This is a genomic window from Aliicoccus persicus (assembly GCF_900110815.1).
Lineage (GTDB): Bacteria > Bacillota > Bacilli > Staphylococcales > Salinicoccaceae > Aliicoccus > Aliicoccus persicus.
The window spans coordinates 256,892-314,259 of sequence record NZ_FOIT01000002.1; the positions used below are offsets into that span (position 1 = coordinate 256,892).

General features: G+C 38.7%; 68 protein-coding genes and 2 pseudogenes (1 of these 70 cut by a window edge). 53 read left to right on the forward strand and 17 right to left on the reverse strand.

Annotated features, from left to right (window positions below):
• Positions 1–515: 515 nt before the first annotated feature.
• The 8 genes from BMW30_RS04875 to BMW30_RS04910 are packed head-to-tail and all read left to right on the forward strand — an operon-like array spanning position 516 to position 7,632.
• Positions 516–1,208 carry an HAD family hydrolase gene (locus BMW30_RS04875; RefSeq protein WP_245705636.1) on the forward strand — a complete coding sequence of 231 codons (693 nt, stop codon included), beginning with the start codon at positions 516–518 and terminating at the stop codon, positions 1,206–1,208.
• Positions 1,192–2,022 (forward strand): MurR/RpiR family transcriptional regulator, encoded by an 831-nt coding sequence (locus BMW30_RS04880; RefSeq protein ID WP_091474474.1) that lies wholly within the window; start codon positions 1,192–1,194, stop codon positions 2,020–2,022. The genes BMW30_RS04875 and BMW30_RS04880 overlap by 17 nt, the downstream gene beginning before the upstream one ends.
• 11 nt (positions 2,023–2,033) lie before the next feature.
• Positions 2,034–3,524 (forward strand): ABC transporter substrate-binding protein, encoded by a 1,491-nt coding sequence (locus BMW30_RS04885; RefSeq protein ID WP_219314696.1) that lies wholly within the window; start codon positions 2,034–2,036, stop codon positions 3,522–3,524.
• Positions 3,525–3,537: 13 nt separating this feature from the next.
• The gene (locus tag BMW30_RS04890) at positions 3,538–4,491 is read left to right on the forward strand and encodes an ABC transporter permease (protein ID WP_091474476.1); all 954 of its coding nucleotides are present in this window, start codon (positions 3,538–3,540) and stop codon (positions 4,489–4,491) included.
• Positions 4,484–5,299, forward strand: a complete 816-nt coding sequence (locus BMW30_RS04895; RefSeq protein WP_091474478.1) for an ABC transporter permease — start codon at positions 4,484–4,486, stop codon at positions 5,297–5,299. The genes BMW30_RS04890 and BMW30_RS04895 overlap by 8 nt, the downstream gene beginning before the upstream one ends.
• Positions 5,299–6,117: an ABC transporter ATP-binding protein gene (locus tag BMW30_RS04900; protein WP_091474480.1), complete on the forward strand. Its 819-nt coding sequence runs from the start codon at positions 5,299–5,301 to the stop codon at positions 6,115–6,117. The genes BMW30_RS04895 and BMW30_RS04900 overlap by 1 nt, the downstream gene beginning before the upstream one ends.
• Positions 6,110–6,898 (forward strand): ABC transporter ATP-binding protein, encoded by a 789-nt coding sequence (locus BMW30_RS04905; protein WP_091474482.1) that lies wholly within the window; start codon positions 6,110–6,112, stop codon positions 6,896–6,898. Before BMW30_RS04900 ends, BMW30_RS04905 begins: the two co-directional genes overlap by 8 nt.
• Positions 6,899–6,900: 2 nt before the next feature.
• Entirely contained in the window at positions 6,901–7,632 is a 732-nt protein-coding gene (locus BMW30_RS04910) for an MBL fold metallo-hydrolase (RefSeq protein ID WP_091474483.1), read from the forward strand.
• A gap of 547 nt (positions 7,633–8,179) precedes the next feature.
• Here BMW30_RS04910 and BMW30_RS04915 read toward each other — a convergent pair.
• From BMW30_RS04915 to BMW30_RS04955, 9 genes are all read right to left on the reverse strand, one after another.
• Positions 8,180–9,829: an ABC transporter substrate-binding protein gene (locus BMW30_RS04915; RefSeq protein ID WP_091474485.1), complete on the reverse strand. Its 1,650-nt coding sequence runs from the start codon at positions 9,827–9,829 to the stop codon at positions 8,180–8,182.
• 82 nt (positions 9,830–9,911) lie between these two features.
• Positions 9,912–10,691 carry an ABC transporter ATP-binding protein gene (locus BMW30_RS04920; protein ID WP_091474487.1) on the reverse strand — a complete coding sequence of 260 codons (780 nt, stop codon included), beginning with the start codon at positions 10,689–10,691 and terminating at the stop codon, positions 9,912–9,914.
• Positions 10,688–11,596, reverse strand: a complete 909-nt coding sequence (locus BMW30_RS04925; RefSeq protein ID WP_180366221.1) for an ABC transporter ATP-binding protein — start codon at positions 11,594–11,596, stop codon at positions 10,688–10,690. Before BMW30_RS04925 ends, BMW30_RS04920 begins: the two co-directional genes overlap by 4 nt.
• A gap of 4 nt (positions 11,597–11,600) precedes the next feature.
• Entirely contained in the window at positions 11,601–12,410 is an 810-nt protein-coding gene (locus BMW30_RS04930) for an ABC transporter permease (RefSeq protein ID WP_091474490.1), read from the reverse strand.
• 8 nt (positions 12,411–12,418) lie between these two features.
• The gene (locus BMW30_RS04935) at positions 12,419–13,357 is read right to left on the reverse strand and encodes an ABC transporter permease (RefSeq protein ID WP_091474492.1); all 939 of its coding nucleotides are present in this window, start codon (positions 13,355–13,357) and stop codon (positions 12,419–12,421) included.
• A 4-nt stretch (positions 13,358–13,361) separates the two neighbouring features.
• Positions 13,362–14,867 carry an ABC transporter substrate-binding protein gene (locus BMW30_RS04940; RefSeq protein WP_091474494.1) on the reverse strand — a complete coding sequence of 502 codons (1,506 nt, stop codon included), beginning with the start codon at positions 14,865–14,867 and terminating at the stop codon, positions 13,362–13,364.
• 48 nt (positions 14,868–14,915) lie between these two features.
• Positions 14,916–16,121, reverse strand: a complete 1,206-nt coding sequence (locus BMW30_RS04945; RefSeq protein ID WP_091474496.1) for a DUF4129 domain-containing protein — start codon at positions 16,119–16,121, stop codon at positions 14,916–14,918.
• A complete protein-coding gene (locus tag BMW30_RS04950) occupies positions 16,111–17,316 on the reverse strand; it encodes a DUF58 domain-containing protein (protein WP_091474497.1) in 1,206 nt (401 codons plus the stop codon). The genes BMW30_RS04945 and BMW30_RS04950 overlap by 11 nt, the downstream gene beginning before the upstream one ends.
• Positions 17,306–18,268 carry an AAA family ATPase gene (locus tag BMW30_RS04955; protein ID WP_091474499.1) on the reverse strand — a complete coding sequence of 321 codons (963 nt, stop codon included), beginning with the start codon at positions 18,266–18,268 and terminating at the stop codon, positions 17,306–17,308. The genes BMW30_RS04950 and BMW30_RS04955 overlap by 11 nt, the downstream gene beginning before the upstream one ends.
• 150 nt (positions 18,269–18,418) lie before the next feature.
• Between BMW30_RS04955 and BMW30_RS04960 the strand changes: the two genes are divergently transcribed.
• Positions 18,419–19,264, forward strand: a complete 846-nt coding sequence (locus BMW30_RS04960; RefSeq protein ID WP_245705634.1) for a DUF368 domain-containing protein — start codon at positions 18,419–18,421, stop codon at positions 19,262–19,264.
• A gap of 56 nt (positions 19,265–19,320) precedes the next feature.
• Positions 19,321–20,577 carry a lipid II:glycine glycyltransferase FemX gene (locus BMW30_RS04965; protein ID WP_091474501.1) on the forward strand — a complete coding sequence of 419 codons (1,257 nt, stop codon included), beginning with the start codon at positions 19,321–19,323 and terminating at the stop codon, positions 20,575–20,577.
• A gap of 364 nt (positions 20,578–20,941) precedes the next feature.
• On the opposite strand, the gene BMW30_RS04970 is transcribed toward BMW30_RS04965, so the two are convergent.
• From BMW30_RS04970 to BMW30_RS10560, 5 genes are all read right to left on the reverse strand, one after another.
• Entirely contained in the window at positions 20,942–21,817 is an 876-nt protein-coding gene (locus tag BMW30_RS04970) for a nuclease-related domain-containing protein (RefSeq protein WP_091474503.1), read from the reverse strand.
• A 533-nt stretch (positions 21,818–22,350) separates the two neighbouring features.
• A complete protein-coding gene (locus tag BMW30_RS10395; protein ID WP_143248993.1) occupies positions 22,351–22,626 on the reverse strand; it encodes a hypothetical protein in 276 nt (91 codons plus the stop codon).
• A 94-nt stretch (positions 22,627–22,720) separates the two neighbouring features.
• A complete protein-coding gene (locus BMW30_RS04975) occupies positions 22,721–22,957 on the reverse strand; it encodes a hypothetical protein (RefSeq protein WP_143248994.1) in 237 nt (78 codons plus the stop codon).
• Between the two features lie 95 nt (positions 22,958–23,052).
• A complete protein-coding gene (locus tag BMW30_RS04980; protein WP_091474507.1) occupies positions 23,053–24,219 on the reverse strand; it encodes an MFS transporter in 1,167 nt (388 codons plus the stop codon).
• A gap of 10 nt (positions 24,220–24,229) precedes the next feature.
• A complete protein-coding gene (locus BMW30_RS10560) occupies positions 24,230–24,403 on the reverse strand; it encodes an SE1832 family protein (protein WP_180366222.1) in 174 nt (57 codons plus the stop codon).
• A 165-nt stretch (positions 24,404–24,568) separates the two neighbouring features.
• On the opposite strand from BMW30_RS10560, the gene BMW30_RS04985 reads away from it, so the two are divergent.
• The 35 genes and pseudogenes from BMW30_RS04985 to truA all read left to right on the forward strand — a co-directional run bounded on the left by BMW30_RS04985 (position 24,569) and on the right by truA (position 44,218).
• On the forward strand, positions 24,569–25,240 hold the full coding sequence (locus BMW30_RS04985; RefSeq protein ID WP_091474508.1) for a YczE/YyaS/YitT family protein: 672 nt from the start codon (positions 24,569–24,571) through the stop codon (positions 25,238–25,240).
• Positions 25,237–26,568: an NCS2 family permease gene (locus tag BMW30_RS04990; RefSeq protein ID WP_091474510.1), complete on the forward strand. Its 1,332-nt coding sequence runs from the start codon at positions 25,237–25,239 to the stop codon at positions 26,566–26,568. The genes BMW30_RS04985 and BMW30_RS04990 overlap by 4 nt, the downstream gene beginning before the upstream one ends.
• Before the next feature lie 303 nt (positions 26,569–26,871).
• Positions 26,872–27,180: a 30S ribosomal protein S10 gene (gene rpsJ, locus BMW30_RS04995; RefSeq protein WP_091474512.1), complete on the forward strand. Its 309-nt coding sequence runs from the start codon at positions 26,872–26,874 to the stop codon at positions 27,178–27,180.
• An 18-nt stretch (positions 27,181–27,198) separates the two neighbouring features.
• On the forward strand, positions 27,199–27,861 hold the full coding sequence (gene rplC, locus BMW30_RS05000; protein ID WP_091474514.1) for a 50S ribosomal protein L3: 663 nt from the start codon (positions 27,199–27,201) through the stop codon (positions 27,859–27,861).
• Between the two features lie 28 nt (positions 27,862–27,889).
• Positions 27,890–28,513 (forward strand): 50S ribosomal protein L4, encoded by a 624-nt coding sequence (gene rplD / locus BMW30_RS05005; protein WP_091474515.1) that lies wholly within the window; start codon positions 27,890–27,892, stop codon positions 28,511–28,513.
• Positions 28,513–28,785 carry a 50S ribosomal protein L23 gene (gene rplW / locus BMW30_RS05010; RefSeq protein WP_091474517.1) on the forward strand — a complete coding sequence of 91 codons (273 nt, stop codon included), beginning with the start codon at positions 28,513–28,515 and terminating at the stop codon, positions 28,783–28,785. Before rplD ends, rplW begins: the two co-directional genes overlap by 1 nt.
• 32 nt (positions 28,786–28,817) lie before the next feature.
• Entirely contained in the window at positions 28,818–29,648 is an 831-nt protein-coding gene (gene rplB, locus BMW30_RS05015) for a 50S ribosomal protein L2 (protein ID WP_091474519.1), read from the forward strand.
• A gap of 53 nt (positions 29,649–29,701) precedes the next feature.
• Entirely contained in the window at positions 29,702–29,980 is a 279-nt protein-coding gene (gene rpsS, locus BMW30_RS05020) for a 30S ribosomal protein S19 (RefSeq protein ID WP_091474521.1), read from the forward strand.
• Positions 29,981–30,011: 31 nt separating this feature from the next.
• Positions 30,012–30,338 (forward strand): annotated as a pseudogene (gene rplV / locus BMW30_RS05025) (50S ribosomal protein L22); the annotation flags it as partial.
• 180 nt (positions 30,339–30,518) lie between these two features.
• Positions 30,519–31,163, forward strand: a complete 645-nt coding sequence (rpsC, locus tag BMW30_RS05030; protein WP_091474525.1) for a 30S ribosomal protein S3 — start codon at positions 30,519–30,521, stop codon at positions 31,161–31,163.
• A 13-nt stretch (positions 31,164–31,176) separates the two neighbouring features.
• A complete protein-coding gene (rplP, locus tag BMW30_RS05035) occupies positions 31,177–31,611 on the forward strand; it encodes a 50S ribosomal protein L16 (RefSeq protein ID WP_091474526.1) in 435 nt (144 codons plus the stop codon).
• A complete protein-coding gene (gene rpmC / locus BMW30_RS05040; RefSeq protein ID WP_091474528.1) occupies positions 31,601–31,810 on the forward strand; it encodes a 50S ribosomal protein L29 in 210 nt (69 codons plus the stop codon). Before rplP ends, rpmC begins: the two co-directional genes overlap by 11 nt.
• A gap of 18 nt (positions 31,811–31,828) precedes the next feature.
• Complete coding sequence (rpsQ, locus tag BMW30_RS05045; RefSeq protein WP_281242140.1) at positions 31,829–32,098, forward strand: 30S ribosomal protein S17; 270 nt, start codon at positions 31,829–31,831, stop codon at positions 32,096–32,098.
• Between the two features lie 26 nt (positions 32,099–32,124).
• Positions 32,125–32,493, forward strand: coding sequence for a 50S ribosomal protein L14 (gene rplN / locus BMW30_RS05050; protein WP_091474532.1), 369 nt, complete (start codon positions 32,125–32,127; stop codon positions 32,491–32,493).
• Between the two features lie 18 nt (positions 32,494–32,511).
• Positions 32,512–32,841, forward strand: a complete 330-nt coding sequence (rplX, locus tag BMW30_RS05055; RefSeq protein WP_091474534.1) for a 50S ribosomal protein L24 — start codon at positions 32,512–32,514, stop codon at positions 32,839–32,841.
• Positions 32,842–32,865: 24 nt separating this feature from the next.
• A complete protein-coding gene (gene rplE, locus BMW30_RS05060) occupies positions 32,866–33,405 on the forward strand; it encodes a 50S ribosomal protein L5 (protein ID WP_091474535.1) in 540 nt (179 codons plus the stop codon).
• Positions 33,406–33,424: 19 nt separating this feature from the next.
• On the forward strand, positions 33,425–33,610 hold the full coding sequence (locus tag BMW30_RS05065; RefSeq protein ID WP_091474537.1) for a type Z 30S ribosomal protein S14: 186 nt from the start codon (positions 33,425–33,427) through the stop codon (positions 33,608–33,610).
• Between the two features lie 30 nt (positions 33,611–33,640).
• Positions 33,641–34,039 carry a 30S ribosomal protein S8 gene (rpsH, locus tag BMW30_RS05070; RefSeq protein ID WP_091474539.1) on the forward strand — a complete coding sequence of 133 codons (399 nt, stop codon included), beginning with the start codon at positions 33,641–33,643 and terminating at the stop codon, positions 34,037–34,039.
• A gap of 21 nt (positions 34,040–34,060) precedes the next feature.
• Complete coding sequence (gene rplF / locus BMW30_RS05075; protein ID WP_091474540.1) at positions 34,061–34,597, forward strand: 50S ribosomal protein L6; 537 nt, start codon at positions 34,061–34,063, stop codon at positions 34,595–34,597.
• 22 nt (positions 34,598–34,619) lie between these two features.
• Positions 34,620–34,982 carry a 50S ribosomal protein L18 gene (gene rplR / locus BMW30_RS05080; RefSeq protein WP_091474542.1) on the forward strand — a complete coding sequence of 121 codons (363 nt, stop codon included), beginning with the start codon at positions 34,620–34,622 and terminating at the stop codon, positions 34,980–34,982.
• Between the two features lie 17 nt (positions 34,983–34,999).
• Positions 35,000–35,500 carry a 30S ribosomal protein S5 gene (gene rpsE, locus BMW30_RS05085; RefSeq protein ID WP_091474544.1) on the forward strand — a complete coding sequence of 167 codons (501 nt, stop codon included), beginning with the start codon at positions 35,000–35,002 and terminating at the stop codon, positions 35,498–35,500.
• Between the two features lie 21 nt (positions 35,501–35,521).
• Positions 35,522–35,701 (forward strand): 50S ribosomal protein L30, encoded by a 180-nt coding sequence (rpmD, locus tag BMW30_RS05090; protein WP_091474547.1) that lies wholly within the window; start codon positions 35,522–35,524, stop codon positions 35,699–35,701.
• A gap of 28 nt (positions 35,702–35,729) precedes the next feature.
• Positions 35,730–36,170 (forward strand): 50S ribosomal protein L15, encoded by a 441-nt coding sequence (rplO, locus tag BMW30_RS05095; RefSeq protein ID WP_091474549.1) that lies wholly within the window; start codon positions 35,730–35,732, stop codon positions 36,168–36,170.
• 2 nt (positions 36,171–36,172) lie between these two features.
• Complete coding sequence (gene secY / locus BMW30_RS05100) at positions 36,173–37,471, forward strand: preprotein translocase subunit SecY (RefSeq protein WP_091474550.1); 1,299 nt, start codon at positions 36,173–36,175, stop codon at positions 37,469–37,471.
• 14 nt (positions 37,472–37,485) lie between these two features.
• The gene (locus tag BMW30_RS05105) at positions 37,486–38,133 is read left to right on the forward strand and encodes an adenylate kinase (RefSeq protein ID WP_091474552.1); all 648 of its coding nucleotides are present in this window, start codon (positions 37,486–37,488) and stop codon (positions 38,131–38,133) included.
• Between the two features lie 119 nt (positions 38,134–38,252).
• Entirely contained in the window at positions 38,253–38,471 is a 219-nt protein-coding gene (gene infA / locus BMW30_RS05110) for a translation initiation factor IF-1 (protein ID WP_017547668.1), read from the forward strand.
• Positions 38,472–38,502: 31 nt separating this feature from the next.
• The gene (gene rpmJ, locus BMW30_RS05115) at positions 38,503–38,616 is read left to right on the forward strand and encodes a 50S ribosomal protein L36 (RefSeq protein WP_003156543.1); all 114 of its coding nucleotides are present in this window, start codon (positions 38,503–38,505) and stop codon (positions 38,614–38,616) included.
• Positions 38,617–38,639: 23 nt separating this feature from the next.
• On the forward strand, positions 38,640–39,005 hold the full coding sequence (rpsM, locus tag BMW30_RS05120; protein ID WP_091474554.1) for a 30S ribosomal protein S13: 366 nt from the start codon (positions 38,640–38,642) through the stop codon (positions 39,003–39,005).
• Positions 39,006–39,024: 19 nt separating this feature from the next.
• Complete coding sequence (rpsK, locus tag BMW30_RS05125) at positions 39,025–39,417, forward strand: 30S ribosomal protein S11 (protein WP_091474556.1); 393 nt, start codon at positions 39,025–39,027, stop codon at positions 39,415–39,417.
• A gap of 50 nt (positions 39,418–39,467) precedes the next feature.
• The gene (locus BMW30_RS05130) at positions 39,468–40,412 is read left to right on the forward strand and encodes a DNA-directed RNA polymerase subunit alpha (protein WP_091474558.1); all 945 of its coding nucleotides are present in this window, start codon (positions 39,468–39,470) and stop codon (positions 40,410–40,412) included.
• A 20-nt stretch (positions 40,413–40,432) separates the two neighbouring features.
• Positions 40,433–40,828 carry a 50S ribosomal protein L17 gene (gene rplQ, locus BMW30_RS05135; protein ID WP_091474560.1) on the forward strand — a complete coding sequence of 132 codons (396 nt, stop codon included), beginning with the start codon at positions 40,433–40,435 and terminating at the stop codon, positions 40,826–40,828.
• Between the two features lie 220 nt (positions 40,829–41,048).
• The gene (locus BMW30_RS05140) at positions 41,049–41,837 is read left to right on the forward strand and encodes an energy-coupling factor transporter ATPase (protein ID WP_091474562.1); all 789 of its coding nucleotides are present in this window, start codon (positions 41,049–41,051) and stop codon (positions 41,835–41,837) included.
• Positions 41,834–42,694, forward strand: a complete 861-nt coding sequence (locus tag BMW30_RS05145; protein ID WP_091474563.1) for an energy-coupling factor transporter ATPase — start codon at positions 41,834–41,836, stop codon at positions 42,692–42,694. The genes BMW30_RS05140 and BMW30_RS05145 overlap by 4 nt, the downstream gene beginning before the upstream one ends.
• Positions 42,684–43,490, forward strand: a complete 807-nt coding sequence (locus BMW30_RS05150) for an energy-coupling factor transporter transmembrane component T family protein (RefSeq protein ID WP_091474565.1) — start codon at positions 42,684–42,686, stop codon at positions 43,488–43,490. Before BMW30_RS05145 ends, BMW30_RS05150 begins: the two co-directional genes overlap by 11 nt.
• Complete coding sequence (gene truA / locus BMW30_RS05155; protein ID WP_281242141.1) at positions 43,487–44,218, forward strand: tRNA pseudouridine(38-40) synthase TruA; 732 nt, start codon at positions 43,487–43,489, stop codon at positions 44,216–44,218. Before BMW30_RS05150 ends, truA begins: the two co-directional genes overlap by 4 nt.
• Before the next feature lie 32 nt (positions 44,219–44,250).
• Here truA and BMW30_RS05160 read toward each other — a convergent pair whose 3' ends face one another.
• Entirely contained in the window at positions 44,251–45,480 is a 1,230-nt protein-coding gene (locus BMW30_RS05160) for an MFS transporter (RefSeq protein WP_091474569.1), read from the reverse strand.
• A gap of 391 nt (positions 45,481–45,871) precedes the next feature.
• On the opposite strand from BMW30_RS05160, the gene BMW30_RS05165 reads away from it, so the two are divergent.
• From BMW30_RS05165 to rpsI (BMW30_RS10855), 8 genes and pseudogenes are all read left to right on the forward strand, one after another.
• Positions 45,872–46,729, forward strand: a complete 858-nt coding sequence (locus tag BMW30_RS05165; protein WP_091474571.1) for a hypothetical protein — start codon at positions 45,872–45,874, stop codon at positions 46,727–46,729.
• Between the two features lie 63 nt (positions 46,730–46,792).
• On the forward strand, positions 46,793–47,464 hold the full coding sequence (locus BMW30_RS05170; RefSeq protein WP_091474573.1) for a YIP1 family protein: 672 nt from the start codon (positions 46,793–46,795) through the stop codon (positions 47,462–47,464).
• Between the two features lie 207 nt (positions 47,465–47,671).
• Positions 47,672–48,109: a 50S ribosomal protein L13 gene (gene rplM, locus BMW30_RS05175; RefSeq protein WP_091474575.1), complete on the forward strand. Its 438-nt coding sequence runs from the start codon at positions 47,672–47,674 to the stop codon at positions 48,107–48,109.
• A gap of 17 nt (positions 48,110–48,126) precedes the next feature.
• Positions 48,127–48,519: a 30S ribosomal protein S9 gene (gene rpsI / locus BMW30_RS05180; RefSeq protein ID WP_091474577.1), complete on the forward strand. Its 393-nt coding sequence runs from the start codon at positions 48,127–48,129 to the stop codon at positions 48,517–48,519.
• Between the two features lie 199 nt (positions 48,520–48,718).
• Positions 48,719–49,267: pseudogene (locus BMW30_RS05185) on the forward strand (AlbA family DNA-binding domain-containing protein); the annotation flags it as partial.
• A 201-nt stretch (positions 49,268–49,468) separates the two neighbouring features.
• On the forward strand, positions 49,469–52,303 hold the full coding sequence (locus tag BMW30_RS05190; protein WP_091474581.1) for a TOTE conflict system archaeo-eukaryotic primase domain-containing protein: 2,835 nt from the start codon (positions 49,469–49,471) through the stop codon (positions 52,301–52,303).
• A gap of 744 nt (positions 52,304–53,047) precedes the next feature.
• Positions 53,048–54,724 (forward strand): RNA-binding domain-containing protein, encoded by a 1,677-nt coding sequence (locus tag BMW30_RS05195; RefSeq protein ID WP_091474583.1) that lies wholly within the window; start codon positions 53,048–53,050, stop codon positions 54,722–54,724.
• A gap of 255 nt (positions 54,725–54,979) precedes the next feature.
• Positions 54,980–55,063, forward strand: coding sequence for a 30S ribosomal protein S9 (gene rpsI, locus BMW30_RS10855; protein ID WP_377910603.1), 84 nt, complete (start codon positions 54,980–54,982; stop codon positions 55,061–55,063).
• Between the two features lie 1,288 nt (positions 55,064–56,351).
• Here the strand turns inward: rpsI (BMW30_RS10855) and BMW30_RS05200 are convergent.
• Positions 56,352–56,852: a phosphoribosylanthranilate isomerase gene (locus BMW30_RS05200; RefSeq protein ID WP_091474585.1), complete on the reverse strand. Its 501-nt coding sequence runs from the start codon at positions 56,850–56,852 to the stop codon at positions 56,352–56,354.
• A gap of 12 nt (positions 56,853–56,864) precedes the next feature.
• Positions 56,865–57,368, reverse strand: partial view of a MerR family transcriptional regulator gene (locus BMW30_RS05205; RefSeq protein WP_091474587.1) — the 3' portion only. It continues 186 nt past the right edge of the window; the window shows 504 of its 690 coding nt (coding positions 187–690); its start codon lies off the right edge, out of view; the stop codon is at positions 56,865–56,867.

Below are 57,368 nucleotides of genomic sequence, written 5' to 3' on the forward strand. Positions count from 1 at the left end.
GATTTGCATGCCAATGAAAGTAGCTCATAGTCCGTTAAACGGATTTGCGCGCCAATGAGAGTAGCTCATAGTCCGTCAAATGGATTTACGCGCCAATGAAAGTAGCTCATAGTCCGTCAAATGGATTTACGCGCCAATGAAAGTAGCTCATAGTCCGTCAAACGGATTTGCGCGCCAATGAAAGTAGCTCATAGTCCGTCAAACGGATTTTGCGCGCCAATGAAAGTAGCTCATTGTCCGTCAAACCAATCTATGTGCCAATGAAAGTAGCTCATAGTCCCCCAGAAAATTGTGTGACACACAATTTTCTGGGGATTTTTTGTGAACAAAAAATCAGTCTCAAAATCAACTATATCAAGGTGTTTAATCAATTTTTTTCAAAATCAAATGTGACAAAACTCTGAAATGAGTCATACGTTTACAAACTTTTTACGATTAATTCACTTGGAAAAAATAATGGTTGTTTAAGATTCAGATAGACGGGAGTTAAGAGGAGTGATTGTATATATAAATGTATATTTTTTGATTTAGGATACACGCTCGTTTTCACAGAAAGAGAAGAAGGGTTTCTAAATCATTTAAAAGCGCACAATATCACTAAAGAGAAAGAAGAAGTTGTCCATGCGTTTCATCTTGCGGACAAATACTTCATGAGAGAGTTTCCAGGTTTACTTGGTAAAAGTCGTGACAACTACATGACTCAGTACCGCGCGTACTTACTAGAAAGATTACAACTTTCAGATGTTCCAGCGTTTAGTCCGAGTAAAAATCCTAAGCAAAAACGTGGTTGGAAATGTTTCCCGTTCACGCATCACACGTTACAAGCACTTAGAGACATGGGTTATACACTTGGTTTAATCTCAAACTGGAATGACACAGCACATGCAGTGTTGGAAGAAAATAATCTAACGCAATATTTCCAAAGCATCACCATTTCATCCGAACTTGGCATTGAAAAGCCAGATTCTAGAATATTTGAAGCAGCATTAAACAACACCGGTTTTAAAGGTGATGAATGTCTATATGTTGGTGACAACTACTATGATGATGTTGTCGGTGCCAGAACGGTAAGCATGGATAGTGTACTCATTAATCCATATGGAAAGTTAGGCATTGAAGAACTTGATTCGTCTGTTAGAGTCATCAACTCAATTGAGGTATTACCATCATTGTTAAAAAGAGTTGAGAATAATGAGTCACGGAATTAGTCAGCGCATTAAGGAGCGTTTTCACACATTAACACTGACGATGCAACAGGTTGCGAAATACATTATTTATAACACTGAAAATCTGAATAATAATTCCGCGCGTGAAATTGCAGAACAGACGAAAGTGAGTACAGCAACGGTGATTCGAACAGTTAAAGCACTCGGTTATGATGACTACCATGGTTTTAAAGTCGATATTTCAAATTTACTGAGTGACGATAAAAGAGCACTCAGGAACTTTATCAATACAACAACGCTCATAGAAGATGATTGGTTGAACAAGCATTTTGAGCAAGAGTCAGAGAACATCCTCAGATCAAGTGACAACATTTCACAGACAGAAATTGATCTTGCAGCAGAGTTACTGTTAAATGCAAATCACATTTACACTGCAGGTTGGCGTCTTGGCACAAGTGTCTCGAATCATTTGCAGTTCACATTGAAATACATGTTAGGCAATGCGACGAATATACCCCAAGGGCTCGCACCCGATTATACAACGTATTTCAAAAAGGGTGATGTGCTCGTTGTGACATCATTCCCGAGATATGACTCGATACTGCTAAAACTTTGCAAAGCAGCTCGAGAAAAAGGTGTCTATGTTATCTCTATCACTGATAAAGAAAATGCGAGCATTCGTACGTTGTCAAACATAAACTTTGAAGTCAGCACGACAAGCTATGGATTTTTAGATTCTTACACAGCTGCAGTATCAGTCAGTAATGCAATGATTAAGTCGCTGACAATGCTCGGCGATGCACGTATAAAAGAAAATATCGAATCAATTGAAGCGCACTATAAATTATTTAATTAATGGAGGAAATCATGAAACATTTAACTAAAATAGGTACTTCACTTTTAATCGCAGGAATTTTCCTTGGTACTCAAACGGCATCTGCTCAAGATGATGACACATTGAACATGGCACTTTCTGTAGACCCTGACGGACTTGATCCACACCGTACGACAGCTGCTTCTACTTTCCAAATTACGAATAATATCTTTGATACATTAGTTAAAGTGACGCCAGAAGGTGAGTTAACAGAAGGATTAGCAACAGATTGGGAAATTTCAGAAGATGGTTTAACAATCACGTTCAACTTACGTGACGATGTTGAATTCCATAATGGTGAAGCATTCAGTGCGGACGATGTTTTATATTCATTCGAGCGTTTAAAAGCAGATGAGAGTCCACGTGCAAATGATTTTGCTAACATTACAGAAATCAACGTGATCGATGATTATACGATTGAGTTTGTAACGGAGAACCTTAACGCATCACTTGCATCAGACTTCGCATACCCATGGACTGCGATCGTCTTAGAAGAAAATGAAGAAGAATTGCGTAACAGTCCAATCGGTACAGGTGCATATGCACTTGAAGCATGGGTGCCACAACAAAATCTAACACTGACGAAAAACGAAAATTACTTTGATGAAGTACATATCGACACAGTGGAATTTACGATGATGCCAGATGCGACAGCAAGAACGACAGCTATGTTAAGTGGTGACTTAGACATCGTAGGTGTATCAGGTGACTTGGTTTCACAATTCGAAGGCAATGATTCATTCCAAATTATTGAGAATCAATCAAACGCGGTTCAGTTGATGGCAATGAACTTAGGGAACGAATTTTTATCGGTACCGGAAGTACGAGAAGCGATTAACTTAGCAGTCGATAAAGACCTTCTCATTGAAAGTGTGTTCTGGGGTTACGGTGAGAAAATTGGTTCACACTATCCACCAGTATTGCTAGGATATGAGGATCACTCTGAAGCATATGCATTCAATCAAGAAGAAGCAGTAGCAGTGCTTGAAGAAGCAGGTTTTGAAGCGGCAGATATCACACTTGATATGTACTTGCCTTCTGATTACCAAAGCTATGTAGATGCGGGTCAAATTATCGCGGATAGTTTAGAAAATATCGGCATCAATGTAAATATCGAAGTTGTCGAATGGTCAGTTTGGTTAAGTGATATTTACACAGGTCGTGATTATGATTTAACAGTTGTCGGTCATACGGGTCGTTTAGATCCATATGTACTTCTTGCACGTTATCATTCTGAAAGCAGTGAGAACTACTTCAACTATAACAACGAACGAATCGATGAGTTATTGACAGATGTTCAAACAGAACTTGACGAAGATGTACGTTATGAAATGTTCTCAGAAATTCAAGATACGCTAGCAGAAGAAGTACCAGCGCTTTATATTCAATCACCAATCGGATTGTCGGTAACACAAGCAAATGTCAGAGGATATGAATCGTATCCAATCGATATTATTGAACTTAAAAATATATACTTCGAATAATTAAGGTGATTAAATGCGCTTTATCTTATCGCGCTTACTAAGCGGTGTAGCAGTTATTTTTGTCGTATCTTTTATAACTTTTATAATCCTAATGATGATACCAGGTGACCCGGCTTTGCTCAGTCTCGGTACTGAAGCGACGCCAGAAAACGTTGAAGCTCTGCGTGATGCAATGGGCTTCAACGAACCTTGGTATGTGCAGTTTCTAGAATGGTTCACGTCATTTATTTCTGGTGATTTAGGACGTTCATATTTATATGGTGAAGAGATCAGTACATTGATTTTACAACGGGTACCTGTCACGGTGTCAGTTGCACTCTTGTCACTACTTATTGCGACACCGATTGCACTTTTCATCGGTGTGATCGCAGCATTATATCAAAATAAATTACCAGATGTTTTAGCACGAACTTTAATGCAAATTGGAGATGCGATGCCATCATTTTGGCTCGCATTACTCCTACTTGTATACGTCGCAGCAGGTTCGAGTCTCTTTCCAATTTCAGGATTTACACCGATAAGTGAAGGTTTCATTGACAGTATACTGAGTATATTATTACCTTCGTTTGTCCTGTCTCTCGGACTGATGGGAACGATGATTCGTATCGTGAGAAGCTCGATGCTGATTGCATTAAAAGAAGATTATATGTTACTAGCGAAAATGAATGGTATTAGTAAATTCAAGACCATTGTTAAGTACCCACTAAGAAGCGCGATTATCGCACCGCTTACGATTATTGGTATGCAAATGGCTGGATTACTTAGTGGTGTCATTCTTGTGGAGAATATATTCTCTCTACCAGGATTAGGCAGACTATTGTTAGTGGCAGTGCAACAAAGAGATTTATTTTTATTACAAGGCATCGTTGTCGTTATTGTCAGTACAGTCGTCATCATTAATATGATCACAGATATATTGTACCGACTTGCTAATCCTACGATGAGGATTGGAGGCCGCGATGAATAAGAAAAATGTATTATTTATTATTGGTATTATATTGCTGTTAATCCCAGTCGTACTTGGTTTGACATCATTTTTCTATACACCACATCCACCAAACACGATGAATGTGGCAAACCGTATGCAATATCCAAGTATGGAGCATTTGCTTGGAACAGACCAGTTTGGTCGCGATATATTAAGTCGGATTATGGTGTCATCACGCTATGCGCTCTTTATCGGTATTACATCAGTTTTCTTTGGATCAATTATGGGCGTTATGCTCGGTGCACTCGGCGCGATTTCTAAGGGGATATTACGTGGACTCATCATGCGCATGATCGATGGTTTGATGGCATTCCCGGGCGTCTTGCTCGCGATGATGTTTGTTGCAGCACTTGGTGAGGGTATCTGGAACACAATACTCGCCATTTCAATATTTATGGTACCTGTGTTTGCACGGCTGTCATACTCACTCGTGCTCGAGCAGCAAGATAAGTTATATATTAAAGCTGCTAAAACATATGGTGTCAAGCCACTGCGCATGATATACAAGCATTACTTACCTGCGATCACACCTAGGATTGTGACACAGTTTAGTGCGAGCATCGGTGGCGCAATTTTAACAGAGTCATCATTATCCTTCTTAGGATTAGGTGTTCAACCACCGAACGCAAGCTGGGGACTGATGTTAAATGAAGCGCAACAATACATGCTGACATTTCCATATTTGACAGTGCCGTCCGGTGTTATTTTGATGATGACAGTGCTCGGATTTAATTTAGTCGGTGACCAGTTAAATGACTTATTAGTGCGCAGGAAGGGGAGAAACTAATGAAACAATTAATTGAAGTAAAAAACCTTTCCATAAGTACAGAAAACAACAATAAATTAGTCGAGTCCGTAGATTTTGAACTGAATCATAATGAGATTGTCGGTGTGTTTGGTGAGTCCGGTTCAGGTAAGACAATTACGGTCAAGTCACTCATTGGTGTGCTTGATGATGATTTGAATATCCAAACTGATGCACATAAAATACTTGGAACGGACATTAAAGAATATAGCGGACGAGCATATCGGGAGTTACTCGGGAAACGCATCGGCTATATTCCACAAAATACGACGGCTTACTTGCATCCACTCATACGGATAAAACACCAAATTACTGAAGCATACGTGACGCACCGTTACGGCAATAAAGCTACAGCAATTGAGCGTGCAATTTCACTTATGACAGAAGTCGGATTAAAAGATCCGGGGCGTGTGTTAGAGTCGTATCCATATGAAATTAGCGGTGGTATGCGCCAGCGCGTGAACATTGCAATGAGCTTGATGACGAAGCCGGATATCATCATTGCAGATGAACCGACGACTGCGCTCGATAGTATTACAGAGCAAAGCGTTATGAAGTTACTTCAAAAAATAAAAAATGAACATAATGTATCGATGATTTTTATCACGCATAACTTAAAGCTCATTCATTATTTCACAGATCGCTGCTACGTGCTCTACAAGGGTGAAGTTGTAGAAAGTGGAGAGACGAAAGCTATTTTTAAAAATCCACAACATCCGCAAACGAAGCTTCTTGTCGATTTGATTCCGAAATATGGCGAGTCTTCGACGTATGAAAAGCAGGTGAAAAATCGTGGTTAACATCATAGAAGCAAATAATATTTCTAAAAATTTCTCAGTACGCCAAGGTATGAATGGTAAAAAGTCGACGATTACAGCGGTGGATAATGTCTCATTCTCATTAAGAGAAGGACAATCTGTCGGCATCGTCGGTGAATCAGGTTCAGGCAAGTCAACGCTCGTTGATATCGTTGGAGATATCAAGTCACCATCGTCCGGTGAAGTGTTGTATTATGGGAAAAATATTAGAACGTTGAAAAAACAAGAATATAGAGATTACAGAAGAAACATTCAATTTGTTTTCCAAAGCCCAAAAGATTCACTTCATCCGTACTATACGGTGAAAGATAATCTGTTGGAACCATTAAAGGTTTTTGAGGGCAATATGAGTCGTCGTGATATGATGATGCGTGTTCGCAGCTTACTTGACGATGTGCAACTTGATGAATCGTACTTGCATCAGTATCCGCGTGAGCTAAGCGGTGGTCAAGCACAACGCGTATGTATCGCACGTGCACTCAGCTTACGTCCAAAAGTAATCATCTGTGATGAAGCGGTATCTGCACTCGACCTATCTGTGCAGGCGCAGATTATTGATCTGTTGAAGACGATAAAGGGCGAGACGAACTTTATCTTCATCTCTCATGATATTGCTGCGGTGAATGAAATCGCAGATTATGGTTTTGTATTAAAAGATGGACAAATGGTCGAGGAAAGCGATATGAAAGAATTAGTACAATATCCACAAGATGAATACACGAAAGCACTGATTAAGAGTGCATTTTACTTTGAAGAGGTATAAATATGAAGGTTACAGTAATTGGCATGTGGGGCGGTTTTCCGAAAGTGGATGAGCCGTGCTCAGGTTATTTAATAGAACATAATGAAGAAAAAGTTTTGCTCGATTGTGGGAGTGGTGTCGCAGTCAAAATTGGTAAGTATATGGATGTGAATACACTGCGTCACATCGTCGTTTCACACAGTCACTACGATCATGCAAGTGACATCGGTGTGATGATGTTTTCGCGATTGGTGAACACAATTACGGAAAAGACGGATGTCGTTTTAACGATTTATGAGCCGTATAACGAGATTTCATCACAACATCCAGAATCAGTTAAATTCAGTGAATTTAAAAGTTACGAAGAAGATTCTGTCTTGAAAATTGGGGATATGTCTATTCGTTTTCTTGAGATGAATCATCCAGTAAAGACCTTTGCGATGAAAATTTCAACTGACGATAAAACAGTCGTCTATACAGCAGATGGTACAATTTCTGAGGAATTAAAAGAATTTTCTCAAGGTGCAGACTTGTTGATTACAGAATGTAGTTTATATGAGTGGGCAGATGGAGAAAACACAGGTCACATGAACATTACAGATTGTATTGAACTCGTAAAAGATGCTGGTGTAAAAGAGACAATTCTTACACACTTGCCACATTACGGAGAAATTAACGATCTGCTTGAGACTGCAAAACAAAGCGGAATTGAAAATGTTCAACTTGCTCAACCAGGATTGACAATTGAAGTATAAACATTCAGGTTCGGGCTAGCGAACCTTTGATGGAAGATAATTAATGACAGATTGTATTACTGGAACGAGATACTTAATTGAGGATCTCGTTCCAGTTTTCTTTTTGCTGGATTTTCACGCCAATGAGAGATGCTCATAGGCGCGAAAAAAGGATTTGACGGACTATGAGATGAGCTCACGGACTCGCAAATGGATTTAACGGACTATGAGACACGCTCATGGTCTCGCAAATGGATTTAACGGATTGTGAGACGCTCTCACGGTCTCGCAAACGGATTTGACGGACTATGAGACGCGCTCACGGTCTCGCAAACGGATTTGACGGACTATGATACACGCTCACGGTCTCGCAAACGGATTTGACGGACTATGAGACGCGCTCACGGTCTCGCAAAAGGATTTAACGGACTATGAGACGCGCTCACGGTCTCGCAAAAGGATTAACGGATTATGAGACACGCTCACGGTCTCGCAAACGGATTTGACGGACTATGAGAAGAGCTCATAGACACGCAAACATCAATCCGAACGATCTTTATTTATTAGTTTACTCTTTCACCGCATCAAACAAATCTGGAATACCCATCGCAATGAGCTTGATTCCTGTCACTTCATCACGCACACCGTTGATGTATTCTGGGTGTCTGATGAAGACTGCTGGTGAATCTTCTAGTAATAAATTTTGCGCTTCCTGATAAATCTCCGCGCGTGCTTCTGAATCTGTTTCTGCGCGACCTGCTTCAATTAATTCATCCATATCAGGATTGTTGTAGCGGAATCTGTTTGCTGCTGAGCCAATTGATTCGGAATGGAACATTGCAGTGAATGCATTATCTGATTCTTCTGCTGAGTTCGTCCAAGTCATGATGAACATTTCTTGGTTCCCTTGAGCTGTTGTTTCTAGGAACGTCGCCCACTCTACTTGATTCACAGTTAGATTGATACCTAACTCTGCCAATGCCTCTTGAACATAAAGCACCGTGTTAATATTTTCATTATCTGCTGCGTTTACGATAACTTCAATATCAAATCCATCTGGATATTCGGACTCAGCAAGTAATTCTTGTGCTAATGCTAAATCATATATGTTACCTGCATTCGCATCGCTGTAGCCTGACATCGTTTCTGATATCGGTGTTGCAGCGACATGTCCAACACCATTGAATACGCCTTCGATAATTTCTTCACGGTTGATCGCATGTGAAATCGCACGTCGCACGAGTGGATCACTTAACTCTTCTACTTCTGTGTTAAATCCAAGATAAAGTACACCCGGCGATACGCTTGTTAGTAGTGATAAGCCATCCGTTTCTTCAACACGTGTCATATTTGTTGTGTCAATATCTGTCGCAATGTCAGTGCTACCTGTTTCTAGCTCTGCAATTCGAGCACCTTGTTCTGGTACGACTTTAAATACGGCACTACCAAATGACACTGGGCCATCCCAATGATCATCAAAACGTGTCAATACAGTTTCGCTACCTGTTGTACGGCTTTCAAATTGTAATTTCCCTGTACCGATAGGATTGCGTTCAGAATATTGACCGATGAATGCAGAGAATTCATCGACTGCACTTTCATATTCATCTCCGCCTGCTTCACGTAATTCATAGTATTCTTCAATGGTTAAATCGAGTCCCGCTTCTTCAAATGCATTCTCATAATCGGCACGGATGACATCTTGACTCATCATCATCGTCACCCCTTGTGCTAAGTTTGAGAGCATCGGTGCATAGACTTCTGTCGTTACAATCTCCAATGTATATTCATCTACAACATTAACGGAGTCTACATTCTCTAGGAGGTATGCTTTTCCTGATGCAACAGCAGGGTCCATCGCACGGTCTAAGTTTTCCTTTGCGACTTCGGCATTAAATGGTGTGCCATCATGGAATTCGACACCTTCGCGTAGGTTGAATTGGTACGTAACATCATCCACTTGTTCCCAGTCCTCTGCAAGGACACCTGTGATTTCATTATTATCATCTCTAATAAGTAAACGTTCGAATATGTGGTGACGAATAATTTCGGAAGGTTGGTCGTTGGAACCGTGTGGATCGAGGGTAGCGGCATCACTTCTTAGTGACACAGTGATTGTTTCGTCTGAATCGGATTGTGCATAAACTTCACTCGTGGTTGTTTGGGATAGAATTAGTAAAAGCCCTCCCAAAATTAGTGTTAAAAATCTAAATTTCATATAACAGCCCCCTATGAATAGTTATGTATAAATTTTCATATACGTGAAAAAATTTTAATATAAAAATAATAAAAAATCAATCCTAATCTTCTAGGATTGATTGGAACAAATGGGTTGTATATGAATCGTGTGGATCGGTATGGAATGTATCCACGTTGAATATTTCTTTTAATTGACCATCTTTAATGACAGCCACGCGATCACAAAAGTATTGAACGACATTTAAGTCGTGTGTAATAAATACGAGCGTTAAATTCATCGACTTTTTCAGCTCATTTAACAAGTTGAGTATCGACGCTTGAATCGACACGTCCAGTGCAGATACACCTTCATCAATAACGAGTATCTCTGGATTCATAATGAGTGCACTTGCGATTGCTACACGCTGTCTTTGTCCACCGCTTAGTTGGTGTGGATATCGGTCATAGTAACTTTCTGATAAACTCACACGATCCATCAGCGCAAGCGTTGCCTCTTTTCGTTTGGCAGAGTCTCCAACATTATGGATATGCAACGCTTCTTCGATTGACCACCCAACTGTTTTTTTCGGGTTTAATGACCCATGTGGGTCTTGGAAGACGAATTGAATCTTATTCGACATATCGCTTAAATTTACTTTTGAATCAGTGAGTTCGTGTTCAAGGACCTTTATCCGACCGTTATCAGGCCTTAAAATACCGAGTATCATGTGTGCGAGCGTTGTCTTACCAGATCCACTTTCACCGACTATCCCAAACGTTTCACCGCGATTAACAGCTAAGGTCACACCATCAACTGCATATTCCGGTTTATTTCTCGAAAACCAACTGTTTTGTCCATATGATTTAGAAACATTTTCAACTTCGATTATCGGCTGCCTCATGACTCATCACCTGCTTCTGGGAAGTATTCATTCAAGTATTCTTCATTTGATAAGTATGGCCAACTGAGTCCACTGCGTTCTGTTAAGGATGGGACTGAAAATGGTATGATGTCGAGCGCACTCCCACGTTTTTGGAAACGTGGCACTGCATCGATTAAAGCTTTGGTGTATGGATGTTTCGGTGTGCTGAGCACAATATCTGTTTTGCCGGACTCAACGATGCGGCCTGCATACATGACTAACACGTCATCACACATATGTTTAATGACTGTGAGATCATGTGATATTAACAGCAGTGCACCGTCGCGTTTTTCCATGACACTTTTTAGTAGATCTAATATCTGTGACTGAATGGACGCATCGAGTGCAGTGGTTGGTTCATCGGCGATGATGACTGACGGATTGCAGATCAGTGCAATCGCAATGATGACCCGCTGCTTCATCCCACCTGATAATTCGTGTGGATATTTTTTATAGACATCTTTTTTTAAACCGACTTCTTCAAGCATTTTGATGACTTCAGATTCTCTTTTATTTGCTGGAATCGATTGATCCAGTCGTGCAGCCTCCAATACTTGTTGGCCAACGCGCATTAAAGGATTGAGTGTGAGACCGGGTTCTTGGAATATCATCGAGATCTCTTTTGTTCTAATTTGACGCATTTGACGTTCTGAAAATCCGAGTAAATTTTCTCCATTAAACTCAACCGTTCCATTAACAATTGCATCATCTGGTAACATACGTAAAATGGTTTGAGCTGTAATACTCTTACCACTCCCGGATTCACCGACGATACCGAGTGTCTTGTTACGATTTAAGCTAAAGTTTATATTTTCTAGGACGGGATACGCTTCTTTTTTTATGATTAGCTCAACATTTAAATCTTTGACACGAAGTAAAGTCATCGTATCACCTCTTACTTTCGTTGTGATGACGCAGTCCATCACCAATCAAGTTAAACCCGAGTACGAGCATGATAATAAAACCACCGCTGATTAGAATATACCAAGGTGCAGTTGCTAAGTAAGGTCTAGCCTCATTAATCATACGTCCCCAACTCGCGTCGGGTTCTTGCACACCGAGTCCTAAAAAGCTCAGTGCAGATTCAGCGAGTATCGCGCTAGAGAAATATAGCGTGGATACAACGATAATCGGTGTCATCACATTCGGTAATATATGCTGGCGAATCAACCATAAATGTGAAGCGCCTTTAAGCCGACTCGCTGTGACATAATCATTGTTTTTTATCTGTAGGAAGCCACTCCTTATGACGCGTGCAAACGTTGGAATTCCCATCACACCGATTGCGAGAACTGTGTTCCATAACCCTGTATGGAAAATTGTAATTAACATAATCGCTAAAAGTAACCCGGGAATTGCAAGCAATGCATCGATGATACGCATGAGTATTTCATCGACAACACCACCGAAATAACCGGATGTGCCACCGATGATTAATCCACCAGTGAACGCGATTGCGAGCGTACTAATACCGATTAAAAATGCTGTTTGCGACGCTTCCATTATGCGAGATAAAATATCCCGTCCGAAGTTGTCTGTGCCAAACCAATACTGTCCGTTCGGTGAGACAAGTCGGTCGCTCGTATGCAATTCGTTCGGCGGATACGGTGTCCAAAACAGCGAAACAATCATCATGAAAAACAAGATGCTGACGAGTGTGACGCCGATATTTAATGTTATATTTTTATTTGTATACATAGTAGCACCTACAACTTTACACGCGGATCGACGACGCGATACAAGACGTCAACAAGCAAATTGACGACGATGATAATGATCGCGACGATCATAACGAGTGTTTGGATAAGTGGAAAATCACGGTATTCAATCGATGATACGAGCAGCGTGCCGAGACCAGGCAATGCAAACACATTCTCTATAATAATCGTGCCAACCATCGTATCTGCAGTAATGAGTCCAATAATCGTTAAAACAGGCATGATGCTGTTGCGGAGCACGTGTCTGTATGTAATTTCTCGAACAGTGAGCCCCTTCATGCGTGCGAGTTTTATATATTCTTTTTTATACTCATCTAGGATGGAGTTCCTCAAATAACGTATGACGACAGCAATGTTCGTTATTGCGATTGCAAATGATGGTAAGAACAACGACCTGAGTGCACCAAGAATACTTTCAGTCCAATGCGTGAAACCATATGTTGGGAACCATCCAAGCATCACTGCAAAGATAAAAATAAGTAGGAATCCAATCCAAAATGATGGTGTTGAAATTCCGAGCTGCGTTAAAATATTCATCACTAATGAATACCATTTACCATCCGTACGTGCAATGATAATACCGAGTGGTATGCCGATAATGAGTGTCAGTACGAGCGAATATATACCAATGAACATCGACAGCGGTATACGTTCAAGGATAATGTCTAAAACGGGTGCACGATAGCGATAACTTTCACCAAAATCTCCAGTAAAAATGCCAGTTACCCAATCGACATAACGATTGGGTAACGGTTGGTCTAAGCCAAGGCTTGCTTCGAGTCGCGCAACTTCACTCGGGTCTGCATCCAGTCCTAAAATAGAAAGTGCAGGATTTCCCGGTAAAATGTTGAAGATAAAAAATATCAACATTGAAATGATGATTAAAGTTGCGATAAAAGAAAGCAATTTTCTAGTTATAAATTTCATATAATTACTCGACTACTAAGTCTTTAACGACATAGCGTTCATAAGGATACATTTCGAATCCACTGATTCCTGAACGCATGACACTGTTTCTCGCCGGGTCCATTAAGAACACAGCTGCTGCATTCTCTGTCAGTAATTCTTGTGCTTCTTTGTAAAGTGTCGCTGATTCTTCTGGAGATGGTGCTGAAATTGCCGCTTCAAGTGCTTCATTATAACCTTCGATATCTACATTCATGAAATTATATGCATAACCTGTTTCCATACGAATCATTACATCATATGGATCAAGTTTCCCAGTGAATCCTATGATTGTCGATTCAAATTCTCTCTCATTATAAACATCTTCTAACCATGTACTGAACTCAATAACGTCCAAAGTTAAGTCGATATTAATTAGTGCAAGCTGTGCTTGTAACACTTGTGCGGCATCGATATACAGCTGTGCGTTATTAGGTACTTTCATTTCAATAGAGAAACCATCTTCATAACCTGCTTCTGCCATTAGACTTTGAGCAGTTTCAACATCAACTGTGTAGTAGTCAACAAGTTCTTCGTTGAAATAGAAATCCATAGCGGGACTCATAAATGTATGAAGCGCATCACCATTACCATCGATTGCAACATCGATGACTTCTTGTTTATCGACAACCATGTTCATTGCTTGTCGAACTTCTACAGAATCTAAAGGCTCAACCTCGTGATTCATTGCAAGCATCATCACCATGTTAAGTGGACCACTCACTACGTTCGCATCTTCAGGCACACGTGATAAGTTTTGGTCTGAAACCGCAGTGATGAAATCAACTTCACCCGCTTGGAATGCAAGGAGTGCAGTTTCTTCATCCGGCATTACATCGAAGTTGACGACATCAACATCAAAGTCATTCCCTTGGAAGTAATCATCAAACTTTTCTAACGTCACACGCTGATCAATTGAATGCTCTACAAACGTATATGGACCTGTTCCAACTGGATTTGTTGCATGGTCGTCATAATCGGCTGGTACGATTGCACGAATTGTACGCGCTAAAAATCCAGAGTCAGGGTTCGATAACGTTACTTCTACTGTATAATCATCCGTTGCTTCAACAGATTCTACAACTTCCCATTTATCAGATAACGCGTCTTCACCATCTAAACCAGCGAGTTTGCTGTAAGTGTACACAACATCTTCAGCAGTGAAATCACTACCATCATGGAATGTCACACCTTCTTCTAAGAAAAATGTGTAAGTAAGTGCATCGTCACTAATTTCATAATCATGTGCTAAGTGAGGAACGAGAGAACCATCCGTTTCAGCGTCAAGTAATCCTTCAAAAATATTGTAAATGACCGAATCTGTTAACGTTGCTTGCGCTAGGAAAGGGTCTAAGCTATCGATGTCGTTACCAATTGTCATGCTAATCTCTACTGTATCCGCCTCATCTTGTGCATGCGTTGTTGTACCGAAATACGCAACGGTTGTACCGATTAACATAGATACTGTGAACAGCTTAATCATTTTTTTCATGAGAAGTCTCCTCTAGAATTTAATTTTGAGTGAAGTCTATCGTGCGCGCTAATCTGTAGATTTCAAGTGTGTCTCTGTAATGGCCGTTTTGATCTCGTCGATACACTTTACAAATTGTTTGAATTCCGCCTCATCAACCCGCTCCCCATAATACCTAACTTTACGATAGGTATCGAAGTCTTCACTTTGAATTATAGACACAAAGTCATGGCGCTTCAACCAATCTGAAATGGTTTCGTTATGATATCTACCGATGTCATTTTTCGCCAACCATTTCTCGAATTCAAAATAGACTTTTCGCACTTTATCGTCTGGTGTTTCGTAGTCTTTAAAACTATATTTAGTTTCGCGTGGTTCGACATGTTTGACTGTATTTTTCGTGTCTTTTTCTCCACTTTCTTTACGCGACAAATCCCCACGTCGCTTAAAGTAGATAACTAACGCGATGATAGCGATGATAATGAGCGCAACGACTGTAATGAGTTCCATCGGTAGATCAATTGGCAACTCACCGGTTGCTTGCGTGACTTCCTCTTCCTGTTGGTCTTCACCGAGTTCTTCTGGTTCATCCTCACTTTGTGGATAGTCGAGTTCAACATTTTCTAATCCAGCGAAAATAGGGCGGAGTAACACGATAAAGCCATTTAGTAAAAATAGAATGACATACGTACCATACTGAATCACATATCTAAATGAGAATCCTAGCAGTAATCCAAGTGATACAAATGAAAGTATTCCAACGATAAAAATCTTCAAGTTGTCGCGGAATTCACGGCCGTTTTTGTACATCAATACTAGAAATCTTCCAATGAAGTAGAAGACTACTTGTGCGATGACGATCGCGTAGAGCCACATCATATAGTCTTCAATCACACTGAACGAAATAAAGTTCAATGTCATGACGATGATGAACGAAATCATCATTGAGATCTCAAGTCGTGATGTCTGTTCATCGTGATGTAAGTATTCAAGTTTTACGATTGGTAAAAATGCACCGATTAACACCGCAGTCCAGTGATAATCGAGTAGCCACATCGCAATTGCTGCGATTGGGAACATGATGTAGATGAGACGGCGTCCTTTATCTTTAAAGAACAAATAGTAGGCGGCGAGCATTAACAGGACGATGATCCCATAACTGAGTGCATTATCTGGTTTCTGGTTCAACATGTTCAGTGTCACGACGATGAGCAACCACATAAACGCAGTCGTTGTGTACTGTAATATGAAATTTAAACTGATTTTAGGCTTCATTCGGCACACCTCCATTGCTTGATGATAGGCGGTGTATGCCTTCTGTATCTAAGTGGTATACATAAGAACCTTTTCTAGACACTTGATTCAAGACGATAAGCGATTCATGGTTCACTTGACCACATGCAATGACGTGCGTCGGTAACTGTTCGTGTTGCATGACATCTTTTAAAAATACTGGATACGGAATTGTGTAGGTTAGGCTATTGATTCGTGCCAATGCTTCGAGTGTATTTTTATAGTGTTTCGGACCGCTCGCTTCATGCAGTTTAAAGTAATTTGACTTATCGAATGTTGTCATGTTTGTCATTATGCTATAAGAAATACCGAGTTTCGTTGCTTCTTCAGTTAAATACGCAAGTTTTTCAAAAATATCTTCGATATATTCAGGTGGAGAATAGTGATCTTGAGAGCGCAAGTTGACGAGTATCATCCAACTCATCTGCGTGACGTTTTCATATAGTTTCGACTTTAATCCATCACCTTTGGCACTCGCTTTCCAGTGAATGCGTTTCATATTGTCATCCGGGAAATAATCTCTTACACCGACCATTTGCATCGGATCATCAAATAGTGACTGGTTCACTTGGATGAATCCTTGCATCATCTTCGCGCGCATATCATCTCTCTTAGCCTTCATCTTATCCGGGTACACCATGACTTCAACATTCGGTCGATTCAAACGAACGAGCTTCACTGTATCAAAGCCGAATGGCTGAGGCACGTGAATTTCAATATCGACAACTTTACCCACACCACGTTTGTTTGCAGTGTATGGCAGGGTAATCAACGTATCTTTATTGCCTGATGTTGAAAATTTAACACGCGTTTCCGTCTGGAATGTTTTGTTCGTTTTATATTCATTATGAAATAACAGGTGATCGCTCGCGATAACCCGCATTTCAGCATTAAGTAGTGGCATTCTGCCAGGTTGGCGAACAGTAATGTGCAGCGCGCCGTCTTGACCTTTATAATGTCGGATGGATTGTGATGCAAAATCTACAACGAGCTGTTTTGCGACACGTGTTGAATAGAAATGATTCAGCAAGAAAAAAGATAAAGCGAGACCTAAAAGTAATGACAACCATAAATTGATAGTGAACGGATACAAAATATTTAATAGGATAATAATGAAAACTATCGCTATAAATATTGACATCACAGTATTGTCTTTTATCTCCGCCTTAAACCTCATTGCCAGAAACTCCAAATTCGACAGGCACAGTGGCAGAATCCATAATTTCTTGAATCAGCTCACCAGGCGTCGTGAGTGTCATACCTTCAATGCTGAGCACAACGCGGTGCGTCAAAATGTACGGTGCGATTTCTTTTACGTCTTCTGGTGTAACGTATTCACGGCCTTGGATCATTGCATAACCTTGTGCACCACGTACGAGTGCCAAGCTACCACGTGGCGATACACCAAGTTCAAGGTGTGGATGTGTACGTGTCTTATCAACGATTTCCACGATATATTTTTGAATGGCAGGATCTACATTAATTGTATTTACACGCGATTGGATCTCAAGAATATCTTCAAGCGTCAGAACAGCTTCAACATTGTTTAGCGCATCGTCATTTAAGTGTGTATCGATCATGCGCAACTCTTCTTCTAAAGATGGATAGCCAAGGTCGATTTTCATAAAGAAGCGGTCGAGCTGTGCTTCTGGTAAATCAAACGTCCCTTGCTTTGATTCAATCGGGTTTTGCGTTGCCAACACGATAAAAGGCGCACGCATCGGAATGCGTGTCCCATCGATTGTCATCTGACGTTCTTCCATCACTTCAAGCAGTGAAGACTGCGTACGTGGCGTTGCACGGTTAATCTCATCGACGAGTAAAATGTTTGTATCAACAGGTCCTTTTTTCAGTTCGAACTCTCGAGTTTTTGGGTTGAAAATATTTAATCCCGTTACATCACTTGGCAGGATGTCCGGTGTGAATTGAATACGTTTAAAATCTCCGTTCAGTGCTTGAGCAACTGATTTTGATAACATTGTTTTACCAGTTCCAGGTACACTTTCGAAAAGTATATGTCCTTTTTGAATTAAGCTGACAAAAATTAAGTCGAGTACTTTATCTTGTCCGATAATCACTTTACCTATTTCATCTTTAAATCGAGTGAGTTGTTCGTTAACATTAACCATAATAATAAGTCTCCTTCGCAACATTTGTTGGTATTAATTATACTGGAATATGTATTTAATTAATAGTTGTAATTACTTAGAGTGAACTATCGGCTGTGTTATAATCAATAATGGTATTAAACTAAACTAATGTAATGAGGACACATTGAAATGAGATGGACCAATATATTTCGCGGCTTTGCGATGGGGATTACCGAGTTAATCCCAGGTGTATCGAGCGGCACGATCGCTCTATTACTCGGTGTATATGAACAATTATTATCGTCGATAAAAGGACTGCTCGGCAAGTCATTTCGTGAATCGTTGCGGTTTTTATTCCCGCTCGTCATCGGTATGGGGATTGCAATATTAACATTATCGAGTGTTATGACATACTTGTTAGAAACACATCCGATTCCAACACAGATGGCATTCGTCGGATTGGTTATCGGAGTCTTACCAATGCTGTGGCGGTTGTCTCGAGTGAGAGAAACATTTAAGGCACCACAAATTATTATGTTTATAATTGGACTTGGATTGCTAATTGGCATGAGTTTTATCACGCCAGAAGAAGTTGCACACAGTCCAGAAATCACAACAATGTTGCTTGTTAAATTATTCTTTGCCGGCGTACTTGCTGCAATGACATTGTTGTTACCTGGTATTTCAGGGTCGTTAGTTCTTTTAATTTTTGGCTACTACTATATAGTCGTGTCATCAATCAATGAACTAACATCGTTAAATTTTACGGTGTTACCGGTATTGATTGCGGTCGGCCTAGGAATTTTAGTTGGATTGTACGTAGGCAGTGTCGTCATCACTTTCTTATTTACACACTTTAAATATATGACCTATGCCGGTGTGATGGGGCTTGTGCTCGGCAGTGTACTGTCAATATATCCAGGATTGCCGACATCTCCAACGATGTGGATCTTGACTATTATTACATTTATAATCGGGTTTTCAATCAGCTTCTTACTTGGATTGGTTGGAGAGAAAGAGGCAACTTCAGAATAAGCGAAGTAATGAGGAAAGAGGCAACTTCAGAAGAACCGAAGTAATGAGGTGAAATCATGTATAAAACAGTAGAATTATCAGCAGCCGAACATGATAAATTTGTCATGTCGCATCCTGTTGGGGACTTGCTCCAACTCAGTGGCTGGGCAAAATCTAAAGAACTGACAGACTGGTACAGCCGTCGCATTGCTGTCGCGCGCGATGGTGAAGTCGTCGGTGTCGCAAGTCTGCTCTTTAAAAAACTGCCGAAGGTGAGCCTGACGATGTGCTACGTATCGCGCGGCTTCGTGTGCGACTTTTCGAACGACGCATTGGTGAGCGCGATGCTCGATGCAGCGATTGAGGTGGCTAGGGACGAAAAGAGTTACGTGATTAAAATTGATCCCGATATCGAAGTCGAAGGCAATGAAATGTTGATCGATCGACTGAAAGCATATGGCTTCAAGCATAGCGGGCTTGTCGACGGCATGAGTAAAGACAACATTCAGCCGAGACAGACGATGGTCACAGACATTACAAAGCCAGATAAAGAGCTGATCCAGAGTTTTGAAAGCCAGAACCGCACGCTTGTACGCAGCTCATTTAAGCGCGGAACGAAAGTGGAGCGCGCTGGGCGAGAAGACATGGGGATTTTTAAGGCGTTGATGGATGAGACAGGTAAACGCAACGGCTTCTTAACACGAGACACGACGTACTTTTTATCGATGTATGATGCTTTGAATCCGACAGGAAACATGGAATTGTTCCTGGTGAAGTTAGAGCCAGGTGAGTTGATGGAGACTTTGACAGAGGATAAGGCGAAGCTCGACAAGCAAAAGGCAAAACTTGTGAAGCGCAGTGAGAAAAAAGATGTCACTGGTGCGATGCGCGATGTGGATGATCAGTTGACTGCAATGGAGAAGCGGATTGAAGAGTTGGGTGAGATTTTAGAGACACATCCTGAGGGGATCTACTTGTCAGGTGCGTTGCTCGCGCTGAGTGGCGAGAAAGCATACTACTTATATGGCGCGTCTTCAGATCACTACCGCTCGTTTTTGCCAAACCACAACATGCAGTTTACGATGATGCAATATGCTCGGGCGCACGGCGCGAAAAGCTACGATTTCGGTGGTGTCAGCGTTGATCCCGGCGAGGATAGTCCGTATTTCGGCTTGTGGCGATTTAAAAAAGCATGGGGCACCGAGGTCAGCGATAAGATTGGCGAATTCGACTACGTGTTGAACAAGCCGGTTTACACTTTGCTCGAGAAAGGCGTGCCTCTGGCCCAGAAGGCAAAGGTTAACTTGAACAAGATTTTGAATCGGAAGAAATAGTTTGATTTGTTTTGTTGATGCTCGTACTGGAGTTGGCACCCCCGAGAATCACGTAAGAGCACCCTTGAGGTTGGACTTTTCAGTCCGATTTCCGGGGTGCTTTTTGTTTTGAGGCGATTTTCGGTGTACCATTACACTTTTAGTGATGGGTGAAGAAGATCATCCTGTTAGGCAGGTTAACTCGCAATTCTTATTGCGTGCCGTGCTCACTCGGGTTAGATAAAGTAGTAGAGTAAGCACGGATTAGACTTTCGTGCTTACTCGGGCTGAAAAACTGAGTTGAGTAAGCACGGTTTAGACATTCGTGCTTACTCGAGCCAAAAAACTGAGTTGAGTGAGCACGCGAATGCTGAAGCAGAAATAATTAGAAACGAATTTTATCCTCTTTACGATATTTTCGTATAGTAGCACTGGATATTTCATTTTCGCTTAACTGACTCAATATAATGGAGTCCAACTTAAAATGAGGGTTTAGAAACTTCAAGTCTTGAATAAGTTGTCTAACAGCTTCTAATGTTCCAATCGATATTCTACATTTTTCACAATGATAAGTTCTTTGTGTAACACGCTGCATCCGGCCATTACACGTTTCGCAGTAAATACCTTTTGCTAAATCCTTGAGTTTAATGTCATAAAATTGATCATACTTTGAAAAAGGTAAACGACGACTATCGATGAGTGGTATAAAATATGAGTAATCTTCTCGATTCTTCCTCATATGAATATCTAAAAAGTAATGTAAAGTATTGTGGATCAGGACTGAATGCTCTCGCTGTAATCCAAACACAGTTCGGTCAGGATTGATAAACACCAAGTAATGTTTAATTGTCATCGGATATCCAATATCTTTAAGTAACTCGTGAATTGCGCCCTTCTGTCTTTCAATTTGCACATTTAAAGATGTAAACTCTTTCCCTTCTTCATAGAAAAAAAGTCCTCGTTCATCAATCTTAATGTTGAAATTATACTTTTTAACTTCAAATATATAGCAAGTGTCGTTTGAAATCACAATGTTGTCGATCTGAATTTCCTTTTCTCCATTATCATATTTGAATAGCAGGTCTTTCACGTGAATCAAGTTGAACGTTTGAACATAGGTTTGGATAATTTGGTCAAATGATTGTTCTCCAGACAATCCGAAAGAAAGTTTTTCGAGTTTAATGCGGTTTTCATCATCGAGGTGACTGCGACGAAAGAGGACTTGTAACTGTGAGTGAAGAAATGATTTTTTTCGAGTCATACTACATATATACCACAAATAAAAAAATCCTGTTTTTTACAGTTGATAAACATACATACAATAATGTGAAAATTGTGAGCAAAACATGCAATAATGAGCAAAAAACACTACAAAAATTTAAAAATTGTATGTGAAAAATTTTTTCTTAAACAGTGTAAAATACATTCAAAACCCCCAAAATCAGAATGTGGTTTCGGCATCAACTTTTATTTTAGGTAAGATAATTTCTTAAGTGAACTTATCCTCTCACCTAGCCTGCTACTCCAAGCCTAAAAAAGAGGTGAATTAGCGAAGTTGATGATTCCGTGCTTACTGAAGCCAAAAAAGAGCGGTGAGTAAGCACGGATTGAGGTTTCGTGCTTACTGAAGCCAAAAAAGAGCGGTGAGTAAGCACAGATTGAGGTTTCATGCTTACTGAAGCCAAAAAAGAGCGGTGAGTAAGCACGATTAAAGTTTTCCAGCTGTTCGACCAAAAAAATAAGGTGAAGCAGCACATCAGCCACCTCACCCCTTCAAAAACCCTATAAACCCGATCAAATAATATAACTCTTAAACAAAAAGATATAGATGACACAACCGATTGAGATCAGGCTTAGCAACATCAGTGTGTAGGAGATGATCTTGTGCGTGAGCATGCTCTCGTCTAGGTTGGGTTCGCTATGTGCAGAGCGATAGCCGACAAATGATGTGATCATACTGATGCCAAGCCACATGTATACGTTAATGAAGATGACTTCTCTGTTCAGTATAAAATCTAAGAAAAAAATGAGTTGTAAGAGAATTAGTAGAACTAATATTACACGCCTCATTCACATCACCTCGCTCGAACCTCTCTGTATAAGTCACTCAAATGAATTTCAACCTGATAAAAACCAGTCATGTTTAAGCGTCCACACCATCAAACTACACCACAAAAATCAACACGACAAATCCAACCATCAACATTGCAGTAAACGCATGAACTAGGAACACGCGGTCCCTATCACCAGCCGCGATCTTAAATTTGCCGATTTCGCCTGAACCAACGACAGTCACTGCCATCAACACGAGAAGGAACTGATTCACTGACTCAAGTGGCATCGCCACGACAACTGAAAAAACGATAAACAACAACCCGACAGCCAGGCGCACGAACCGCACAACCCGCTCAACTCCACCAACCTGCCCCGAAACAACCCCAATATTAAATATAGCGAGTGCGCCATATACAATCATGAACAACAGCGTGAGATATATCATGCAGTAGCTCCTCGTTTTCTAAAGTATTGATAGATAAAGAACGTCGATAATATTGTGATCAACGCACCTAACCAGAATGGCAGACCTAAATACACGACGAACAACAGGTTAAACGTCAGTGGCCCAAGTATACGTCCAAGACTGTCCAAAGCATATGTTGTCGATGTCATGCGGCCCATCTCATGATCCTCTGCTTCACGTGTGATCAGCGACGTTAATAGTGTACGCGCGAGTGCATTACCTAGCATGAGTAAAATCAAAGCGATGCCGGCAAACCACAAGTTTGGCACAAATGGCAACATAATAAACGCAATAATCGTCATCATCTGTCCGGCAATCATGACCGGGTATTCCTGATGCGGCTTCAGCGTTCGAATGTATCCGCCTTGAACGGCCGCATTTAACAGACCACCGATAAGGAACAAGACGCCCATTTGAGTTGGTGTGATTGAAATTAATTCAATCGTTAACAATTGGAATGTGCTTTCCATACCGCTCATCGTAAACATGATTACGAAAGTCGTAATCAACAAAATTCCGACGGGCTTTAAAAAGTATTCACTCGGAACGATACGCAACTGAGAAACAGGATTTTCTGTCGACGGCTTATATGTCTCTTCGATTTTTATCAGTGCAAAGACGAATGCTCCAGCCAGTACTGCCGCAGTCATGTAAAATGCGAAACTTAAGTTGATATCACCGAGGATACCTCCGACACCTGGACCGAAGATAAAGCCAAGTCCGATTGACATGCCGATTAATCCCATATATCTTGTGCGTTCTTCACGACTTGAAATATCTGCAACCATGCTTGTTGTTGCCGTGTATAGCGCACCACTGGCGATACCGCCGAATACTCTTGCGATATACATGATGACTAAGTTATCGATGTACAGACCGAAGAATAGGAAGCTCAAAGAAAATACAATAAGACCGCCGAGCAAAACAGGGCGGCGCCCATACTTATCGCTCAGACGACCAAACAATGGCGCGACGATAAAGCCCGCGATTGAATACGTTGCGAGCAACCAGCCGACGTGGACTGTTGAGACACCTAATTCTGTAACTAGTTCCGGTACGACTGGGATAACCATACTGAACCCGAAATAGATGAGGAATTGAATGATCATTATAAGTAGTAGTTTTTGATTCAATTGTTTCATAACGTATCTCCTATTTATCGGCCGCACGCATAGCTTTGCGCGTTTCTTTAATTTCGTTTTCTATTGACTCTAATTGTTTTTCAAGGTGTGAAACATCGTTACCCGTACTGCCGAGTTTTTCAATATCACCTTGTAATCGGATATATGTAGATTTCAGTTCAAGTAATTGATCGTTCAAATTCATTGAGAACACCTCTTTCATACATGTATCATATCATAATAGGGATTGGTAAATTAATTCATTTGTTAGTGAATTTTGAACGAATGGATAGCAAACCAAAATAACACTTGAAAACACGAACTTTAATGTATATTATTGAAACATAGTTCGGGTGTGAGGAGAATCGTTGTGCAGGTTAAGTTATTGAAGAAGTGGTTGTATTTCTTTTATGGTTTAGTCGTTTTGGCACTCGGTGTCGGATTAACGATAAAAGGACAGATGTGGGGGCTTGGCTCGTGGGATGTCCTGCATTACGGACTGTATACAACGTTTGGTCTAACCGTTGGATCCTGGGCAATTATCGTCGGAATTATCATCGTAGTCGCGACTGCGATCGGTACGAGAAAGTGGCCGCAACTCGGCGTGTACGTCAACTTATTTACAGTCGGGGTATTCATTGATGTTTTCTTATTTATTCTACCCGACGTCGAAGGTTGGTTATTACACAGTATATTTTACATGCTTGGTGTGATCATTTTATCTTACGGTATCGCAACGTATATCTCACCGAATCTCGGTGCAGGTCCGCGCGATAGTTTGATGTTGTTAATTGCAGACAAGTTTAATTTGAAGATTTCAACTTCACGAAACCTCATGGAGTTGTTCGCTGCAACATCAGGTTTCTTGCTTGGTGGTCCGGTGTTTATCGGTACGTTGTTCATCATTTTATTTTTAGGTAAGTGCATAGAGTTGTGGTTGCCAGTAACTCGCAGCCTACTCGTTAAGTTTCTCGGCAGTGACGATCCGTCAATCATTCGGATAAAAAATCAAACAAGCTATAAGAAAAGAGGCGTACAATGAAGAAGTACTTTAATTTTGAAGAGTTAGGAACGAATTATCGCCGTGAGATTATCGGTGGGATCACGACATTTCTCTCTATGGCATACATACTCGCGGTCAACCCATCGATCTTATCGTTGCAAGGTGTCGATGGTATACCGGATTCAATGCGCATGGATATGGGTGCGGTATTCGTAGCGACAGCTATTGCCGCATTTGTCGGATGTTTAATTATGGGGCTTTATGCCAAGTTCCCGATAGCAGTCGCTCCCGGTATGGGTCTCAACGCATTCTTCGCATTCACAGTTGTATTAGCGATGGGTATTCCGTGGCAAACAGCTTTAACCGGCGTTATGTTCTCGGGTATCATCTTCATGTTACTCACAGTTGCCGGGCTTAGAGAATACATAATCAATGCGATACCGATGGAGTTAAAGATGGCCGTCAGTGCCGGTATCGGATTTTTCATTACATTTGTTGGTCTGCAAGGTGCGGGACTTATCGTTGCGGATGATGCGACGCTCGTCGCACTGGGTGACATTAAAAGTTCAACAGTCTTACTCTCTGTTGCAGGTCTCGTCATCACAGTGATCTTAATGTCTCGTAAAGTGAAAGGTGCCGTATTTTTCGGTATGATTACGACGGCGATCATCGGTTTAATCTTCGGATTAGTACCGACGCCAACAGCGATCTTTAGTGCAGCACCAAGCATAGCACCTACTTTCGGTGCAGCGTTTGAAGCATTTGCTGACCCAGCACAACTCTTTACGATCCAGTTCTTAATCGTCATGTTAACATTCTTATTCGTTGACTTCTTCGATACGGCAGGTACGTTAGTAGGGGTTGCTTCACAGGCGGGATTAATCAAAGACAATAAATTGCCAGGTGCTCAAAAAGCATTGTTAGCAGATGCGACAGCAACGGTAACGGGTTCTATCTTCGGTACGTCGACAGTAACGAGTTATGTTGAGTCAACAGCGGGTGTTGCAGCAGGCGCAAGAACAGGTTTTGCTGCAGTCGTAACCGGTGTGTTATTCTTACTCGCGATATTTATCTCACCGCTGATCGTTATGTTTACACCAGAAGTTACTGCGCCAGCACTGATCATTGTCGGTGCACTGATGGCATCGAACTTGGCGAAGATCAGGTGGACTGAATTTGAAATTGCATTGCCTGCATTCATTACGATATTTGTTATGCCGCTTTCATATAGTATCGCAACAGGTATCGCAACAGGATTTATTTTCTATCCAATCGCGATGATTATGGCGGGTCGTAGAAAGGAAATACATCCTGTTATGTATGGACTTTTCGTCATATTCGTATTATACTTTATCTTCCTAGAATGATAGTTTCTACTATATAATATGCAAAACAAAAATTTCATATAAAAATATATTTTTAAAAAGGTGAAAAAATCTTCTATAAACAGTTGATTTCTTCACCTTTTTCGTGTAATATATTTAACGTTGGACTTTAAGTAGGGACCAATGTGTCCTTTTTACCCAAAACCTTATGAATATAAGGTTACTAATCGATGAAGCGAGAGGTTACTGATACACACGGCCGAGTTGCCATGGCGAAGTGGTAGCAGAAAATTTTCGTGGAGAAGTCTATCAACAAATGATGACGACTATAAAGGAGGTTAAATAATGGCAAAGCAAAAAATTCGTATTCGTTTAAAAGCGTATGATCACAGAGTGTTGGATCAATCAGCAGAGAAGATTGTAGAGACTGCGAAACGTTCAGGTGCAGAAGTAAGCGGACCAATTCCATTACCAACTGAAAAAACAATCTACACAATCTTACGTTCGTACCACATCTACAAGTATTCTCGTGAGCAATTCGAACAACGTACGCACAAACGTCTAATCGACATTTTAAACCCTACACCGAAAACAGTGGATGCTCTAATGGGCTTAAATTTACCATCAGGTGTAGACATCGAAATTAAATTATAATCAGGAGGTGGACTTTCGATGACCAAAGGAATCTTAGGTAAAAAAATCGGTATGACTCAAGTGTTCGGTGAGAACGGTGAGTTAATACCAGTAACAGTAGTAGAAGTTAGCGGTAACGTAGTAATGCAAAAGAAAACTGAAGAAACAGACGGTTACAACGCATTGCAAATCGGTTACGGAGACAAAAGAGACTATTTAGCAAGCGCGAGAAGTAACAAGTATGCAAACAGAGCAGAACAGGGGCACGCGAAAAAATCGGGTGCAACGCCTAAGCGCTTCGTACGTGAATTCACAGACATCGACTTAGATGGTCTTGAATTAGGTCAAGAAGTCCCTGTAGATACATTTGCTGCAGGCGACGTCGTTGATGTTACGGGTGTTTCTAAAGGTAAAGGTTTCCAAGGTAACATTAAGCGTCACAACCATGCACGTGGACCAATGAGTCACGGTTCTCGCTTCCACAGAAGTACAGGATCAATCGGTATGGCTGCAGACCCAGCTAAAATTCAAAAAGGTAAAGCAATGCCAGGCCGCATGGGCGGAGAGCAAGTAACTTTACAGAATTTAGAAGTTGTTAAAGTAGACGTAGAAAACGGCGTTGTCCTTATTAAAGGTAACGTTCCAGGACCTAGAAAAGGTTTTGTGAAAATTCAATCAGCAACGAAAAGGAAAGAACAATAATTGAGTCTTTGAGGAAGGGAGGATAATTATGTCAAACATTGATGTTTTATCTAGAGAAGGTAAAAAAGTAAATACAATTGAATTGAATGAAGAAATTTTTGGAATTGAACCAAATCAACATGTATTGTTTGAAGCGGTAAACCTACAGCGTGCATCATTACGCAGTGGTACACACAAAGTGAAAAACCGTGGTGAAGTACGTGGCGGTGGTAGAAAGCCATTCAGACAAAAAGGTACTGGTAGAGCACGTCAAGGTACATTAACTGCACCGAATATGCGCAGCGGTGGTGTTGTGTTCGGTCCAACGCCAAGAAAGTACGGATATAAAATGCCGAAGAAGATGCGCCGTTTAGCACTTCGTTCAGCAATCTCAGCGAAAGTACAAGAAGATGCATTCGTAGCACTTGAAAACTTTACGCTTGATGCACCAAAAACAAAAGATATGATCAGCGTGTTTAACAACCTTGATGCAAACAAGAAAGTCTTACTTGTTTTAGAAAATGAGGATGTAAACATTGAATTATCTTCAAGAAATATTACAGGTGTTACTGTGTTAACACCGGAACAGTTAAATGTTCTAGATATTCTTTCTGCTAATCGTGTCATCTTTACTGAAGGTGCAATTTCTAAAGCAGAGGAGGTACTTCTCTAATGGAAGCACGCGATATTATTAAACGCCCGGTGATTACTGAATCATCAGCAGCGGCAATGGAATTAGACAAGTATACATTTGATGTTGATGTTCGTGCGAACAAAACTCAAGTGAAACACGCAATCGAAGAGATCTTCGATGTAACAGTTGAAAAAGTAAACATTATGAACGTTAAGCCGAAGAAAAAACGCATGGGTCGTTATGTCGGTTATACAAACAGAAGAAGAAAAGCGATTGTGACACTATCAGAAGGTACAATCGACTTACTATAAACAATTGATACCATTAAGGAGGTAATGAGCAGATGGCATTGAAAAAATATAAGCCAACCACGAATGCTCGTCGTAATATGACAAGCTTGGACTTTGCCGAAATCACTTCGACAACGCCTGAAAAGTCATTATTACAACCGCTACCGAAAAGAGCGGGGAGAAACAATCAAGGTAAAATCACAGTGCGTCATCACGGCGGAGGACACAAACGTCAATACCGCGTGATCGACTTCAAGAGAAATAAAGATAACGTACCAGCGACAGTTGCAACAATCGAGTACGATCCAAACCGTTCAGCAAACATTGCATTGTTACATTATGCGGATGGAGAAAAAAGATACATCATCGCACCTAAAGGAATTACTGTAGGAACTGAAGTGATGAGTGGAACGGATGCAGACATTAAATTAGGTAACGCGTTACCTTTATCTGATATCCCAGTTGGTACAGTCGTACACAACATCGAATTAAAACCTGGTCGTGGTGGACAGTTAGTCCGTTCGGCAGGAGCGAGTGCACAGGTACTTGGTAAAGAAGGTAAATACGTACTTGTCAGATTAGGTTCTGGTGAAGTTCGTATGATTCTTGCAACTTGCCGTGCAACAATCGGTGCAGTTGGTAACGAGCAGCATGAACTTGTTAACATCGGTAAAGCCGGTCGTTCAAGATGGATGCGCAAGCGTCCGACAGTTCGTGGTTCTGTAATGAACCCTAACGATCACCCACACGGTGGTGGTGAAGGTCGTGCGCCAATCGGTCGTCCGTCTCCAATGTCACCATGGGGTAAACCTACTCTTGGTAAGAAGACAAGAAAAGGTAAAAACCGTTCAAACAAATTAATCGTAAGAAAACGTAAGAAATAATAAGTTGCGCAAGCGCTAAGCTTGCGTGAACTACTTAAGAAGGAGGCCACATAATGGCACGTAGTCTTAAAAAAGGACCTTTCGTCGATGATCATCTTATGAAAAAAGTTGAGAACATGAACGAAGGCAACAAAAAAAGCGTAATTAAAACTTGGTCACGTCGCTCAACAATCTTCCCTAACTTCATCGGTCATACAATCGCTGTATACGATGGACGTAAACACGTACCGGTGTTTATCACAGAAGACATGGTGGGTCACAAACTTGGAGAGTTCGCACCAACAAGAACTTTCAAAGGCCACGGCGACGACGATAAAAAGACGAAGAGATAAGATAATTTTTTATTGAGGAGGAACGAGACATATGCAAGCGAAAGCGAAAGTGAGAACAGTTCGAATCGCACCGCGTAAAGTAAGAATGGTTTTAGACCTAGTTCGCGGTAAAGAAGTACAAGAAGCATTAGCGATTTTGCAACTGACAAATAAAAGAACGTCTCCAGTTGTTGAGAAGTTAATCAAATCAGCTGTAGCAAATGCTGAGCACAACTATGACATGGACATTGACAGCCTGTTTGTATCTGAAATATATGCAGATGAAGGACCGACGTTGAAACGTTTCCGTCCACGTGCAAAAGGTAGTGCATCTAGAATCAACAAGAGAACATCACATATCACTGTTGTATTAGAAGAGTTTGATTATGTTGAAGAAGATGAAGTAGAGGCACCTGTTGAAACGACTGAAGAAGATGCAGTAGAAGAAACAGAAGAAGCTAATAACCAACCTGCAGATGCAGCGGTTGAAGAAGAAACAGCAACTGAAGCAGACACTGAAGAAAAAACAAGCAAAGCATAATTTAAGGAGGGAATTAGTTTGGGTCAAAAGATTAATCCTATTGGTTTCCGTACAGGCGTCATTCGTGATTGGGAAGCAAATTGGTATGCAGACAAAGAATTTGCAACGCTTTTACATGAAGACTTAAAAGTACGTGAATATATTGAGAAAAATTTAGTAGATGCTGCAGTTTCTAAAGTTGAGATCGAACGTGCAGCAAACCGTGTGAACATTACGCTTCATACTGGTAAACCGGGCATGGTAATTGGTAAAGGTGGTAGCGAAATCGATAAACTTCGCAACGCTTTAACTCAATTAACAAACAAAAAAGTACATATCAATGTGATCGAAGTGAAGAAAATTGATATGGATGCAAAATTAGTAGCAGAAAACATCGCGCGTCAATTAGAAAACCGCGTGTCGTTCAGAAGAGCGCAAAAACAAGCATTACAACGTGCTATGAAAGCTGGCGCTAAAGGTATTAAAACACAAGTTTCAGGTCGTCTTGGCGGTGCGGATATCGCACGTGCAGAAGGTTACAGTGAAGGTACAGTACCACTCCATACACTTCGTGCTGACATCGATTATGCTCACGAAGAAGCAGACACTACTTATGGTAAGTTAGGCGTTAAAGTATGGATCTACCGTGGAGAAGTTCTTCCTGTTAAGAAAAATAGCAAGTAAGGAGGACAATTAAATGTTATTACCGAAAAGAGTAAAGTATCGTCGTCAACACCGTCCAGATACTAAAGGACGTTCAAAAGGCGGTAACCAAGTTAACTTTGGTGAATATGGATTACAAGCGACAACGACGTCAAGAATTACGTCGAGACAAATAGAGTCAGCGCGTATCGCGATGACACGTTTCATGAAGCGTGGCGGTAAAGTGTGGATCAACATTTTCCCACATACACCATACACGAAAAAACCTCTTGAAGTACGTATGGGTTCAGGTAAAGGTGCTGTCGAAGGATGGGTAGCGGTTGTAAAACCTGGTCGCGTTATGTTCGAGGTTGCAGGTGTAGAAGAAGAGGTAGCGAGAGAAGCACTCCGTTTAGCGAGTCACAAACTACCTGTTAAAACTAAAATTGTTAAACGTCAAGAATTAGGTGGTGATACGAATGAAAGCTAATGAAATCCGCGATTTATCAACAACGGAAATCGAAACAAATGTCAAAGAATTAAAAGAAGAATTGTTTAACTTACGCTTTCAACTAGCTACAGGTCAGCTAGAGAACACTGCTCGTATCAAAGAGGTAAGAAAAACAATTGCACGCATGAAAACGACGATTCGTGCGCGTGAACTTGACGCAGCTAAAGATAACCAATAATTAAGGGAGGTAATCATTGTGGAAGAAAACACTCAAAAAGAACAAAAAACGTACCAAGGTCGTGTTGTGTCTGACAAAATGGACAAAACAATCTCAGTATTGATCGAAACGTACAAAAAACATCCGATTATTGGTAAACGTGTTAAGTATTCTAAAAAGTACAAAGCACATGATGAAAACAACTCTGCGAAAATGGGCGACATCGTAAGAATTGAAGCTACACGTCCACTTTCTGCAACTAAGCGTTATCGTTTAGTAGAGATCGTAGAAGAATCAGTAATTATTTAATTTAATCGAACAAAGGAGGTTGCAACATGATCCAGACTGAATCACGCTTGAAAGTAGCAGACAACTCTGGTGCGCGTGAAGTGCTCGCAATTAAAGTACTTGGCGGAACTGGTCGTAAAACTGCGAACATTGGTGATGTAATCGTTGCATCTGTAAAACATGCAACACCAGGCGGCGTTGTTAAAAAAGGCGAAGTCGTTAAAGCTGTTATCGTTAGAACTAAATCTGGTGTACGCCGTGAAGATGGTTCTTATATAAAATTTGATGAAAATGCATGTGTCATTATCCGTGATGACAAAGGTCCAAGAGGTACACGTATCTTTGGTCCAGTCGCACGTGAACTACGTGAAGGTAACTTCATGAAGATCGTGTCACTTGCACCAGAAGTACTATAATAAAGGAGGTCAGACGATATGCACGTAAGAAGTGGAGATAAAGTCGTTGTAATCAGCGGTAAAGATAAAGGCAAAACTGGCGTTGTACTTACAGCTTTCCCTAAAAAGGATCGCGTGATCGTAGAAGGCGTTAACATCATGAAAAAACACCAAAAACCATCACAGATGAATCCTGAGGGCGGAATCTTAGAAACAGAAGCGCCGATCCATGTATCGAATGTTATGCACGTTGACCCTGAGAGTGGAGAACGTACACGTGTGCGTTTCGATATAAAAGATGATGGAAGCAAAGTAAGAGTTGCAGTTAAGTCAGGTAAAGAATTACCGACATCGAACGATAGAAAGTAATAGTTCAGAGAGGAGGTCCACGAGATGGCTCGTTTAAAAGAAAGATATGATGAAACAATCAAAAATTCACTAGTTGAAAAATTTAATTACTCATCAGTAATGCAAGCACCAAAAATTGAAAAAATCGTTGTGAACATGGGTGTAGGTGATGCAGTTCAAAACGCAAAGGTATTAGATACTGCTGTTGAAGAACTTCAAGCAATCACTGGTCAAAAACCACTTGTCACAAAAGCTAGAAAATCAATCGCAACATTCCGTTTACGTGAAGGTATGCCAATCGGAGCGAAAGTAACATTACGCGGTGAGAGAATGTATGAGTTCTTAGATAAGCTTGTAGCAGTTGCACTTCCACGTGTTCGTGACTTTAGAGGTGTATCTAAAAAAGCATTTGATGGTCGTGGTAACTACACGTTAGGTATTAAAGAGCAAATTATCTTCCCAGAAATTGATTACGATAAAGTATCAAAAGTACGCGGTATGGACATCGTTATTGTAACGACTGCAAACACAGACGAAGAAGCGCGTGAGTTATTAACTCAATTTGGTATGCCGTTTCAAAAGTAATTAATAAGGAGGCGATATTGTGGCTAAAAAATCAATGATCGCAAAGCAAAAGAAAGAACAAAAATTCAAAGTAAGAGAATATACACGTTGTGAGCGTTGTGGTCGACCACACTCAGTAATTCGTAAATTCAAACTTTGCCGTATCTGTTTCCGTGAACTTGCTTATAAAGGCCAGATTCCTGGTGTTAAAAAGGCAAGCTGGTAAGCCGTATAATTCGAAAGGAGGCAACTCATAATGACAATGACAGACCCAATAGCGGATATGCTAACTCGCATTAGAAATGCAAACATTGTAAAACACGACGTTTTAGAAATCCCTGCATCAAACATTAAAAAAGAGATTGCAGAAATTCTAAAAGCTGAAGGTTTTATCAAAAATGTTGAATATATTGAAGATGACAAACAAGGTATCATTCGTGTGTTCTTAAAATATGGTGTTAAAGAAGAGCGTGTAATCACAGGATTAAAACGTATCTCTAAACCAGGTTTAAGAGTATATGCAAAGCGCGAAGAGCTACCAAAAGTACTTAACGGTTTAGGTGTTGCATTGATTTCAACATCTGAAGGTGTACTTACTGATAAAGAAGCACGTAAAAGAAATGTCGGCGGCGAAGTACTCGCTTACGTCTGGTAAAAATCAAGGAGGTGCAAAGCAATGAGTCGTGTTGGTAAAAAAGTAATCGAAGTACCTAAAGATGTAGAAGTTACAATCGACGGTACACACGTTACAGTTAAAGGTCCTAAAGGGGAACTTTCAAACACTTTCCACGAGGAAATGACATACAATTTAGAAGATGGTCAATTAGAAGTTGTTCGTCCAAGTGATTCTAAAGAGCACAGAATGCACCATGGAACGACACGTGCGTTATTAAACAACATGGTTGAGGGTGTCTCTAAAGGATTCGTGAAAGAATTAGAACTAGTCGGTGTTGGTTACCGTGCACAAATGCAAGGGAACAAACTTGTGCTAAGCGTTGGTCTTTCACACCCAGTTGAATTTGTATCGGGTGATAACTTAACAATCTCTGTTGAGAAAAACACTCAGATCAAAATCGAAGGAAACAACAAAGAGGAAGTTGGAGCACTTGCTTCAAATATCCGCAAAGTACGTCCACCAGAGCCTTACAAAGGTAAAGGTATTCGCTACAAAGGTGAACACATCCGTCGTAAAGAAGGTAAAACTGGTAAATAATTAATAGTGAGGAGTGACATGAATGATCGCTAAAATTGATAAAAACAAAGTGCGTCGTAAGCGTCACGGACGAGTTAGAAATAAATTGTCTGGTACAGCAGAAAGACCACGTTTAAACGTATATCGTTCAAACAAACATATTTACGCACAAGTGATTAACGATGTTGATCAAGTAACTTTAGCAAGTGCCTCTACTAAAGATCCAGCGTTTACTTTAGAACTCGGATCAAATATTGAAGCAGCAAAAGTTGTTGGTGAGCTCGTTGCAAAACGTGCAAAAGAAAATGGTGTTGACACAGTGGTATTTGACCGCGGTGGCTATTTATATCATGGACGTGTGAAAGCATTGGCTGATGCAGCACGTGAAAACGGATTAGAATTTTAATCGAAGGAGGTAAAAACATGGCTCGTAGAGAAAGAGAACCACAAGAATTTGAAGAACGTGTTGTTACGATTAACCGTATTGCAAAAGTTGTAAAAGGTGGTCGTCGTTTCCGTTTCTCTGCTTTAGTAGTAGTAGGGGATAGAAAAGGTCGCGTTGGATTCGGTACAGGTAAAGCACAAGAAGTACCTGAAGCGATTAAGAAAGCAATCGAAGCTGCGAAGAAAGATCTTGTAGAAGTACCTCTAGTTGATGGTACAATTCCACATGAGATCATTGGTACATTCAGTTCTGGCCGCGTATTCATGAAGCCTGCTGCTCCAGGTACTGGGGTTATCGCTGGTGGTCCAGTTCGTGCGGTACTTGAACTTGCTGGTGTAACAGATATCTTAAGTAAATCATTAGGTGCGAATACACCAATTAACGTAGTTCGTGCAACAATGACTGGATTAACTGAACTTAAAAACGCTGAAGATGTTGCTAAACTTCGCGGAAAAACAGTTGAAGAGTTATTAAACTAATTAAAGTGAGGAGGGATTCCGTTGGCACAAATTAAAGTTACCCTCATTAAAAGTGTAATTGGGAAACCAGAAACGCAAAGAAAAACAGTTGAATCTTTAGGATTCACAAAGTTAAATCAGACGAAAGTCTTTGAAGATACACCTCAAGTAAGAGGTCAAGTGAATAAAGTAGGACATATGCTTTCTGTAGAAGAAGCATAAATGATATTATGTACAAGGAGGTGCTCACATGAAATTACATGAGTTAAAGCCTGTAGAAGGTGCACGTAAGAATCGTAAACGTGTTGGGCGTGGTATGTCATCTGGTCATGGTAAGACAGCAGGTCGTGGTCATGACGGACAAAATTCACGTTCAGGCGGTGGCGTAGGTCCTGTGTTCGAAGGTGGTCAATTACCATTATTCCGCAGAATTCCTAAACGTGGATTCAACAACATCAACCGTAAAGAATATGCAATTGTTAATTTAGATGACTTAAATCGCTTTGACGAAGGAACAGAAGTTACTCCGGCTCTTATGATCGAGAACGGTCTTGTTAAAAAAGAAAAATCTGGCATTAAAGTGTTAGGTAACGGTAAACTCGAGAAGAAGTTAACGATTAAAGCTCATAGATTTTCTACTTCAGCTGCAAAGGCAATTGAGGAACAGGGCGGAAATTACGAGGTGATCTAATCATGTTCGGAACGATTTTGAACTTTTTTAGAATCCAAGAAATTCGCAACAAGATTTTCTTTACGCTTGCTATGTTAATTGTGTTCAAAATTGGTACATTCATCCCTGTTCCAGGGGTAGACCCATCAGTATTTGATATGGGTGCTGGTCAAGGCGGTGTCCTTGATTTGATGAATACATTCGGTGGTGGTGCACTGATGAACTTCTCTGTGTTTGCCATGGGTATTATGCCTTACATCACAGCGAGCATCGTCGTGCAGTTATTACAACTTGATGTCGTACCAAAATTTGCTGAATGGGCAAGACAAGGTGAAGTGGGTCGACGTAAATTAACACAATTTACACGTTATTTCACAATCGTTTTAGCATTCATTCAGTCGATCGGTATGTCATACGCATTTAACCAAATGTTCGATGGTATGCTGATTGAAGATAATAATATCGCTGCGTATTTAATCATTGCGATTGTACTGACAACTGGTACAGCGTTCTTAATGTGGTTAGGTGAGCAGATTACAACACACGGTGTTGGAAATGGTATTTCAATTATTATCGCTGCTGGTATTTTAGCGATGATGCCTAACGCAATGCTTCAATATTATCAACAGCGTTTCGTAGGTGCTGATGATATTACGATGGCAGTACTTGAGTTATTAGGTCTTATCGTCTTTGTATTATTATTAACAGCATTTGTCGTCTTTATCTTACAAGCTGTGAGAAAGATTCCTGTACAATATGCAAAGCGTCAAAGTGTTGGTAAAGGGCTTGCGCCTAAATCAACGTATCTTCCGTTAAAAGTTAACCCTGCAGGGGTTATCCCAGTAATCTTTGCGATGGCATTCTTTATGATGCCGCAAACATTGACGTTGTTATTCCCGGATTCAGAATTTGCACAGACGATTTCTCGTTTTGCAGATCCATCTGACAGCATTGGAATAATCTTCTATGTCGTATTGATTATTGCGTTTACTTATTTCTATTCATTTGTACAAGTGAATCCAGAAAAAATGGCAGATAACTTAAGAAACCAAGGTAGTTATATCCCGGGTATTCGTCCTGGTAAGTCGACACAAACGTATATTACGTCGGTACTTTATCGATTGGTATTTGTCGGTTCAATATTCTTAGCATTCGTTGCTATTTTACCGATTTTCCTCGGTGGATTATTAGACCTTCCACCATCATTACAAATTGGTGGTACGAGCTTGCTAATCGTTGTCGGTGTCGTATTAAATATATTCTTGTCACTTCAGGGTACAGCGGATCAAAAGGCGTACCGCGGCTTTACTAAACGCGGCTAGGAGGAACTTTTTAAATGAATATTATAATCATGGGACTTCCTGGTGCCGGCAAAGGTACTCAGGCAGAAAAAATCATTCAGGAATTTCAAATTCCTCATATCTCGACTGGGGATATGTTCCGTCTTGCAATGAAACAGGAAACTGAATTGGGGTTAAAAGCAAAATCTTACATGGACAATGGAGATTTAGTACCCAATGAAGTAACGATTGGCATTGTTAAAGAACGTCTCAGTCAGAGTGATGCCAAAGAAGGATTCTTATTAGATGGTTTCCCAAGAACGATTGAACAAGCTGAAGCTTTAAACGACATTATGAAAGAGTTAAATACGAGTATTGATCGCACGATTTTTATCGATGTACCTGAAGAGGAATTGATGAATCGTCTAACGGGTCGTCGTATTTGTTCGTCATGTGGAAAAGCGTACCATCTCGTTTTCAATCCACCTAAAGTTGAAGGTGTTTGTGATTTGGATGGGGCGAAATTATATCAACGTGATGATGACAATCCTGAAACAGTGGCGAATCGTTTAGAAGTGAATGTGAAGCAAACACAACCACTCATTGATTTTTATAAAGATCAAGGCGTATTCGTGAATGTAGATGGAGCGCGTGATATCGATGAAGTTTTCAGTGATGTTGCTGATATTCTCAAAAACATTTAATTCACCTGACTTTAGGTGGATCTAAACGCACATTTAACTTTTGCGCACGCATCATGACGTTAGTGTTTGCGAGGTTATCACCTAAAGTAAAATTTTTTCTAGAATAGGGGGATTAATAATTGAGTAAACAAGATGTTATTGAACTAGAAGGCACAGTATTAGATACTTTACCAAATGCGATGTTCAAAGTAGAACTCGAAAATGGTCATGAGATTTTAGCTCATGTTTCAGGTAAAATTCGAATGAACTACATTAGAATTCTTCCTGGCGATAAAGTAACTGTAGAAATGTCTCCGTATGACTTAACACGTGGTAGAATCACGTATCGATTCAAATAAGAACTCCATCTTATTCAAGGAGGTAAAAGATATGAAAGTAAGACCATCGGTTAAACCGATTTGTGAAAAATGTAAAGTTATTCGCAGAAAAGGGAAAGTAATGGTTATCTGTGAAAACCCTAAGCATAAACAGAAGCAAGGATAATATTTAATCAGGAGGTGTAATATATGGCTCGTATAGCAGGTGTAGACGTACCACGCGACAAACGCGTTGTTATTTCATTAACTTACATTTATGGTATTGGGAACACGCGTTCAGCTGAAATTCTTAAAGAAGCGCAAGTCGATGAAAGTACACGTGTAAAAGATTTAACAGAAGATGAGTTAAACAAAATCCGTGAAATCATTGATGGATACAAAATCGAAGGTGACTTACGTCGTGAAACGAACTTAAACGTTAAGCGTTTAATGGAGATTGCTTCTTACAGAGGTATTCGCCACCGTCGTGGATTACCAGTCCGTGGACAAAAGACTAAAAACAACGCACGTACGCGTAAAGGTCCAGTTAAAACAGTAGCAAACAAGAAAAAATAATAAGTGAAGGAGGCTAATCATGGCTCGTAAACAACAAACATCTCGTAAACGTAGAGTGAAAAAGAATGTCGAAGCTGGTGTTGCACACATCCGTTCAACATTCAACAATACGATCGTCACTATTACAGACGAATATGGTAATGCATTATCATGGTCATCTGCTGGGGCATTAGGGTTCAAAGGTTCTAAAAAATCTACACCTTTCGCTGCGCAAATGGCATCTGAAACAGCAACTAAAGCTGCGATGGAACATGGTTTAAAAACTGTTGAAGTAACAGTTAAAGGTCCAGGTGCTGGTCGTGAAGCTGCAATTCGTGCTTTACAATCTGCTGGTTTAAGCATCACAGCAATCAAAGACGTTACGCCAGTTCCACACAATGGTTGTCGCCCACCGAAACGTCGCCGCGTATAATCGTTTAGTACATCAATAATAACTCGACGTTATAGGAAGGAAGTCTAGCAATGATTGAAATCGAAAAACCTAGAATTGAGACAGTAGAAACTTCGGAAGATTCTAAGTTCGGTAAGTTTGTTGTTGAACCATTAGAAAGAGGTTATGGGACAACACTTGGGAACTCCTTACGTCGCATTCTATTATCATCACTACCTGGAGCAGCTGTAAAAACAGTCGAAATCGAAGGCGTTTTACATGAGTTCTCAACAGTACCAGATGTAATAGAAGATGTTACGACAATCATCACAAACATTAAAAACTTAGCTTTAAAAATCTATTCTGATGAAGAAAAAACATTAGAGATTAATTTCAGTGGTGAAGGTGAAGTTACTGCAGGCGATATTACACACGACAGTGACGTTGAAATTTTAAATCGTGATTTAAAAATTGCAACAGTATCTGCAGGCGGATCTTTATCATTACGAATGACTGCTTCTCGTGGCCGTGGATATACGTTAGCAGAAGGCAATAACAAGGCTGATTTACCAATCGGTGTTATTCCTGTAGACTCAATCTTTACACCTGTTGAACGTGTAAACTACACTGTGGAGAACACGCGTGTCGGACAAATGACAAACTTTGATAAGTTGACATTAGATGTTTGGACAGACGGTTCAATTACACCACAGGAAAGTGTAGCACTTGCTGCGAAAATCATGACTGAACACTTAAATATTTTTGTGACACTTACTGATGAAGCACAGCATGCAGACATCATGATCGAAAAAGAAGAAGATCAAAAAGAAAAAGTACTCGAGATGTCAATCGAAGAGTTAGACCTATCAGTACGCTCGTATAACTGCTTAAAGCGTGCGGGTATTAATTCTGTTCAAGAATTAACAGATAAAACTGAAGCTGACATGATGAAAGTACGTAACTTAGGACGTAAATCATTAGAAGAAGTAAAGTTTAAATTAGAAGATCTCGGATTAGGTCTTAAACAAGAAGACTAGTGAAATAAGGAGGTTAAACAATGGCTTATAGAAAATTAGGACGCACATCTGATCAACGTAAAGCAATGTTAAGAAACCTTGCGACTTCATTGATCGTGAACGAGCGTGTCGTAACGACTGAAACTCGTGCGAAAGAATTAAGAAAAATTGTCGATAAATTAGTTACATTAGGTAAGCGTGGAGACTTAAGTGCACGTCGTCGTGCAGGTGAAACGTTATACAATGTACATTTAGAAACTGAAGATGGCACTGAGATTGATGCATTGCAAAAATTATTCAGTGATATCGCGCCGCGTTTTGAAGACCGCCAAGGTGGTTACACTTCAATTAAGAAGTTAGGTGCACGTCGTGGTGACGGTGCTGAACAAGTAATTATTGAATTTGTTGAAGGTGCAGTAGCTTCAGAAGAAAACTAATTTAAAAGCAGACTGAGCGTTATGATAAGTGGATGAGACAAAGAGAATTCCATCTTGTTTAGCTCGACGTACCCTGCATTAAACAGTAATAAATGACGCGTAACTCTATGCAGGGTACGCGCTTTTTTATGATTGTTAAAATGCAGTTAGCTGAATGATTAAAGCGATTTGATCATTGAGCTAATTTGCGTTTTATCCGGTGTGTAAAGGAGATGGGGAAATGATTGTCTTAAATGATGTGACATATAAATACGATGATTCAAGACGCGCTGCATTAGATAACGTTTCTCTTAGAATTGAACGCGGGGATTGGATCTCTATCGTCGGTGCGAATGGTTCGGGTAAAAGTACGCTCGTCAAGCTGCTCATGGGTATACTCGAAACGTATGAAGGTGACGTATCTATCAATGGCATAAAAGTCACTGAAGAAAATACGCGGGCGTTGCATAAGAACTTCTCAATCGTACTGCAAAATCCGGACAATCAGTTCGTCGGTGCAACGGTAGAGGATGATGTGGCATTTTCGCTAGAAAATTTAGAAGTACCGCGCGAAGAGATGCTTGAAATTGTCGATACGGTACTACAAGAAGTCGGCATGTTGGAATATAAAAAACATGAACCATCACGATTATCTGGAGGACAAAAGCAACGCATTGCAATAGCGAGTGCGTTGGCGACAGATCCAGATGTATTAATTCTCGATGAAGCGACGAGCATGTTAGATCCCCAAGGAAGACGTGACGTATTAAAGTTAGTTCAAGCGGTTCACAAAAAGCGTAAGACGACGATTATCTACGTAACCCATGACCTCACTGAAGTGTTTAGAAGCGATGCAGTCATCGTTATGAATCAAGGGCAAGTGCGTTTAAAAGGTAGCGTCGATACAATCTATTCAAACCCACATATACTGGAAGAAAATAATTTAGTGTTGCCATTCGAGATAAAAATCTCAACGGCATTGCTTAACCAGTCGATCATGTCATATGCGAAGTTGGTAAGAAAACTATGATCAAAATCAATCAATTAATGAGTATATATAATCATAAAACACCGTTTGAATTCAAAGCGTTGCATGACGTCAACACGACGTTTGAACCAAATAAAATCCACGGGATTATTGGTCATACCGGCAGTGGTAAATCGACGTTCATTCAGCACCTAAACGCACTGTTATTACCAAGTTCAGGTGAAGTAATAATCGGAGATACAATCATCAATAAAAAAACTAAGGCAAAAGTCTTCCACAAGATTAGACGTTCCATAGGGATGGTCTTCCAGTTTCCTGAAAACCAACTCTTTGAAGAGACCGTTATGAAAGACGTCATGTTCGGTCCACTTAACATCGGCATTGATGAAGAAACTGCACGAAAAAATGCAGAGAAGTATTTAACACTACTCGGCATCGATGAAAGTGAATATGAAGCATCGCCATTTGAACTATCTGGTGGGCAGATGAGAAAAGTGGCGATTGCTGGTATTTTATCGATGGATCAAGACACGATTATCTTTGATGAACCGACAGCTGGACTCGACCCGAAAAGTCATATCGAAGTGATGGATTTAATATACAACCTAAATAGAGAACATGGGAAGACAATCATCTTAGTGAGTCATAATATGGATGACTGTTACCAGTATACCGACACAATCAAGATCTTCTCACACGGTGAAATCGTTTCAGAAGGTGACACAGTCGACATACTGCAAGATGAGGCATTGTTAACATCGATGAATTTAGAGTTGCCAAAAGTTGCACGATTAACAAAAGACCTCAAAGCGCGTGGATTTAATCCAAATCCGCCGCCAAGATCGACGGATGAGTTCATCTCTATGTACGATATGTGGAGGTCATCCCATGCTGAGTAAAGTACTGATCGGCCGCTACATCCCTGGAGACAGTGTCATTCACGCACTGGATCCACGTTCAAAGATATTGTTAACCGTCCTGTTTATGGTCATCGTCTTTCTAGCAAACAGCTGGGCGACATATATAACACTCATATTATTCGTACTGATCGTTACAAAAGTTGCAGGATTATCTATCAGATTCCTATTCGATGGACTAAAATTAATACTTGTGCTCTTTATCTTCACGTTTTTGATGCATGTGTTCCTGACAAAAGGTGGTACAGTACTCGTCGACGGTGGATTTTTCACAATCGAATCAGAGGGTATCATTACCGGTATCTTCATCACATTGCGCTTAACATTGCTCGTTGTTGTGACGACAATACTCACGCTAACAACAAGTCCAATCGAACTCACGCACGGCTTAGAACGCATGTTTCAGCCGTTAAAACGCATCGGCTTCCCAGTATCGGAAGTGGCGATGATGATGTCTATTTCACTAAGATTCATACCGACACTGATGGACGAGACAGAGAAGATCATAAAAGCACAAAGCGCAAGAGGCTCATCATTTAGAATGGGTGGTTTGAAAGAGCGATTCCAAGCACTACTATCGATATTCATCCCGCTATTCGTCTCAGCGTTCAAGCGTGCAGAGGAACTCGCAGTAGCGATGGATGTAAGAGGGTATAATGTCAAAGGCAAGAGAACAAGTTACCGTTTACTTGAATGGAAATCATCAGATACGATTGCCATCATCATTATGATCTTACTGGCAGCACTACTATTCGGATTGAGAGCAATCGGCCTATGAGAATATTAATCAACATGAGTTATAATGGCAAAGACTTTCACGGCTTCCAACACCAACCAGGCGAACGTACTGTTCAAGGAGAAATCGAAGCAATATTATCAGAAATGCATAAAACATTTACACGCATCCATCCAGCATCACGGACAGACCGTGGCGTTCATGCATTAGATCAATACATTCATTTTGATACCGAGCTCAACATCGAACCAACAAAGTGGGCGTATATACTAAACTCGAGATTGCCTGACGATATTTACATTAAATCAAGTGCAGAAGTATCCGAAGACTTCCATGTGAGATATGCGAAATCGAAGAAAACGTATCGCTACAAAATGTATACATCAGTACCAGACCCATTCAAAAATGGACTTGCCGTTCACATCGATAAAAATCTCGACATCAACAAGATGAACAATGCAGCACGACAGTTCATCGGCACACATGATTTTACAACATTCTCAAGTGCGAAAGCAGTCATCGAAAATAAAGTGAGACACATCTACCGATGTGATGTAGAAACGAATGACGATACGATAGAACTCGTCATCACCGGATCAGGATTCCTCTATAACATGGTGCGCATCATCGTTGCATACTTAATAGAAGTTGGAAGCGGTGCGCGTAAAGATGAAACAAAAGAACTACTTGAAGCAACAGATCGCACACGCATTCCGAGAACTGCACCAGCAGCTGGTTTATATTTAGAAGAAATAGATTATGGGTGGTAAATAAAAAGTCCTACAAATGTAGGACTTTTTTTCTAAAGCTCTGCATTTCTGATTTTTTTGTTAAATGCCATTAATGGTACAACGAGTAGTGTCCAAATACCAGATGCTACAAAAATAACCGATACACCAACGATATCTCCTATAAACCCTGCGATTAAATTCATGAAAGGGATGGATACCATCGTGATAACACCGACTAATCCCATAACTCTACCCCTGACTTCAGCATCAATTGTTATTGACTGAACAGCATTAAACATGACGCCATTGATGACTAAAGCAAATACCAAAAAGAATTCAGCGAGCACTGATATGATGAGCACACTTGATAGACCAAGTATAATAATGAAGATCCCTCCAGTTAATATAGAAAGAATCATCGCTTTGCCAACCCCGATACTGCGTTCGATATTACCTGAAACTAAGCCGCCTAAAATACCGCCTAGAATACCTGCTATAGATAATATGCTTAGTGTCAGTGCATTTCCTTCCAGTTGATCGTAGACAAGTGCCGGGTAGAACGGGAAAAAGAATGAGGCCATATTTAAGATTATTGTAATGTAAACAATGCTCAGTAAGTAGGGATGATTTTTAATCGTTATCCATCCTTCTTTTAACATTTCAAAGTAATTGGGATATTCAATTTTGGCATCAGATGATTCTCGTGTGCCATGCATTGTAATTAAAGTTAAGATGAGTGATGCGACAAGTAAAAATACACTGTTTAGTAAAACGGCACTGACTGAACCAATGTATACAATTAATGCGCCAGCTAACAGTCGTCCAATGATGTCAGATAACTGATTGATAATACCAAACATTCCGAGCGAGGCAGTAAACAGTTCTTTACCTACTAAATCCGGTGTGATTGATGATCGGGCATTCGTATAAAAACTTGTCGTTATGTTTGTAAGAATAACAGCGATGATTGCAATTTCTATGGTTACCTCACCTATTATGTATATGGCGACCGCAGTAATAAACATGATTAAGCTGGATAATAGTGTCATTAAAATCATAATTTTTTTGCGGTTGTATTTATCGGTTATTACTCCGGATATTGGAGAAATAATCAGGTTCGTTAAGTGCATCGCAACGACGATTAAAGAACTATAGAGCATAGATTCCGTTTCAGCGTAAATTATCCAGGCAACTGCAAAAGTAAAGAATGCATCACCAATAAGGTTCATACTTTCACTTGTCCAAAGTATTCTTAAGTTTTTAACTTCAAATAACTTTTTAAATGCTTGGAATTTTTTCATTGATGAGCTCCTTTTTATTTAATCAAATTATTTGCATCTAGAGTAAAATCAAAATCTTCGAATGATGAACCTATAATAATAATGAGACTATCTGGTAATTGTTATAATTATACTATACTATATATATATATATATAAAGTTTATTATTCAAAATTTATCTATAAACGTACACGAAGTTTAAATGTCTGTAGTGTGTAGAAGTTCATGATCATTGAATGGTGCTTGTAACATTCTTCCTCCAGGTAAACTAGCTACCCTTGTTTATTCTTAATAAAAGCAAATGTTTAATGACGAACTTAATATTCAGAATATTGTGAAATACCGATAAAAAAGGAGGTCTAAAGAAATTCATCAGAATATTCTTGAAAAAATAAGAAAAGGAGAGTTACTAATGAAGAAATTTCTATATGTACAATTTGCAGTGATATTACTTACTCTTGCATGTGTATTTAGTACAGCTAGTGCTGATACAGTCGTTGATAACAGTAATAAGTTAGATGGTGAAGTTTTTAATGTATTCAACATGGACCCAACAGTTTCAGAGCAAGAGTTAGAATCTGATTTGAATATATCATCACATGTGCAATTTGATTTTACGTCCTCTGATGAAGTTACATTAAAGGTATCATCAAAGGTATATGTGGGTACTTATACACTTGCAGACGAAGTTCTTATTGTAGAATTTGAGGATGATGGGGAAGCACAGATGAGTATCCAATTTGAAAATTTTAAACAACACGAAAGAAATGAGTCGTTATATACTGCAATAGTATATGATATCGAGAACGATAGTGGTGAAATGCAGGAACTTATGAGAGACATCCCTCTGGGAATGCTTTTAGGTTTTTATAAAGTAGATAAAGATATGAAGATCAATCTTAACGAAGAGATATTTAATGTATTCCACATGAATGCAACAGTTTCCTCAGAAGAGTTAGAGTCAGAGTTGATTACATCCTCAAGTGTGCAGTTTAATTTTACATCTTCTGATGAGGTCATATTAAAAACAGGGAACTCTGAATATGAAGGTACTTATACGTTTGAAGATGAAGTTCTTTTTGTGGAATTCGAGGATGATGACACATCACGAATGAGTATCGAGTTTGAAGATTTCAATCAACATGAAGTAAATGAATCATTATATACTGCAATAGTATCTAATATCGAGAACGATAGTGGTGAGATGCCGGAATTCATGCAGTATATTACTATTAATTCATATTTAGGATTTCACAACATAGATGAATAAACATAGAAAAACTATCAATGCTATGATAATATATTAAAAAATTGCAAGGGTGGATAATGCTGTATGGAAGAAACGACAGAAAAAACGAATATTTTTAAAATTATTACAGAGCCAAAAAGACAATTCGAACTGCTGAGACGACGACCAAAAATAGTAATTCCACTATTAATCGTTTTCCTAATAGGCATCGTCAATATTGTATTTGGTTTAACATTTAATCCGGATGTAAGTGAAGAAATATCAGAATCAAACTCATCCCTTGTACTCACAACAGTGTTCAACAGCATCATGGGCATTTTTGGACTATTTATGGTCATCGTCCTGCGTGCCGTTGTCTTAATGATTATCATGGCAATTGTGGAACCTGGTGAAGATATTCAGTACCCGATTACGATTACACTTTACTCATTTATCGTCGTTCAAATTGGTGCACTTATCAGCACAACGATCGCATTCTTCATCGATGGTAACCCAGGGAAGAACTACACGAGTTTAGGCGCGATTTATGCATCTGATATGTCAACACAGGATTTTGTCAATGACATTCAGTATATACTGTTAGAATCGATTAACCCATTTACAATCTGGATGCTCGTCCTCGTATTCATTGGTATTAAAGTACTGTACAAAACGACGACGACAAAAGCAGTTGTTGCAACAGTGCTGTTCTACATTCTTCCGTTGCTTGGATCGATGTTACTCGGCTCACTGTTACCGTCTGATTTAGATATGTAAGATAAAAAACAAACACTAAAATAAAATCATCTAAAATAGAGAATACCGTTGACAAATGTACCTTTATTAGGTATCATAGACAACGGTATATTTTTATATCACCCACGATGAGCCCCGGAAACTTGCCGTGAAGATATAAATTAAATAGCAACGTAGCTTTTTTTATTTTACAGGGAAATTTAGGGAAATATTAGGGAGGAACACACTATGCGTCAAACATATATGGCGAATGAATCAAACATCGAACGCAAATGGTTCGTAGTTGATGCAGAAGGACAAACGTTCGGTCGTTTATCTTCAGAAGTCGCATCAATCTTACGTGGAAAATATAAACCAACATTTACACCACACGTTGACACTGGTGACTATGTGATCATCATCAACGCTGACAAAATCGAATTTACAGGTAAAAAAGCATCAGACAAAGTTTACTACACACACTCAGGATACACTGGTGGTATTAAATCAATTACAGCTGGTGAATTAAGAGAGAAAAACCCAGTACGTTTAATGGAAAAAGCAATTCAAGGTATGTTACCGAAAAACCCATTAGGACGTAAACAAGCGAAGAAATTATTCGTATATGCAGGTAGTGAGCATCCACATGCTGCGCAAAATCCAGAAAACTACGAGTTACGTGGTTAAGAGGGAGGACTAATTAAATGGCTAAAGTAGAATATTTAGGAACAGGTCGTCGTAAGCATTCAGTCGCACGTGTACGTTTAGTACCGGGTGAAGGGAATGTTACAGTTAATGGACGTGACATGAGAGAGTACCTTCCTTATGAGAGTTTAATCTTAGATTTAAATCAGCCTTTTGCTGTGACTGAAACTGAAGGTAACTATGACGTATTAGTAAACGTTCATGGTGGAGGATTTACAGGACAAGCACAAGCGATCCGTCATGGTATTGCACGTGCGTTAATCGAAGCAGATCCAGAAAACCGTGGTGCGTTAAAGCGTGCAGGATTACTTACACGTGACCCACGTATGAAAGAACGTAAGAAACCAGGTCTTAGAAAAGCCCGTCGTTCACCACAGTTCTCGAAACGTTAATATACACTTTACAAGCACTTTCCAATCAAAGTTGGAGAGTGCTTTTTTTGTTTTTAAGTAATACTTTTGACTTTTTGTTAGCTATTTAGATCATATTGGATTAATACGTTAATCAGACATACTATATGATGATAATCGATAGAAATTTCTTTGAATGATATAATTAAGTCTATAAAATGCATGATTGAGAGGTTTAAATATGACTAATAGTAAATATATAGAATATTTAAAAACTGAAATTGAAGGACAACTCCTAGAGAGAAAGAGAGCATCAATAAGTCCAAAAGATGTTACTCAGTATATTAGTTCGTTTGCGAATGCAGAAGGTGGAAAATTAGTAATTGGAATCGAAGATAATGGAGAAATTTCGGGTTTTAATCATGCAAAAGCAAAAAATAAGGAATTGTATCTAGAAGCTCCTTATGAACATTTAAACAGAATACCAAGATACACTCATCAATTAATTGATGTGATGAACCATAATGGAATTATGGATCAAATTCTGGTTTTTGATATTGAACCTAGTTATGATGCCATTATTACCTTAAAAGATGATTCGGTTTATCTAAGAATCAATGATAAAAGCAGAAAACTAACACACAACTAAATTACAAAATTAGAATACGATCGTGGTGCACGCAGGTTTGAAGAAGAATTAGTAGAGTACTCTAGTATTGATGATGTAGAAGAAGACCTAGTAAATGAATTTAAACAGTTAATCAATACAAATGTAGAAAATGAAAAACTTTCGAGTAACTTAAATGAAAGTGCTTAGATATACAGAAACCCTAAAGATATCAAGGGATTCATACTGTTTTGAGTGACTCATAAATCGCGATATGAAAGCCTACAAAACTAGTAGCATAAAGGTTTAAATATACATACATGAATAACCTAAAATTCGCAGAAATATATACTTCGAAAAGTAGCAATAAAAGGTGGCATTGATATGTTGGAAATCGATAGAAATTATAAACTAATGGATGGGTCCACAATCAAGGTACTCAAATTATATAACGATTTTAAAACAGACAAGCAGTATGCAGTTGTATTATCTAATACTATTGAATATATTTGCGAACTAAGTGAATTATTAAAAATGATAGTAAAGTCTAATGAAAGGATATCTAAGCGAACCACTGATGAAAAAATTAAGCTTTACCGGTCTTACTTCCGAGGGAATGACGACGTTGTTGCTACAAGCTTTCGAACAAAAGAAGGAAAGATGGTATATTATCCATGGTGTCATATACGGAAACAAGTTCCATGTCCAAAAGTAGATAAACCTCAATTTCAATGTTCTATGTGTAGTGTACATAGTTTTCAAAAAATGACTGATGAGGTGATATTCAATCACCTAAGAGGTGTAAATAGTTATAATAAAGAAGTTTTGTATGGCCTTTATCCAATTGTAGATCAAGATAAAACATACTTACTAGCATTTGATTTTGACAAAAAAGAATGGAAAAAAGAAATTAAAATTATCTCTAAAGTACTAAATGAGTTATCATTAGATTACATTATTGAAATATCGCAATCAGGTAATGGATCACATATTTGGATATTCTTTGCAGATAAAATTCTAGCTAAAAAAGCTAGAAGCTTAGGAAATATTATATTAACTCAAGCAATGAAGGAATACCCAGAACTAAGTTTTGAGTCGTTTGATCGTATGTTTCCAAATCAAAACGAAGTTACTAACGGTGGTTTTGGTAATCTTATCGCCCTACCATTACAAGGGAAACGTGTAGTGAATGGATATAGCAGATTTATAGATGAAAATATAAAAATAATAGATGATATTTGGGGAGCTTTGGAAGGAACTAAAAAAATAGATGAATCAAAAATAGATGAGATTATAGAAAGATATTCTAAAGAACTTTCTATTAATTATTATAAAGCAGAACACAATCAAATTAATGAGGAAATGACTTTATTTGAAACTGATAACTATTTATCCGAAAAAGAAATTGATATCATAATTGATTCAGTTATAAAAATTAAAGTAAACGATTTAACTAAAAATGAAGTAGTAAAATTGAGATTCTTAGCTAGTTTTCATAACGGGGCATACTATAAAGCTTTAAATATGAGACTAAACACTAAAAATATTCCAAGAATGATTACACTATCTGATGTAGACAACAGTTTTATAAGATTGCCTAGAGGTTTAAAGAATCAAATCCTGGCCATATTTCCTAACGGGAATATAATAAATAAGTGTACTTCTGGAAAGCCCATAGAAGCGGTGTTTAAGGGTGAATTATATAAAACACAGAATATTGCATTAGAAAAACTAACACAATATGATCATGGTTTATTGAGTGCGGGTACTGGTTTTGGTAAAACGGTTGTTGCGAGTAAGCTAATAACTGAAAAAAGTGTTAGTACATTAATTATAGTGAATAGCAAAAATCTAGCGGAACAATGGAAATCACAGCTTGAACAAACTATAGACTTAAAAGACGAACCCTTTGCTGAGTTCACACCTACGGGGAGACTGAAGAAAAAAGGAAAAATAGGGGTAATTTACGGTGGTAAGATTGTAAGAAGTAAAAATATAGATATTGCATTGTTTCAAAGTTTAGCCACAATGGATGATGTTCAAGAGCTAATGAAAGATTATGGTATGGTAATAGTTGATGAAGCGCATCATGTAGCTGCTAATACATTTGAATATGTAATGTCTAAAGTAACGAGTCATTTTGTGTACGGATTAACGGCCACACCTAAACGTGAAGATGGATTAGAAAATATTGTATACATGAGGATTGGCCCTATCCGACATATAGTAGAAAAAGAAGTACCTAAGCATGTTGCACAGAAATTATATTTGAGATTTACAGGACTTGGCGAGCATGTCGTAAATATTCAAGACAACTTAATCCATGACAATAATGAACTAATTGTTAGTGATGTTAGTCGAAATGAAATAATTATTAATGATATCATTAATAATATTAATGAAGGTCGTCATATAATTGTACTTTCAAGGTATGTTGAACATATTAAAATATTAAAAGTACAGTTTGAAAAGTTAAAAAAGGATGCAAAAACTTATATTTTAAACAGTCATATGAGAACTTCTAACTTAAAAGAAGAAATGAATAATCTTAAACAAGAAGGAAAACCTTTTGTTTTATTTACTACTGGGAATTATGCTGGAGAAGGATTTGATTTACCAGCTTTAGACACTTTAATGTTAGTAATGCCAATAAAAGCAAAGGGAAGTATAAAACAATACTTAGGAAGACTTCTAAGGAATTTACACGATAAAGAAGAGCTTAGAGTGTTTGATTATGTTGATTACGCTGTTCCTATGTTTTATAAAATGTACTTAAAACGATTGAGAACTTACAAGCAACTTAATTATGCTATCGAAGAGAATGTTGAATCAGAGTTATATAGAAGTAATATTATTGAGGGAAATTACTACGAAATATTATCTAAAGATGTTAATAGTGCAAGTGAATTCATTGTGAACATTAAGTACTTATCTTCAGAAATTATAGAATGGTTACTAAATTTATCACGGGATTGTAGTGCTGATAAAATTGTTGTTGTATCAGAAAAGACTAAAAATATTATGTTTAAACAATTAGTTAGACTAAGAGAAAGCGGTTTTCTAATTAAGGTTACCTCACATGTATCAAATAATTTTGTTGTAATAGATAAAAAACTAGTCTGGATGATTTCAAATATTAGTAACGATGAAAATAAAAACGATATTTCATTGAGACTATTTAGTGAAGAGATAGCTAAAAAGATTATTCAGATGAAATAAAAACAAATCATTTGAATAAGATAAAATGTAAAGATCATATACTCCAAATGTTTAGTTTCAGGTCTAGTGATAGTTCTTATAGAATAAAGTAATGATAATTTCCGGACGATAATGATTAAAAGTCTTATAAACATTGAAGAATCAGTATTCTAGCAACCGGACGATAACCGGACGATAACCGGACGAAAAGATTGTATCTATAGAACCACAATGATTTTAAATGGCAGTGTGAAATCCATAAAGTACAAAATTTACAAAATCATCTGCATTGAAGTAATTAATGAAGCTATAATACCACTAGCAAGTAGTTTGATAAGTTACTCTATTGGTATTCTAGAGTGATCCTTGATGTAATTCTAAGAAATTTTAAAATTCATAAAACTTAAATATTAGGATGTAAAACAGTCTTTAAAAATATACAACTCCTCATAATCTCTAGAACTTAAGAAACCAGGTTTTAGAAAAGCCCGTCGTTCTCCACAGTTCTCAAACGTTAATCAATCTTTATAGATCATATCACCCCTTGGATCCAAGGAGTATTTTTAACATAATCATAGAGTAGTTTATATAAAAACCTATAGCTAACATTAGGTAAATTTTTTGTTCGGAAACTGCTTAAAATAAATTATACGGAACTAAACAAAAGCATATGAAGTGACTAGGTATTTTTCTGGGATTCGTTCACTGTTTTTAAAAATTAATTATTGTATAATACATACAAATATATGATGGAGAGTTAAACTAATGTTAGAAAAGAAATTTGAAGATATTCTGTATAATTCATCTGAAAATGAAACAGTAGAATTTAAAGCTGCCCAGAGAAATTTTAATATCCATCTTCTTGGGAAATATTTTTCTGCATTAAGTAATGAAGCATCTTTAAGTGGGAAAGAAGTAGCTTGGCTCGTCTTTGGAGTAAATGATCCAAAAAAATATAGAGGGACAGATAAATTCATTGTAGGAACTCATTATAAAAAAGAGAAGGGAGATATGAATAAAACCAAGCAACAATTAAAAGAACTTGTTAATAATAATCTTTCTTTTACTGAGATTGCTGAAAAATTCATTGAAGGAAAAAGAGTAATCTTTTTTGGTATTCCAGCTTCTTTAAGAGGAATTCCCACTACTTATCAAGATAAAGCGTATGGAAGAACAGGAGAATCGATTGACATCCTTTCTGCTTATGAAATGAAAAAAATATATAATCAAACGTCAGAAGATTGGTCTAAAATGATAGTAGAAGATGCGAGTATAGAAGACTTAAATAACGAAGCGATAAAGGTTGCACGCGATAGATTTAAAGTTAAAAACAGTAATTTAGTAGATGAAGTTGACACTTGGGATGACGAAACATTTTTAAATAAAGCTAAAATTACTCGTAAGTCAAAAATTACAAATACAGCGATTATCCTGTTGGGAAACCCAGAGTCTACCGAATTATTAAACAATGCACAAATAAACGTATCATGGATATTGAAAGATCAAGATAATATTGAAATTGACTATGAACATTTTTCGGCACCAATGTTAATAAATATTGATAATATTTATAATAAAATAAGAAATTTAAATTATCGATATATTGCAGACGATTCATTATTCCCGACAGAAACTAAGAAATATGACTCCTATGTGCTTCGTGAAGCATTGAATAATGCTATAGCACACCAAGATTATGGGTTAAACGGGAAGATTAATCTTGTTGAATATCCAAATAAAGTGGTGATATCAAATGTTGGTGAATTCCTGCCAGAATCTATAGAATATGTGATTAACTCAGGTACTCCGAGTGAAATTTATAGGAATCAATTTTTAGCGGATGCAATGGTATCGTTAAACATGATAGATACTATTGGTAGTGGAATTAAAAAAATGATGAATATTCAGATGAAGAGAACATTCCCTTTACCGTCTTATGATATTACTGATAAAGGAGCTTTGAATCCTAAAGTTAAAGTAACAATATTTGGAGAAATAATTGATGAGAATTATACCAAGTTACTCGTACAAAATAGTGAGTTATCTTTAAAAGATGTAATGCTTTTAGATAAAGTTCAAAAAAATGTTCGCATTAAAAAAAGTGATGCTGATTGTCTTAGAAGACAAAAATTAATTGAAGGTCGATATCCTAACATAATTATTGCTTCGCATGTAGCAGATATTACAGGTAAAAAGAATGAATACTTAAAAGATGCTGGATTGAATAATGATTATTACAAGGCTATGATCATGACTATGCTTGAAAAATATCCTAAAAGCACCAAACAAGAAATCCTTTCTTTATTAGAAGATAAATTACCAAATATTCTAGATAATCAACAAAAAATGAAAAAGGTTGATAACCTTTTGCAGTCTTTATCTAGAAGTGGAAAAATTAAATCAACAGGTAGAGGTTTGGGTGCAGGTTGGATAAAGCAATAACCTACATAGAATTAATTAGGTCATTAAAAGTATAGAATTAGGTTATTAGTACCTTAAAACCTTGATATCTTGTACTTTTAGAGAGAATTAATTAGGTTATTAATAGGTTATTAGTTTAAAAAGTAGTTACTAAAACAGAGTACTTATCGTCGTCAAACAGTTTATTAAGTTACACCTGAGTGATACTTGAAGCAATTAAATGATATTGAAAAATAAGAAGTCCCTTAATATAAAGATATACGACTGTCTTGACATCTGTACGAAACCCAAAAAATCTTCGAACGTAAGAATCCAGGTCTTAGAAAAGCCCGCCGTTCTCCACAGTTCTCAAAACGTTAATCAATATACAATTTACAAGCACTTTCCAATCAAAGTGGAGAGTGCTTTTTATATTATAATTTATTGAAGTCGCTAATTCACGTTTTTTTCTTGAAGTAGCGATGAATATCAAGGGCTGCCGATTCACCTGGATTTTTTCGTCTGAATTGGCAGGCAATCTCAATAGCTGCCGATTCAACGCAATTTTCTCTCTCGAATTGGCATGCTAGATCTAATTATCCCTACTCTTTCTGACTGGACCCTTATGATGGCTACTTCACGCTCATTTTTCCACCTGAAGTAGCCGGTTTTATAAAAAGCTGCTACTTCGCGCCATTATTTATGTCTGAAGTAGCCGGCAAGGATCTAGCCGTGCTCACTCACGACGATTTTCCGACTCGAGTGAGCATGAAAATGGAATTCGTGCTCACTCGGAGCATTTTTTTCAGTCCGAGTGAGCACGGCAGCCACCGCCCATCAATTAAAACCCACAAAAAAACAGGGTTTGGGACATAATATGGCTCGGACTTATGTCCCAGCCCCTTTCTCTATATTTTAGGAAATTTCATTGAAGTTTTATGAAGAACAATCTTTTGAAAGGAACTAAGTAAATATAAAAATAAAAAGGTTTTGAGTAAAATTGAAAAGCTGTTGAGTAACTCAGCAGAAAAGCACTGCGAGTTCCTAGAACCCCGATGATATCAAGTGATTCAAAGGGTGTTGAGTAACATTGAAAAACTGTTGAGCAACTCCAAAAAAAGTACTGAGAATTCGTAGTACCCCAATGATATCAAGGGATTTAATGGGTTTCGAGTAAAATGAAAAACGTTCGAGTAACTTAATAGAAAAGAGTAAGAACTCCTATGGAATCGCCTACACTTGATTTGAATCGTCTACACTTGATTGGACAACTCCTATGAGAGGGATCATTGCGTAAAGTTGTGAGTCCACAAGTTTATGAGAGAGGTCATTGTGTAAAGTTGTGAATCCACAAGTTTAAGAGAAGGGTCATTGCGTAAAGTTGTGAATAGACAAGTTTACGAGCGGGGTCATTGCGTAAAGTTGTGAACTGACAAGTTTATGAGAAGGGGCATTGCGTAAAGTTGTGAACTGACAAGTTTACGAGAGAAGTCATTGCGTAAAGTTGTGAACTGACAAGTTTATGAGAGGGATCATTGCGTAAAGTTTTGAGTCCACAAGTTTATGAGAGAGGTCATTGGGTAAAGTTGTGAAACCACAAGTTTACGAGAGGGGGCAGTGTTGATTAGCATAGCAGATTTTATCCTATGACAATACCATCTACCAACATTTACATACTAATTTTCCCTCTCAAGTAAGTTATTTTCTCAAAATCTTTATTGTTATTATTATCATTTCTATAACTATCTTTTGAAGAAGACTGATATATTTTTAAATATTGTTCTAAAGTTGGCACATAAAAATCGGCACCATCTATACTGAACTCCTGTAACTCAGAAAGCTGAACATTAGCAAATTCAGGTAAAGTATCAATACATCCAAATTCTATAGATATATCGCCACTCGAGAACTCGTGTTCATGACGATCAATGAGCTTGTATCCAAGATGATTCATAACATCATTAATCTGATCAAAGTTGTAAATTCTATCTTCATCAGGGGCATCCCAACCACGAGGATCACCTGGGACATGAATATCAATATCACTTGGTGACCATTCTCTATCACTTACAAATTCCAACCCTAAGGAACCCATCAAAGTAGGCTTTATATCTATAGCATTTAAAGAACGACAAATATTAATAAATTCCTTAAATAATGTTTTGTCCAAGTGTAAGCCTCCTTAAAAATCAATATGATCTGAACTTTGATATTCTTTGGAAATCTCTAATAATAAGTCAGACAGATAGTTATTAAATCCCTTCTCATATTTACTAAAAAACCTCTGTGCATCAGCTTCCAAGTATCGCATTGAAAGGGTAACAATTTCATTTTTATCAAAGTAATTTGCATATTCCAAATTAAGCTCATTAATTAATTCTTTCATAATCTTCTTAGACGCTTCGTTATCCTTTCTTTTTAAATAGATTTTCTTAAAATAATCATCGAACTCAAATTCATTTCTCTTAATGATATCTTGTACTTTATGAATAATCGTCTCATCTTCTATATTTATAAGGCGCTCTAATATTGTACTCTCTATTTCATCTTTGTTTTTCAAACTCTTTAAGTGCCTGATATTATCTATTTTAGATTCTAAATTTTCTTTTTGTTTCACCAAAAGATCTTCTTGTAGTGATAATAAATTTGAAATGTCATGCTCACTTTGAATGATTAACTTTATGTC

Excerpts from the sequence above, each read along its gene's own strand:
- BMW30_RS04880 (WP_091474474.1), top strand. The coding sequence starts at position 1,192 with ATGAGTCACGGAATTAGTCAGCGCATTAAGGAGCGTTTTCACACATTA.
- BMW30_RS04885 (WP_219314696.1), top strand. The coding sequence starts at position 2,034 with ATGAAACATTTAACTAAAATAGGTACTTCACTTTTAATCGCAGGAATT.
- BMW30_RS04890 (WP_091474476.1), top strand. The coding sequence starts at position 3,538 with ATGCGCTTTATCTTATCGCGCTTACTAAGCGGTGTAGCAGTTATTTTT.
- BMW30_RS04895 (WP_091474478.1), top strand. The coding sequence starts at position 4,484 with ATGAATAAGAAAAATGTATTATTTATTATTGGTATTATATTGCTGTTA.
- BMW30_RS04900 (WP_091474480.1), top strand. The coding sequence starts at position 5,299 with ATGAAACAATTAATTGAAGTAAAAAACCTTTCCATAAGTACAGAAAAC.
- BMW30_RS04910 (WP_091474483.1), top strand. The coding sequence starts at position 6,901 with ATGAAGGTTACAGTAATTGGCATGTGGGGCGGTTTTCCGAAAGTGGAT.
- BMW30_RS04915 (WP_091474485.1), bottom strand. The coding sequence starts at position 9,829 with ATGAAATTTAGATTTTTAACACTAATTTTGGGAGGGCTTTTACTAATT.
- BMW30_RS04920 (WP_091474487.1), bottom strand. The coding sequence starts at position 10,691 with ATGAGGCAGCCGATAATCGAAGTTGAAAATGTTTCTAAATCATATGGA.
- BMW30_RS04925 (WP_180366221.1), bottom strand. The coding sequence starts at position 11,596 with ATGACTTTACTTCGTGTCAAAGATTTAAATGTTGAGCTAATCATAAAA.
- BMW30_RS04930 (WP_091474490.1), bottom strand. The coding sequence starts at position 12,410 with ATGTATACAAATAAAAATATAACATTAAATATCGGCGTCACACTCGTC.
- BMW30_RS04935 (WP_091474492.1), bottom strand. The coding sequence starts at position 13,357 with ATGAAATTTATAACTAGAAAATTGCTTTCTTTTATCGCAACTTTAATC.
- BMW30_RS04940 (WP_091474494.1), bottom strand. The coding sequence starts at position 14,867 with ATGAAAAAAATGATTAAGCTGTTCACAGTATCTATGTTAATCGGTACA.
- BMW30_RS04945 (WP_091474496.1), bottom strand. The coding sequence starts at position 16,121 with ATGAAGCCTAAAATCAGTTTAAATTTCATATTACAGTACACAACGACT.
- BMW30_RS04950 (WP_091474497.1), bottom strand. The coding sequence starts at position 17,316 with ATGAGGTTTAAGGCGGAGATAAAAGACAATACTGTGATGTCAATATTT.
- BMW30_RS04955 (WP_091474499.1), bottom strand. The coding sequence starts at position 18,268 with ATGGTTAATGTTAACGAACAACTCACTCGATTTAAAGATGAAATAGGT.
- BMW30_RS04960 (WP_245705634.1), top strand. The coding sequence starts at position 18,419 with ATGAGATGGACCAATATATTTCGCGGCTTTGCGATGGGGATTACCGAG.
- BMW30_RS04965 (WP_091474501.1), top strand. The coding sequence starts at position 19,321 with ATGTATAAAACAGTAGAATTATCAGCAGCCGAACATGATAAATTTGTC.
- BMW30_RS04970 (WP_091474503.1), bottom strand. The coding sequence starts at position 21,817 with ATGACTCGAAAAAAATCATTTCTTCACTCACAGTTACAAGTCCTCTTT.
- BMW30_RS10395 (WP_143248993.1), bottom strand. The coding sequence starts at position 22,626 with ATGAGGCGTGTAATATTAGTTCTACTAATTCTCTTACAACTCATTTTT.
- BMW30_RS04980 (WP_091474507.1), bottom strand. The coding sequence starts at position 24,219 with ATGAAACAATTGAATCAAAAACTACTACTTATAATGATCATTCAATTC.
- BMW30_RS10560 (WP_180366222.1), bottom strand. The coding sequence starts at position 24,403 with ATGAATTTGAACGATCAATTACTTGAACTGAAATCTACATATATCCGA.
- BMW30_RS04990 (WP_091474510.1), top strand. The coding sequence starts at position 25,237 with ATGAAGAAGTACTTTAATTTTGAAGAGTTAGGAACGAATTATCGCCGT.
- rpsJ (WP_091474512.1), top strand. The coding sequence starts at position 26,872 with ATGGCAAAGCAAAAAATTCGTATTCGTTTAAAAGCGTATGATCACAGA.
- rplC (WP_091474514.1), top strand. The coding sequence starts at position 27,199 with ATGACCAAAGGAATCTTAGGTAAAAAAATCGGTATGACTCAAGTGTTC.
- rplD (WP_091474515.1), top strand. The coding sequence starts at position 27,890 with ATGTCAAACATTGATGTTTTATCTAGAGAAGGTAAAAAAGTAAATACA.
- rplW (WP_091474517.1), top strand. The coding sequence starts at position 28,513 with ATGGAAGCACGCGATATTATTAAACGCCCGGTGATTACTGAATCATCA.
- rplB (WP_091474519.1), top strand. The coding sequence starts at position 28,818 with ATGGCATTGAAAAAATATAAGCCAACCACGAATGCTCGTCGTAATATG.
- rpsS (WP_091474521.1), top strand. The coding sequence starts at position 29,702 with ATGGCACGTAGTCTTAAAAAAGGACCTTTCGTCGATGATCATCTTATG.
- rplP (WP_091474526.1), top strand. The coding sequence starts at position 31,177 with ATGTTATTACCGAAAAGAGTAAAGTATCGTCGTCAACACCGTCCAGAT.
- rpmC (WP_091474528.1), top strand. The coding sequence starts at position 31,601 with ATGAAAGCTAATGAAATCCGCGATTTATCAACAACGGAAATCGAAACA.
- rplN (WP_091474532.1), top strand. The coding sequence starts at position 32,125 with ATGATCCAGACTGAATCACGCTTGAAAGTAGCAGACAACTCTGGTGCG.
- rplX (WP_091474534.1), top strand. The coding sequence starts at position 32,512 with ATGCACGTAAGAAGTGGAGATAAAGTCGTTGTAATCAGCGGTAAAGAT.
- rplE (WP_091474535.1), top strand. The coding sequence starts at position 32,866 with ATGGCTCGTTTAAAAGAAAGATATGATGAAACAATCAAAAATTCACTA.
- rpsH (WP_091474539.1), top strand. The coding sequence starts at position 33,641 with ATGACAATGACAGACCCAATAGCGGATATGCTAACTCGCATTAGAAAT.
- rplF (WP_091474540.1), top strand. The coding sequence starts at position 34,061 with ATGAGTCGTGTTGGTAAAAAAGTAATCGAAGTACCTAAAGATGTAGAA.
- rplR (WP_091474542.1), top strand. The coding sequence starts at position 34,620 with ATGATCGCTAAAATTGATAAAAACAAAGTGCGTCGTAAGCGTCACGGA.
- rpsE (WP_091474544.1), top strand. The coding sequence starts at position 35,000 with ATGGCTCGTAGAGAAAGAGAACCACAAGAATTTGAAGAACGTGTTGTT.
- rplO (WP_091474549.1), top strand. The coding sequence starts at position 35,730 with ATGAAATTACATGAGTTAAAGCCTGTAGAAGGTGCACGTAAGAATCGT.
- secY (WP_091474550.1), top strand. The coding sequence starts at position 36,173 with ATGTTCGGAACGATTTTGAACTTTTTTAGAATCCAAGAAATTCGCAAC.
- BMW30_RS05105 (WP_091474552.1), top strand. The coding sequence starts at position 37,486 with ATGAATATTATAATCATGGGACTTCCTGGTGCCGGCAAAGGTACTCAG.
- rpmJ (WP_003156543.1), top strand. The coding sequence starts at position 38,503 with ATGAAAGTAAGACCATCGGTTAAACCGATTTGTGAAAAATGTAAAGTT.
- rpsM (WP_091474554.1), top strand. The coding sequence starts at position 38,640 with ATGGCTCGTATAGCAGGTGTAGACGTACCACGCGACAAACGCGTTGTT.
- rpsK (WP_091474556.1), top strand. The coding sequence starts at position 39,025 with ATGGCTCGTAAACAACAAACATCTCGTAAACGTAGAGTGAAAAAGAAT.
- BMW30_RS05130 (WP_091474558.1), top strand. The coding sequence starts at position 39,468 with ATGATTGAAATCGAAAAACCTAGAATTGAGACAGTAGAAACTTCGGAA.
- rplQ (WP_091474560.1), top strand. The coding sequence starts at position 40,433 with ATGGCTTATAGAAAATTAGGACGCACATCTGATCAACGTAAAGCAATG.
- BMW30_RS05140 (WP_091474562.1), top strand. The coding sequence starts at position 41,049 with ATGATTGTCTTAAATGATGTGACATATAAATACGATGATTCAAGACGC.
- BMW30_RS05145 (WP_091474563.1), top strand. The coding sequence starts at position 41,834 with ATGATCAAAATCAATCAATTAATGAGTATATATAATCATAAAACACCG.
- BMW30_RS05150 (WP_091474565.1), top strand. The coding sequence starts at position 42,684 with ATGCTGAGTAAAGTACTGATCGGCCGCTACATCCCTGGAGACAGTGTC.
- truA (WP_281242141.1), top strand. The coding sequence starts at position 43,487 with ATGAGAATATTAATCAACATGAGTTATAATGGCAAAGACTTTCACGGC.
- BMW30_RS05160 (WP_091474569.1), bottom strand. The coding sequence starts at position 45,480 with ATGAAAAAATTCCAAGCATTTAAAAAGTTATTTGAAGTTAAAAACTTA.
- BMW30_RS05165 (WP_091474571.1), top strand. The coding sequence starts at position 45,872 with ATGAAGAAATTTCTATATGTACAATTTGCAGTGATATTACTTACTCTT.
- BMW30_RS05170 (WP_091474573.1), top strand. The coding sequence starts at position 46,793 with ATGGAAGAAACGACAGAAAAAACGAATATTTTTAAAATTATTACAGAG.
- rplM (WP_091474575.1), top strand. The coding sequence starts at position 47,672 with ATGCGTCAAACATATATGGCGAATGAATCAAACATCGAACGCAAATGG.
- rpsI (WP_091474577.1), top strand. The coding sequence starts at position 48,127 with ATGGCTAAAGTAGAATATTTAGGAACAGGTCGTCGTAAGCATTCAGTC.
- BMW30_RS05190 (WP_091474581.1), top strand. The coding sequence starts at position 49,469 with ATGTTGGAAATCGATAGAAATTATAAACTAATGGATGGGTCCACAATC.
- BMW30_RS05195 (WP_091474583.1), top strand. The coding sequence starts at position 53,048 with ATGTTAGAAAAGAAATTTGAAGATATTCTGTATAATTCATCTGAAAAT.